Source organism: Halanaerobium salsuginis (assembly GCF_900114545.1).
Lineage (GTDB): Bacteria > Bacillota > Halanaerobiia > Halanaerobiales > Halanaerobiaceae > Halanaerobium > Halanaerobium salsuginis.
Window position 1 is genome coordinate 1 of record NZ_FOTI01000009.1, and the last position, 57,671, is coordinate 57,671.

Consider the following 57,671-nt stretch of genomic DNA (forward strand, 5'->3'; position numbering starts at 1 on the left):
AGTCTATTCAAGCTTTAAATAACTGGTATGAAAATGTTAGTCAGTCTAAATTAAATCTTTTCTATAGAGCTAAAGGAACAGTAAAACGCTGGGAACAACACATTATTAACTATTTTAAAACTAGAATAACCAACGGATTTGCTGAAGGATTAAACAACAAAATCAAATTAATCAAAAGAATTGGCTACGGTGTTCCCAAAGTTGAAAACTTAAAACGCCGAGTATTTTTATCATTGCTAAGTATTTAAGAGTAATTCAAAAAAACAAAGAGATAACATGATTCAAACGGTGCTATTTAGATTTCACAACATTTGTCAAAGAACCTAATTATTTTATAGAATTTAATTAAATAAAACTTAGGAGGGGAAAATTTTGCGGAAAAGATTTTTAAAAGTTTCAGTTTATGCTTTAATTTTAATTTTTTTAATGTCGGGATTTGCTTTTGCTGCTCCAAAGTATGTTTTTTATTTAATTGGGGATGGAATGGGAGCTTCTCAACGTCAGGCAGCCGAATATTATCTGCAGGCTAAAACAGGTGATAAAACTAAAAAATTAGTAATGAATCAATTTCCAATTGCAGGTGTTAATACAACACATTCTGCTAATTCTCTAGTTACAGATTCTGCAGCTGCCGGAACTGCTCTGGCAACAGGTTATAAAACGAATAGTGGAATTATTGCTGAATTACCTGATGGCAGAAAATTAACCTCTATTATTGAACTAGCTGAACAACATAATATTGCAACTGGTTTAATTACAACAACTAGGTTAACTCATGCGACACCAGCGGTTTTTGCTGCTCACAATTATGATCGTAATGATGAAAATGCAATTGCTGCAGACTATTTAAACAGTGGTGTTGATTTTTTTGCCGGAGGAGGTTATCGTCATTTTATTGGCCAGAATTCTAAAGTTGGTAAGTCAAAGCGAAAAGATGAACGAGATTTAACTAAGGAGTTTGCCAGTCAGGGCTATCAGACTTTTATTGGGGAGCAGTCAACAAAAGATTTTAATAATTTAACTGCTCAGGGTAAAGAAAAAGTTTTTGCTGCTTTTACTTACAGCCATATGCCTTATGAGCTTGATCGGAGATCTGGAGTACCATCTTTAGCTGAAATGACTGCTAAAGGAATTGAAGTTCTTTCTCAATATGAAAATGGTTTTTTCTTAATGGTAGAAGGCGGTCGGATTGATCATGCCTGTCATGCTAATGATCCTGCTGGAGCAATTCATGATACTTTAGCTTTTGATGATTCAGTTAAGTTAGCCTATGAATTTTATCAAAAACATCCTGATCAAACTTTGATCGTAGTAGCTGCTGATCATGAAACTGGCGGTTATGGACTTGGTTTTGGTAAAAATTATTTTCTTAAATTTTCTAATTTATTCAATGTAAAAGTAACTACTGCTGATGATTTAAATTATGGCAAAGGCAAATATAATGGTGATAAAGCCAAATTTTATCAATATATTGCAAAAAATCTTGATTTAAAAGATTTAACCACTGCTGAAAAAACTAAGCTTGAAGCAGCTATGGCAATTGATGATCAACCTGCAGCAGATGAAGCAGTTCAGGGTATTTATGGTGGCTATGATCCAGTTGCGATTGCAGCAACTCATATATTATCTGAACGAGCCAATATGTACTGGACAACTTATGCGCATACTGGCACAGCAGTTCCTTTGTCCGCAATTGGTGTAGGGGCAGAAAATTTTGGTGGTTTTAAAGATAATACTGAGATTGGTCAGGCAATGTTTAAGGTAATGGGCTACCAGGTGGCCTTTGAACAAGAGTTAAGAAAACTGAAACTTGCCGCTAATTAATAATAAATTATCTAAAATAAATATTAATTAAAATTCAGGGGAATTCCCCTGAATTTTATTATTAAATATTTTTTATTCATAAATTAAGGAAGTGAAAAAATTGCCTAAATTATTTACAAAAGCCTCTACTTTATTTATAATTTTAATTCTATTGGCTTTACTAGTATTTATATTTTTAGCTCAAAAAGAAGATAATTTATTAAAAGCTGAGGTTTTAACTGCTGACAACTCGGATGTTATGAATTCTGGTATTTCTAGTATTGGATTTCAACATTTAGAAGTTAAATTGATTGAAGGTAAATTTAAAAACCAAAAATTTTCTGCCTCCAATAATTTAACAGGGCGTCCTTCGGTTGATAATTTCTTTGAATCAGGCGATACTATTCTTGTTTCTTTAAATATTCAATCTGGCAAGGTAGTAAATGTTATTGCAGTTGATAAATATCGACAGAATTGGGAATTGCTTTTATTTTTAATTTTTATTGTGCTGCTTTTAATTTATGCTAAAGAAATTGGTCTGCAAGCAATTTTTTCTTTTTTAACAAGTTTATTAATAATCTGGAAGGTTTTAGTAGCTGGTTTATTGGCAAATACCAATCCTATTTTACTTGCTTTATTAGTTTTAATCTTACTTGCAGCATTTATCTTGTTTTCAATTGCCGGGCTGACTAAAAAAGGTCTAGCTGCATTCATTGGTACTATTACAGGTCTTTTTATTTCAGTCACTATTGCTATGTTATTTGGCAGTAAAATGTCTTTGTTTGGGATGACTGCTCCATATGCTGAAACATTAATTTTTAGTGGTAATCTTGAACTTAATATGCAAGAAATATTTTATGTAGCAATTATTATTGGAGCTTCTGGAGCGGCAATGGATATTGCAATGGATGTAGCAGCTTCAATGACTGAGATTCATAATAAAAGACCAGAATTAAAATTTGTTGAATTGATGCAGTCTGGATTTACAGTCGGTCGAGATGTAATTGGCACGATGACCACTACCTTATTGTTGGCCTACTCAGGTAGTTATCTGCCTTTATTAATGCTTTTTGTTAGTAAACAAACTGCTATTAGCAGAATTTTAAACTACAAAGTAATTGCAGCGGAAATATTGCGTACAATTACAGGTAGTATTGGGCTTGTTTTAACAGCTCCTCTGACTGCTTTAATAGCAGCTTTTTTGTTAACTAAAGAGCAAAGATTGATTAAAAATAAACAAAAATAAAGTGTTTTAGCTGATCAGGCAGGTAAAATGTACTTTTATCTTGAATATTAATTATAACGGTTATTTTATAAATTTTTGTTTGTAAGTTTTTAATTAACTTTAGTTTTAATTAATTTTTTATGGAAAGGGAGATTTATTTGTCTGGTAAGAATACATATTTAGCTCTATTTTTTAAAGCCATTCCGATTGGATTGGCTAATACTTTACCCGGAATTAGTGGAGGAACTTTAGCTTTAGTTTTAAATATATATGAAACTTTAATTAATGCTATTAAGAATATTAAAATAAAAGAGCTTTTTGTAATTGGATTTGGAGCAGTAGTGGGAGTTCTTTTTGGGTCAGCAGTTATAACTGATCTTTATCAAAATCAGCCGCTATTGATTAATTATTTTCTCTTAGGTTTAGTGATTACTTCGGCTCATTCTACTTATAAAAAAATTGGTAAATTAACATTTTTAAAAATGTTAATTATTATATTATCTTTTGTATTAGCTTTGTTTTTGTCCCAGGGATTAAAGCCAGGATTTATTGCTCAAGAGGGGCTAATTTTATTTTTTGTTGCAGGTTTTTTGGGCAGTATTGCAATGATCTTACCTGGAATTAGTGGTGGTACATTATTAATTTTATTAGGTGTTTACCAACCAGTTTTACAGGCGATTAATCAATTTAATTTTTTAATCTTGTTAGTTTTTGGAGCAGGTGTTGTAATTGGCTTATTGGTTTTTGCCTGGCTTTTTTCATATTTATTAAAAAAACATCAATCTCAGATTATGGTAGTATTAACAGGTTTAATTCTTGGGTCAGCTGCAGCAGTCTGGCCGACAGCTTTTCAAATTAAAGGTTTAATTAGTTTGCTAGTTGGTGCAGCTTTAATTATTATTTTAGAATTTATTGGTCAAAAAATTTAAGTGAGGCTAAAAATGGAATTTAATTATTACAGTTATGCAGATGATTTATTTGCAAAAGTTATTCAGCAGCAGCCTGCTGTTTACATATTTGATAATTATTATGACTTGAAAATAGCAATTGAAAATTATAATCCGCAGCCTCTGCAGCAGCAGAGCTTGTTTTTAACTTTAACAGAATTTAAAGAAAGATTATTTGGCAGTGAACAGCTTTTAGTCAAAGAAGAAAAATTACCACTGCTTTTATATTCAGTTTTAACTAAAGCTGAAAAAACTGAATTAAGGATTGAAAATTATCAAGATATCTATCAATTTTCCAGTCGCTTTTTTGCTTATTTCAAATTATGTCTTGATTATAAAATTAAGCAATTAACTGATTTAACAGACTGGCAGAAGGCCAGAATTGATCGTTTAGAAAAAATAAAAATTAGATACCAGAATTTATTACATGATTTAGGTTATGTTGATCAATTAACCCTTCAGGAAAAAATGAATTTAAATATAGATTTTTTAACTGAATATCAGCAGTTAAACTTCTTTAATATTGTTAATTTCACGCCTTACTTTAAAGATTTATTGAATCAGCTGGCAGGTAATTTTAAAATTAAATTACATCTGCAGCTTTACCCAGAAGATTTTTCAGAAAATGATCTGACTTTAAAACAGATTACACTGCCAGCAATTAAGCAGCCAAAAATAGAAATTAAAAAGAATAATTCTAAACTAAAAAGTCTAGCTGCTTTCTTAACTGAATTAGAAATTAGCAGTCAGGAAGTAGAATTAATGGAAGTTGGCAGTAAAGTTGAAGCGGCAAATATTCTCAGCCAGAAAGTTGATTGTAAAAATAGTAAAAACTGTCATTCAACAGAGCTTTATGCTTTTTTGCAAAGTCTGTATAGTTTATATCAATCTGGGGAAAATGATACTGAGCTATTAATTGATCTGCAGTTGTTAAATGATTTGCTTAGCCAAAGTATAGCCAGAAATTGGCTTGGTTTTACAGCAGAAGATTTCCAAAGATTACAAGAACTGATTAGAGAAGATTATTATTATCTAGATAGATCAATTATTCAAAAGAAGCTGCCCAATTTAAAACCTTTAGTTAAAATTTTAGTCAAATTAAAGCAAATAAGCAGTATAGATGATTTAATTAGGTTTTTGCTTCAAATAGCTGCAGATCTATTTCAGCAGGAAAGTAAAGATATACTTGAAAAATTTAGTGATACCCTTTTAGAACTGCAAAGTATAGAAAGGCTGGGTATAATTGATGACTGGCAGCTTTATTATGCTGATCAGGGGGGAGGACTTTTTTCTCTTTTTTTAAATCATTTTGCTTTTAAAAAAATTACTTTATCTGATAATCCCGCTGCAGTTGATTTTTTTCCTTCAGAACTTGCTCCTCAGACTAAAAGAAAAAAATTATTAATTAATAACTGTATCCAGGCTGAATTTAAAACTGGTTCAGCGGGTTTATACTTTTTAAGCGAAAAACAGCTACAAGCTAATAATATTCATCTTCAGCAGAAAAAACAGTTAACAAAGAAATATAAATTTTTGCGCCATCTTTTTAATGCTGATCAGGTAATAATTTTTACTGTAGAAAATGAATCTGAAAGCATTACTCCAGCAGTTATTTTAGAAGAACTTGCACTGGAGTATGAGCTTAGCTTTGTTCCATCAACCTTGCATAAATTTACTGAAAAAGAAGTACTGGCTAAGTTTTTTAACTTCAAACTAAAGCCAGCACTTAGAAATCAAGATTTAGTAAGTTTTAAAAAGGACTTATCAGCCGCTCAGGTTGATTTTGGTCGGCAATTTAATTTTAGTTATTATAAATATAAATACTTTAAAGATTGTTATCATCGTTTTTATCTTGAGTATTTGGCTAAATTGCCGACTGAACTGGAGATTAAACCAGCTCTTTCACTAGCAGTGCTTGGTATTATAGCTCATCAAGTTTTTGCTGATCTGCTCAATTATGCTAAACAACAGCAAATTTATCCTGCTCAGATATCAGGAAATATCAGACAAAAGCTTATTATTTCAGCAATCAGAAAAAATAAACTGAAGCTAGATAAAGATTATTTAACCTTTTATGAACAAATAATTGCTCAAACTTTAAATAGCTCTTTTCTGCATTTTAGTAAATTATTACAAAAATATTTACCAGTAGATTTTGAGGATATATTGGTTGAATGGCCAGAATGGGATTATCAGCGCCAGCAATATTTTAGCAGCCAAAAGGTAGATTTTTATCTTAGTGGTAGAATAGATCTGCTTATTTTTAGTCCGACTGATTATTTTATAATAGACTTTAAAACAGGCAGTGGAGATCAGAAACAGCTTGATTTTTATTCATTAATGCTGCGGCAAAATTATGCTGAAAATCTGCCTGCTCAAAGTAGAAAAGCTATTTATAATATTTTTGCTGAAGCTTTTGAGCACTCTTATCATAATCAGGAAAAAGAAGATCAGCTTGGATCAGAATTACAGATTTTAACTGAAAAACTATTTGCTGTTGGAAAATACGAACGAATTTACAAAAGCCGCTGTCAAAGCTGCCCATATCAAGAAATTTGTCGCGTGGAGGTGACAGCTGATGAAAAAAGTTATTAAGGCTAGTGCTGGGACTGGTAAAACATATCGCCTTGCTTTAGAGTATCTAGCTGCTTTACTTAAGAGAATTGACTTTACTGAAATTATAGTCATGACTTTTACTAAAAAAGCAACTGCTGAGATAAAACAAAGGATTTTTAATCAGCTGAAAATAATTATTAATGATAAGCCAGAAAAAGATAATTTGCTTACTTCTCTAAAAGAAGTTTATCCTGAACTTAAAGTTGATACTAAACTATTGAGCAGAGTTTATAAAAAAATGCTGCTCAATGAAGAAGAAATTAAAATCTATACAATAGATGCTTTTACAAATCAGATTTTCAAGCGCGGTATAGCACCTTATTTAGCTATTTATAATTATCAAATTATTGATGATAGTCAAAATGAAGAAATTATTGAAGATGTTCTAAAAATTATTTTGAATAATCAAACGTATTATAAAAAAATGCAGGATTTTCTAGCTGCAAATCCAGCTCGTGATTTAAAAAAATACCTTGATTTTATCCAGCAAATAGTTAATAATTCCTGGCAATTTTTATTATTAAAATCACAATCTAAAGCAGAATTGGTTGCAGATAATGATCTAGTTGAACTTTTTGAAAAGAGCTATCATGTTCTTGAAAAAGTTGCTGAGCTGCGGGAAGAAGAATTAACTGCTGCTTATTTTGTAAAAGCAGGAAGAACCTTTTTTGAAAATTATTCTGATTTAGAAACAAAAACAGAAAAGCAGGAATTTCTTTATCAGCGTCGGAATTATTTGCTCCAGGAAAGCTATTGGAGTGGCAATAAATTAAGAGCTAAAAAAACAGCCGATTTAAAAGAAAAATTGCAAGCTGAATATGATTTATTTAGACGACAGCTGGCCCGCGAGATCTATAATAGAGAAGTTATCCCAGCAGAAAAAGATATCATTGATTTTGCTGAACTTATTTTAAATATTTATGAAAATATTAAATTTAAGCGAGCTCTTTTTACCCATGCTGATATCAGTAATTATACTTTTAAATATCTTAATGATGAAGCAATTGCTTTGGTTAAAGATGGACAGGTTAGTGATTATCTGCTTGATCTTTTAGGAGGAGATTACCAGACCCTGCTGATTGATGAATTTCAGGATACTAGTATTTTACAGTGGAAAATTTTACAGCCTTTAATAAAAAGAGCAGCTATATTTATTGCTGTTGGTGATGAAAAACAATCAATTTATGGTTGGCGAGGGGGAGAAAAGAATTTATTTGCTAATTTAGATAAAATTATTGGAGCGGAAACAGAACGTCTTAACTGCTGTTATCGCAGTGATCAGCAGATAATTGAACTGCTTAATAATTTTTTTGCAGAAATTGAGCAGGATTGGGAGTATCATCCAGTTAAAGCTAATTCAACTGAGTCAGGACTGACAAAGGTTCTTTATGGAGGTGATTCTGCTTATTATAATACAGCAACTAAAAAATTTGCCGCTTTAACTGAAGAAAAACAGGTAAATATTAAGCAGTTAAATAGTTATATAAAATCTGATTTAGCTGCTGAAATAGCTGTAGATATAAAAGAAAATTATGCTGATGATTATGGTAGAGTAAGTATTTTAGCCAGAACAGCTAAAGAATTAAATACTATTGCGAACTGTCTAGCTCAGTCTGACATACCTTATATTTTAGAAAATAGGGCATCTATTTTAGAAGCCCAGCTGCCAGCCGCTTTAGTTTCCCTGTTAAAATTTATAGCTTATCGAGATTTTTATCAATTATTAAAGTTTTTGCGTAGTGATTTAATTAGAATTAATAATCAGCAGCTGAAATTAATTTTACAGCATAAAGTTGAACTAGAATATTATTTGAATTCATCTCTTGCCGCAGTTGAATTACCATCTGCTATCCAAGATAATATAGTTTTAAATAGTCTTTTTACTGAAATAAAATCACTGTTTGAACTTGATTATCGAGCCTTAATTACTTATCTCTATCAAAAGACAGAACTGATAGAATTAGCTACTGATGGGTTGGCTTTAAAGAATTTATATACCTTCTTTGTGATTCTGAATTCTTTTGATTCCTTAAAAAACGTACTTAATTATTTAGCTGAAAATAAAGATAGTGAAGAATTAAAACAAACAAGAGTGGAAAATAAAGATGCCGTTACACTAATGACTATTCATCAGGCAAAAGGATTATCATTACCAGTTGAATATTTTTACTGGAATCCAGGTCGTCGTTCTGGCAATAATCAATCCAGCCTTAATTTTTATCTTGAATTTGATGAAAAATATGATCAGCTAACAAATTATCTCTTGATCCAGGATCAATATTTACCTATTTTGGATTGGCTTGATTACGATTTCAAAGATCAGGCTGAGAAAAAAGCTGAATTAGAGGAGGTAAATAATCTTTATGTTGCTTTAAGTAGAGTTGAAAAAGAGCTTCATATTTTCATTGAGGCACCTCGAACTATCAAACCAGATCAGCAGTTAATGTGGTCTGGAAGTAATTATGATTATTATGAAAAAATGCTGCTCAAAGCAACAGGAGTTAAAAATTTATTGGAGTTGATTACTCCCTGGCAGAAGGGTTCTATTGTCAAGGTTGAATCAGAAAAATTTACTCAACCTCAACCGCTAATTGATCTGAATAAATATCTTAGCCAAACAGCAGCTAATCAATCATTATTACAACAGCAGCAAGAAGAAAAATATAGATTTTTTCGAGCTAAAAACAATGAATTAGAACTATCAGAAAAGCGGCTTTCCGGTCTGGCTTTACATTATTATTTAGAAAATATTAAATATAATCAGCCAGCAGAAAAAATAACTGCTCGCAAATTAGTTAATAATAAATATGGGAATTTATTGGGCAAAGAAAAAATTAATAGTTTAATTGAACAGGGAGAGAGATTTATTAGCAGTAATAAAGATTTATTTGAGCAGGATAAACAGATATTTACTGAATATCTATTAAAAGAAAAAACTGCTCAATCAGTAAAAAAATACAGAATTGATCGCTTAATAGTTGATCAGTTTCAGCAAAAAATTAAAATTATTGATTATAAAAGTGGTAGTTATAGAGATCCTGAGCAACTACTTAAATATAAAAAATTGCTACAAAATCAGCTAGATCAGAATTGGGAAATTGAAACAGAATTTTTAAATATCTAATTTGTTTTCTATTTGTTCTGCAAGGGATTGTAAATTAATTAATATTAAATTAGCTTAGAAAAAGTTAAAATAGTTAATGGTAGATAAAAACAACTATAATAGAATTTAAATTTAAATTAATTAGAAAGGGTGAGTCGATGAAAATTGTACTAGTTAGACATGGGGAAAGTGAATGGAATCTTGCCAATCGTTTTACTGGTTGGACTGATGTAGATTTAAGTGAACAGGGAGTAAAAGAAGCCCAGGCAGCTGGAGAGTTACTTAAGGAAGAAGGTTATGATTTTGATTTAGCTTATACCTCTTATTTGAAGCGGGCAACTAAAACTTTAAATATCATTCTTGATATTATGGATTTACACTGGATCCCGGTCTTAAAGTCATGGAAGCTTAATGAACGTCATTATGGAGCACTTCAGGGGCTTAACAAGGCAGAAACTGCAGAAAAAGAAGGAGCTGAACAGGTCCATATCTGGCGCCGCAGTTTTGATACACCACCACCTGCTTTAGATAAAGATGATGAAAGATATCCGGGCAAAGAAGCTAAATATAAAAGTTTAACTGTTGAAGAACTGCCTACTACAGAAAGTCTTAAAATGACAATTGAACGTGTTATGCCTTATTGGCAAGAAGAAATTGTGCCTCAAATAAAAGCGGGGCGTAAAATTATTGTTGCTGCTCATGGAAATAGTCTGCGTGCTTTAGTAAAACATCTTGATGGTATATCTGATGAAGAAATATCAAGCTTAAATATACCAACTGGTCGTCCCCTAGTTTATGAATTTGATCAGGAAATGAATGTACTGAATAAATATTATTTAGGTGATCAAGAAAAAATTGCTCAGGAAATTAATAAAGTTAAAAATCAGGCAAAATCATAATTTAATCAAAATTTAATTTTTGCTTAATTACTCTTTAATAATTTTTTGATATATTTTTAGATAGAGACAGCATCTATAGCTGAAATTCATAATTAAGCTGGTTTGCTGTTCTAGAAATTATAATATTTTATTATTAAAGAGGAAGGTGGTAATTTATGATGACTAATTTTTTAAAACAGCAAGGAAAACTATGCAAAGGGTCACTTTTGATTTTATTAATCACGGCTTTAATCCTGGCTGCGGTTCCAAATGTTATGGCTCAATCTGAAACAAAAGGGGAGAATATTTACCAAAGTAATTACTTTGCTGATATTGCAGGCAAAGTTAATAATGGGGTAGTAATGGTAACTTCAACAATTAAAGTTGATTCTCAACAGCAATTACCTCAAATGTTTAATGATCCTTATTTCAGATTTTTCTTTGGAGATCAGTTCCAGGCTCCGGAACAAAAGCCACGTGAAACTCAGGCATTTGGTTCTGGCTTTATAGTTTCTAAAGACGGTTATATTGTAACTAACCAACATGTAGTTAATAAAGCTGATAAAGTAGAAGTTACTATTAATGGGATAGACGAACCAGTTAAAGCAGATGTGGCTTGGTCTGATTATAGTCTTGATCTGGCAATTTTAAAGATTGATACTGATAAGCTTGATCAGGATCTGACAGTTTTAAAAATGGGAGATTCTGATGTAATTAGACCTGGTGACTGGGCAATTGCAATTGGTAATCCCCTTGGTTTTGATCATACTGTTACTGTAGGAGTAATTAGTGCGCTTGGACGTCCGATTCAGATTCCTGGCGATGATCGTAAAATAAGAACTTATCAAAACTTAATTCAACTTGATGCAGCAATTAATCCTGGTAATAGTGGTGGCCCATTATTAAATAACCAGGGAGAAGTAATTGGAATTAATACAGCTGTTTCAACTTCAGGGCAAAATATTGGCTTTGCAATTCCCATCAATGAGATCACTGGTATTGTTAAAGAATTGCGGACAACTGGCAAAGTAACCAGACCCTGGTTAGGAATTTCTTTTAGTGAGATATCTCAGGAAATGCAGGACTATTTTAATCTTGAAAACAAAAATGGCGTAGTAGTAATTGAAGTTTATCAAGATAGTCCTGCTGATAAAGCTGGATTAAAAGCTTATGATGTAATTAAAGAAATTGACCAACAAAAAGTTAAAACAACAGCTGATGTCAGCAAATTAATTAAAAGCAAAGATGTTGGTGATAAGATAATGTTTAAAGTGCTCAGGAATGGCAAAACTCAAATCATCTTTGGTAGAATTGGTAATAAGCCTAATGATGTTTAAAAGCTAGCTTAAGTTTTAATTACCGGGCTTTTTCAAGCCCGGTTTTTTGATTTAACCCTGAACTCTTTTTTTATGTTTAATTTTTGTTGAATACTTGATATAATGGTAGGGGTGAATTTTATGGCAAAAAAAATTTTAATAATTGAAGATGATGTTCAAATCGCACGTTTTGTAGAATTAGAATTGGAGCATGAAGGCTATCAGGTTAAAAAATTTGATAATGGATATGATGGGATTCATTTATTGAGAAATGAAAGTTATGATTTGCTGCTGCTTGATCTAATGTTACCAGGTATGGATGGAATAGAGGTTTGTCGGAGAGTTAGAGAATTTTCTGATCTACCTATTATTATGTTGACTGCAAAATCTGAACTTGATGATAAAGTTGAAGGGCTTGATACAGGAGCAGATGATTATTTAACCAAACCATTTGAAATTGAGGAGTTATTAGCCAGAATTAGGGCCCTTCTCCGCAGAGAAGAAGGTAAAGTTGAATCTGATAATGTTCTAAAAACTGCAGATGTTGAAGTTAATTTAGATGCACATCTCGTTAAAAGAGCAGCTGAAAAGATTGAATTGACTAAAAAAGAGTATGATTTATTAGTTTATTTAATTCAGAATGAAGGAATTGTAGTTAGCAGAGATAAATTACTAAATAACGTCTGGGGCTATGATTATACAGGAGAAACTAATATTGTTGATGTTTATATTAGATATTTACGCAGCAAAATTGATGATCCTTTTGAAGAAAAAATAATTCAGACAGTTAGAGGAGTAGGTTATGTTTTACGGACTACTGAGGATGCCTGATAATAATGTTTAATTTTTTTAGTAAAAAAAGTAAAATTTCCTGGAAAATCACAATTATGTATGCTCTGATGTTTATGATGCTGCTTTTTTTTATTAATATTTCTATTTATTGTTTTCTTTCGCTATTTATAGATGGAAATATTAAAAAAAGTATTAATAACACATCTGAATTTGTGCTTTCTCAATTAAGTATTTTAGGAGATCCAATCGACTATTTTGATGCTGATATTTTACAGGAAATTAGCCGGAGTGAAGAAAATATATTTTTTAGAGCGTTGGATGGGGAAGGTAATACTAAAGCACAATCCCGCTATCTGCAGGGAATGAAAATTCCAATTAGTTCTGATATAACACAGTTTAGATCCGGTGATCGAATGCTTTCTGTTAAAACTTTTGAATTGAAAAATTTTGCATTTTCAAGAGGGTTTTTGCAGGTAGTACGAGATATAACTTTTGAAAAAAACTTTCTTGATTTTTTAATTCTTGTTTTAATGGTCGCAGCAGCAATTGGTGCTTTGATTTCAGTTTTATTAGGTTATTTAACAACCAAAAGAATGCTGTCTCCAATTAATAAGATAACAGAGACTGCCCGGGAGATTGGGTCTAGTGATTTAGGAAGACGGCTAAGTGTTAGTGGACCTGATGATGAAATAAAAAAACTTGCTTTAACTTTTAATTCTATGTTAGATCGTCTGGAACAATCTTTTAAAAAGCAGAAACAATTTGTTTCGGATGCTTCTCATGAGTTACGTACTCCTCTTTCTGTAATTAAGGGGTATGTAGATTTGCTTGATCGCTGGGGTAAGGAAAAAGAAGAAGTACGTGATGAAGCAATTCAGGCTATTAAAGCTGAAGCCGAAAATATGAAGCATCTCATGGAAAACTTATTGCTGCTGGCCCGGGCTGATGATAGTGAATTAAAAAAAGAGGAAGAAGAATTTAGTTTTAATGAGTTAATTGCAGAAATAATTAAAGAATTTCAGCTATTAGCTTCTGAAATTGAGTTTGAATTTGATGCTGCTGCTAAGATTAAACTTCTGGCTGATAAAAATTTATTCAAACAGCTGTTGAGAATATTTCTGGATAATGCAGTTAAATTTTCCAGTCAGGGTAGTAGTATAGTAATCAAATTAGATAAAATGAAAAATGATTATTTCTACTTCAGTATTGCAGATGAAGGTCCTGGAATCAAAGAAACAGACTTGCCCTATGTTTTTGATCGCTTTTATCAGGCAGATAAATCAAGAACAAGGAAAAAAGAAGGGTCTGGCTTGGGATTGGCGATTGCCAGGCAGATTGTTGATAGCTATCAAGGTAAGATTGAAGTAGAGAGTGAGCCAGGGCATGGAACAAAATTTATTATTAAATTACCATTGAAAAATTGTTAATTAACTAACTAAGTTAGTAATTATTAACTTAGCATAACCTTATATTATAGGAGTGATTTCTTTTGTCAAAGCAAGAAAACGAGGAGAAAAAAACTTTATTTTTACTTGATGGCCATAGTATTACTCACCGGGCTTTTTATGCTTTGCCACTTTTAACAAATGATCAGGGAGAATATACCAATGCTGTATTTGGCTTTATCAGGATGTTATTTTCTTTAACAGACGAATGGCAGCCTGATAGAATGATTGTTACATTTGATAAAAAGGCTCCAACTTTTAGGCATGAAGAATTTGCTGATTATAAAGCTAATCGCAAAAAAATGCCAGAAGAATTAGTACCTCAAATTCCATTATTACAGCAGACTATCAAAAAGTTGAAAATTCCGATTGTTTCAGAGGCTGGTTATGAAGCAGATGATCTTTTAGGAACTCTTTCTCAACAGGCAGCTGAACAGGGATATAAAGTATATATAGTAACTGGAGATCGGGATGCTTTACAGTTAGTTTCTCCAAATGTAAATATAATGTATACCAGAAAAGGTTTGTCTGATCTGGTTATTTATGATTTAGCTAAAGTTAAAGAAAAATATCAGCTACCCCCAGAAAAATTAATTGATATGAAAGGCCTAATGGGAGATAGCTCTGATAATATACCAGGAGTACCAGGAATTGGAGAAAAAACAGCTCTTAAACTTTTAAAACAGTTTGATTCAATGGAAGAAATTTTAGCTAATATTGACCAAGTTTCCGGGAAAAAGAGAAAAGAAAATCTGCATAAGTATTCTGAACAGGCCCGGATGAGTTACCGACTTGGCAAAATAAAACGTGATGTTCCAATTGAAATTGATTTTGAGAAATGTAAGCTTAATAAATATGATGATAATGAAGTGGCAGCTTATTTTAAAGAGTTGGGTTTTACATCATTACTTGATAGATTTGAATACCAGCTTGATTCTGCAGGGAAATCAGTTGAAGTTAAAGAATTAGATCAGGCTGAGCTGCCTGATTTAGCTGATAAAATAGCTAAAGAAAAAAGATTTGCTTTTGCTTTAAAAATGGAATCAGGCAGTCGGAACAGAGAAGCTAAAATAGAAGAGTTGGTTTTTGCTTTTGAAGATAAATCCAATTTTTCTTATCAAGTAGAGCAAAATCAGCTGCCAGATATAATAAAAGATATACTTGAAGATAGTAATTCTGAAAAATTAGTAATTGCAGCTAAAGAAGCTTCCCTGGCCTTGCTTTGTCATGGCATTAAACTAAATAATATTGTATTTGAACCATTACTTGCTTTTTATCTCCTGCAGCCTTCTTCTTCTTTACCTGAATTAGAAGATGTTATTAGTCATGAGCTGGATTTGAGTTTTGAAGAAGTTACATCAGATAAAATTTTAGCTGCAGAAGCTGCTAATTTATTTAAGCTGGCAGATAGCTTAACTGAAAATCTTAAAGCAGATAAGTTGTTTAAGCTTTATAAAGAAATTGAATTGCCTTTGATTAAAGTTTTAGCTGAAATGGAATACAATGGAGTTAAGATTGATCAAAATTGGCTGGCCCAACTTTCTGAAAAGCTTGGTAAGAGACTAGATATAATCACTGCTGAAGCACATCAGCTAGCTGATGAAGAATTTAATTTAAACTCTCCTAAGCAGTTGGGGGAGATCTTATTTGAAAAGTTAGGTCTGCCAGTAATAAAAAAAACCAAGACAGGATATTCTACTAATGCAAGTGTTTTAGAAAAATTAACCGATAAACATCCGATTATACCTTTGATTTCTGAATATCGGGAACTGGCAAAATTAAAATCTACTTATATTGATTCCCTTCCACCTTTAATTAATGAAAAAACTGCTAAAATCCATACTTCATTTAACCAAATGGTAACTGCAACAGGTCGTTTAAGCAGTACAGATCCTAATTTGCAGAACATTCCTATTCGAACTGAGGAAGGGCGAGAAATTAGAAAGGCTTTTATTCCTTCCCGCAAAGATATGGTACTGTTAGCAGTAGATTATTCACAAATTGAGCTGCGGGTCTTTGCTCATTTAAGTGGAGATGATAAATTAAAAGAAGCATTTAAAACAGGCCGTGATATTCATACTGAGACAGCCAGTGAAGTTTTTGATGTTAAGCCAGCAGATGTTTCAGCAGATTTAAGACGTCATGCAAAGGTAATTAACTTTGGAATCGCCTATGGAATGAGTTCCTATGGCCTTAGTCAAGATCTAGATATTCCAGTTGAAGAAGCACAAGCTTATATTGATAAATATTTTGAGCGTTTTAATGGTGTGAAAAAATATATGAGTGATACTATAGCTAGTGTAAAGGAAAAAGGTTATGCTGAAACGCTTTATGGTAGAAGACGCTATATTCCAGAAATAAAAAGCAAAAATTATCATAGAAGATCATTTGCTGAAAGAACTGCAATCAATACTCCTGTTCAAGGAACAGCCGCAGATATAATGAAAAAATCTATGTTAGCAGTTTATGATGCTTTAGCTGTTCAAAATTATCAAGTTAATATTTTACTGCAGGTACATGATGAATTAGTTTTTGAAGTTGCTGAACAAGATCTAGCTGAAGTTGCTAAACTTGTAAAAAAAGAAATGGAATCAGCAGCTAAACTTGATGTTCCATTAGTAGTTGATTTACAAATTGGTGAAAATTGGCGGGATAAAAAAGACTATGAGGTGAAACTATAAAAATGCCAGAACTACCAGAAGTTGAAACAGTTATTAAAGGTCTTAGACCTCTAATAACAGATAAAGTAATTACTGATGTTGAAGTAAGAGAGGCAATGATGATTGGTTATCCTGAAAAGGATGTAGAAAAGTTTAAGCAGGGAATTATTGCTACCCAAATTGAATCAGTTAAGCGGAGAGGCAAATATATAATGATTGAGCTGAATAATGGAAAACAATTGATTATTCATCTGCGTATGACTGGTAAACTATTGGTTAAAGAAGTTGAAGCATTTCGTGATAAGCATACTCATCTTATTTTTAGTCTGAATGATGGTCAGCAGATTAGATTTAATAACATTCGTAAATTTGGTAGAGTATATTTAATTGATAAAAATCACCCTGAACAAGCTGGTGGATTAGCCAAACTTGGGCCTGAACCACTTGACCAGGAACTGAGCCTGGAAGATTTCAAAAAATTATTTGTAGGCCGTCGGGGAGTTTTGAAATCACTGCTTTTAAATCAAAAATTTGTAGCAGGAATTGGTAATATATATGCTGATGAAATCCTTTTCCGGGCAGGTATTAAACCTGATCGAACAGCCGATACTTTAACTGAATTAGAAAAGGAGAAAATTTATATTAATATGAGGGAAGTTCTGGCAAAAGGAATTATTTATGGAGGAACTTCTTTTAGTGATTATGTTAACGCATTTGGAGAAAAAGGATCTTTTCAGGAAGAATTACAGGTACATCAACGTGAAGGTGAAGAATGTTATAAATGTGGAACTATAATAGAAAAAACAAAAATAAGTGGACGCTCTACCTATTATTGTCCTCAATGCCAGAAATAAAAAAGGGGGAATGAAAAATGATTATCGGCTTAACTGGAGGAATTGCTTCTGGAAAGTCAACTGCAGCTGCTTATTTAGCAGATAAAGGCGCAAAGATAATTGATGCTGATCAGATATCACATCAAATTACAGCAGCTAACAAGCAGGGATGGCGTTTAATTGTCAAAGAATTTGGCAAGAGCATTTTGCAGGATAATGGTGAGCTTAATCGAAATAAATTAGGCGAAATTGTGTTTAGTAACCCAGCTAAAAGAAAAAAATTAGAAGCTCTTCTCCATCCTTTAATAACTTATGAAATGAAAGAACAAGCTTTTCAATTTTTAAATGAAGATGAAATAGTAATTTTTATGGCTCCACTGCTTTTTGAAACAGGACTGGACAAATTTTGTGATCAAACATGGCTGATTAGCAGTAATAAAGACCAGCAGATTAAACGTATGCAAAAAAGAGATAGTTATACTGTTGCAGAAGCAGAACAAAGGATCTCTGCACAGCTTGATCTTACTGCTAAAGAAGAAAAAGCTGATTTGATTATTGAAAACAATCAAGATCTAAATAGTTTTAAGACAGAGTTAGATCAAGCCTGGCAGAGAATATTAAAAGGAGTTGACAAAAAGTTGATTAGAATTGCACTAATTGCTCATGATGAGAAAAAGGAAGATATGATTAAATTTGCCCTTAAACATAAAAATATTTTAGCAAAAATGAGATTAATAGCTACTGGAACAACTGGCCAGCGCTTAATTGATGAGACTGGCTTAGAAGTAGAGAGGATGGCCTCTGGTCCGATTGGAGGAGATCAAATGATTGGTGCTGAAATAGCAAAAGATAGATTAAATGGAGTTATATTTCTGCGAGATCCGTTGACTGCTCAGCCCCATGAACCTGATGTTAGTGCACTGTTAAGGTTATGCGATGTTCACCAGATTCCCCTGGCTACAAATTTGTCTACAGCTGAAATGATTATTCATTCACTAGCTAAAAAGAATCAAGCCTAAAACTTGCCAGGAGGGAAAGAGATTGTTTTTGAAAAAATTCTTTTCTAATAAAATACTTATATTCTGCTGTTTTATTCTATTAGTTCTTTTACTAAATAATAATTTTGATTTTTGGACTTTGCGACGTAACTTTGAGCCGATTAAATATCAAAATTTAATTAAAAAATATGCAGAGCAAAATCAGCTTGATTATAATTTGCTGGCAGCTTTAATTTATGTAGAAAGCAGGTTTGATAATGAATCTATTTCTGCTAAGGGAGCTGTAGGATTAATGCAGTTAATGCCAGAAACTGCTAATTGGGTAGCAGAAAATTTGGCACAAGAAACTTTTAATCTATCTGATTTAAAAGATCCTGAACAGAATATTAAGTTTGGTAGTTGGTATTTCTCTTATCTTTTACAAAAATTTGATTTCAATTTAGTTAAAACTTTAGCAGCCTATAATGCTGGAGAAAGGAATGTTAATAAATGGATCGTCTCAGGTTGGGATGGTAAACTAACCAATGAGCTACCTTTTGCCGAAACAGATGATTTTGTGAGAAGAGTACTGGCTACTCGGGATTATTACCATAATTTTAAACTCAATTCTATTAATTCAAATTTGTTTTCTGAAAGTCCAGCGAATTCTTTTTGGACTCAAAAAATTAGTAATGAATAACAGTATACATTAGCTTTAACTTGATTTTTCAAAAGAATAATTATATAATTTATAATAGTAAAGTAAATTTATAGCAAGTTATTTTTTCTTTTTGTAGGGAGGTGTAAACTTAATCCAAAATTTCAGGATTTAAGTAATTATATAAGTAGCTAGTAAATAGTTTAATAACAATTCAAGGAGGGAATTTCGAGTATGAAAAGAAGTTTAGTTTTTTTATTCACACTATTTTTAGTAATTTCATTATTTTCAGTAGCTGGTGCTCAGGATGTTAATAATCCTGATACGATGGTAGAAGTTAACATGGGAACAATCAACAGTCTTGATCCCCATTTTCAATATGATACAGCTAGTGCAGAAGTAGTAGATAATGTTTATGAAAATTTAATTATGTTTGATAAAGGTGATATTAATACCTTTCTGCCTTTACTGGCCACTGAAGTGCCAACTAAAGAAAATAATTTAATCAGAGATAATGGTACTACTTATGAATTTCCAATCAGGGAAGGAGTTACTTTTCAGAATGGTAATCCTTTAACTCCTGAAGATGTTAAATATAGTTTTTTAAGAGCTTTAATTCAGGATCGTGATGGTGGACCAGTCTGGATGATTTATGAACCATTATTCCAAAAAGGTTCTCTAGGTGGAGTTGTTAAAGAAGTTTTAGGAGAAGAAAAAAATCCTAAAGATTTAACAGCTGCAGAGTCTGAAGAAGTTTATGCTTATTTAGAAAAAGCAATTGAAGTTACAGATAATAGTGTGATTTTTCATTTGCCAAAAGCTTATCCACCATTTTTAAGTATTATTGTTAAAGGTAATGGTCTGGGAGCTATTCTAGATAAAGAGTGGACTATTGCTCAAGGAGGTTGGGATGGTCAAGCTGATTCTATAGCTAAATATACTAATCCAACTAAAGAAGAGGATCCATTATTCTCTACTATGAATGGTACAGGACCTTATCAATTGGTAGAATGGGTTAATGGAGAAGAAATTGTTATGAGTAGAAATGATAATTACTGGCGTGAACCTGCTTCTATTAAAAAAGTAATTATTAAATTAGTTAACGAATGGTCAACTCGTAAATTAATGTTACAACGTGGAGATGCAGATATTGTTTATGTTGATAAACAGTATTTAAGCCAGGTTGAAAATATGGATGGAGTTAAAGTAATTACTGGTCTGCCTAATATTTATATGGGTGTTGGCCTGATGAATTATAATATTGTAACAGAGGGAAATCCTGATGTCCATAGTGGCAAACTTGATGGAAATGGAATTCCAGGTAATTTCTTTAGTGATATTGATGTAAGAAAAGGTTTTTTATATTCAATGAACTATGATGCCTTTGTTAATGATGTTCTTGAAGGTGATGGACAACAGGGCAAGGGTCCAATTCCTGAACCATTAATGGGTTATCAACCTGATTCTATGACCTATAATTTTGATCTTGATAAAGCAAAAGAGCACTTTGAAAAAGCTTTTGGTGGTGAATTATGGGATAAAGGATTTGAACTTACAATTCTTTATAATACAGGTAATGATGTTCGTAAAAGTGCTGCCGATATGATTAAATACTATGTTGAACAGATCAATCCTAAATTTAAAATTAATGTACGTGGTATTCAATGGGCTTCTTATCTAGATAAATTAATTGCTCATAAATTCACTTTAGGATTTATTGCCTGGGGTGCAGATTATGCTGACCCTCATAACTTTGTAGTTCCTTTTGTAAGCAGTGATGGAACTTATGGTGGTTTTAAAGGTGAAGATTATGCTAAGTTTGCTCAAAAGAATGTAGATCCTTTAATTGAGAAAGGTATTTCTTCTACTGATCCTGCTGAGCGGGAAGATATCTACCGTCAGATTCAAAAACAGGCTTATGATAATGCTACAGACATATATCTCTATCAGCCAACAGCTCAGGTTATTATGAGAGACTGGGTTAAAGGATGGTACTATGATCCAATTAGAGACCCAGGTCAATATTTCTATGACTTATCTAAATAAATTATTATTAAAAAATAATAATTAGTTAATAAATATCTGGGGGGATATTTTGCCCTCCAGATATGTTATGTTTATATAATTAAAAGTTGGAAAGGATGAAGTTAGAGGATGATTGCTTATATTATAAGACGTTTACTGATACTTCCAGTAATCCTCTTTGGAGTCAGTTTGTTAATTTTTTCGATGATAATGATGTTGGGACCTTACCAGAGGTTAAGTACTTATATCACTGATCCTGCTCAACTAAAAGGGGTAGATGATGTAGAATTACTAATTGCAAAATATGGACTTGATGATCCCTGGTATCAGCAGTATGGACGCTGGATAGGAGGAGTTTTAACAGGTGACTTTGGCTGGTCAGAATCAGCCGGTGCACCAGTAACGAAGGCTATAGCAGAAAGATTTCCTGCCACTATTGAACTTGCCTTATTATCTTTAATTCCAGTTATTCTGGGTGGGGTAGTTCTCGGGGTAATTTCGGCGGTACATCATAATAAGATAATTGATCATACAATCAGGATTTTTGCTGTGATTGGCTGGTCATTCCCATCATTTGTATTTGGGTTACTTGTTTTAATGATTTTTTATGGTGTTTTAGGCTGGCTTCCGCCAGGTAGACTTTCAAACTGGGCTACAGAAATAGTTCGTTCAGCAGATTTTATAAATTATACTGGTCTTTATATTTTAGATGGAATTTTAAATCTTAATTTTTCAATTGTTTTAGATGCGATTAGACATTTAATTGCTCCAGTAATCACTATTTCTATCTTATGGTGGGCTTTTATATTAAGAATAACACGTTCCAATATGCTTGAAACTTTGCGTAAGGATTATATCCGGACAGCAAGAGCAAAAGGTTTGGCTGATAATATTGTCGTTTATAAACATGCAGTCAGAAATGCCTTAATTCCTGTAGTTACAGTTGCTGGTCAAATGGTACTTGGGCTGGCAGGTGGTCTGGTTATTGTAGAAAGTATTTTTAATATAAGAGGCTTAGGACAATTTATGGCAAATGCTGCCCAACAACTTGATTATCCTGGTGTGCTTGGTGGGGCATTATATTTCGGATTCCTACTTATTTTAATTAATCTGTTGGTGGATGTTTCTTATGCTGTAATTGATCCCAGAATTAGATTGGAGTGATGGTTGAGTGGAATGGCAAGAAGTTTTAAAAAGATTAATTCAAAATAAAATATCATTACTTGGTATTTTAATAATATTGTTCTTTGTTATCCTGGCTGTTTTTGCACCTTTTATAGCACCACCTAGAGATGCTGATGAACCTTACATGATTCCTAGAGCTGGTTGGACTATTGAACCACAGGCTCCTAGTAATGAGCATATTTTTGGTACAACAGAAAGTCAATATGATATTTTTTATGGCATAGTGTGGGGAACAAGAACTGCCTTTAGAATTGGGTTAATAGTTGTAGGAATAAGTAGTAGTTTTGGCATTATTTTAGGAACAATTGCTGCTTATTATGGCGGCTGGATTGATGAACTTTTAATGCGGATTACTGATATTTTTATGTCTATCCCGTTTATTATTGCTACAATTGTTTTAGTTACAATTTTGGGTCAGGGAATAACTAATGTAATGATTGCATTGATTACCTTTAGTTGGATGAGTACTGCTCGTTTAATGAGATCACAGGTTCTATCAGTTAAAGAAGATGAATTTGTTCAGGCCGCGATTGCTTTAGGAGCTAATGATTTCCGGATTATTTTCCGCCATATTATTTTAAACACAATCTTTCCGGTAGTTATTCAAGCTTCAATGAGAATGGGGTCGATGGTTATCACTGCTTCTACCCTGAGTTTCTTGGGAGTAGGAGCTCCAGAAGGTTATGCTGACTGGGGACAGATGATTTCTTTTGCCAGAAATTGGATTTTAGGTATTGAAGGTGATCCTCTTCACTACTGGTATACACTTGTAATTCCGGGTATCGCAATAACTTTATTTTGTTTATCCTGGAATTTAATCGGTGATGCCTTTCGTGACATTCTGGATCCTAAATTAAATTAATATATATTTATGAAAAGCCAAAAAGGTAGGTGGAATTTTTGAGTAAAGAAGCATTAGTAGAAGTAAAGAACTTACAAACTTACTTTTATACAGAAGAAGGTGTAGTTAAGGCTGTAGATGGTGTTGATTACGAGATTTATCCTGGTGAAACATTGGGAATTGTTGGAGAATCTGGTTGTGGAAAAAGTGTAACTTCCCTTTCAATTATGCGTCTGGTAGAATCACCTCCAGGTAAAATTGAAGGAGGAGTGATTAACTTTCAGGGTAAAGATTTAACCAAATTGTCCGAAAAAGAAATGCGTAAAATTAGAGGTAATGATATTTCGATGATCTTCCAGGAACCAATGACTTCCTTAAATCCTGTTTATACAGTTGGAGATCAGATAATAGAAGCAATTATGCTGCATAAAGGAGTTAAGCGTAAAGAAGCACGTCAGCAAGCCATAGAAATGCTGCAGAAAGTAGGAATACCGCTGCCAGAACAAAGAGTAGACGAATACCCTCATCAGCTTTCTGGTGGAATGAGACAGCGGGTTATGATAGCTATGGCCTTAAGCTGTGATCCTCAACTTCTAATAGCCGATGAACCAACAACTGCGCTTGATGTAACAATTCAGGCTCAGATTTTAGAATTGATGAATTCACTTAAAGAAAGCTATGGAATGGCAATTATGATGATTACCCATGACCTGGGAGTAATTGCAGAAGTATCAGATCGGGTAGCAGTAATGTATGCTGGTAAAGTAGTAGAATATACAGACGTAGATTCTCTATTTGAAGATCCAAAACATCCTTATACCTGGGGATTAATGAATTCAATCCCAAAACTAGATAAAGATGTAGAACGTCTGGAAGCAATTCCAGGTAGTGTACCATCTCCACTAAATTTTCCAGAAGGATGTAAATTCAATACCCGGTGTCCACTGGCAGAGGGTAAATGTTTTACAGACGAACCAGAACTAATAGATGCAGAAGCAGGCCATAAAGTACGCTGCTGGAGATATAAAGATCTCGAAGATATCAAAGCCAGAGGAGAAAGAATCTATGCAGACCAGGGGGTAAAAGAATAATGGCAGAAAATTTATTAGAAGTAAAAAACTTAAAAAAATATTTTCCTGTTAAAGCAGGAGTATTTAAAAGGACAGTTGCTCATGTTAAAGCAGTAGATGACATTTCTTTTGCTGTAAAACAGGGAGAAACCCTTGGTTTGGTAGGAGAATCAGGCTGTGGTAAGTCAACAACAGGTAGAACTATCCTGCGTTTATTAGAAGCAACTGAGGGAGAAGTAGTTTTTGAAGGTAAAAATATTATGGAACTTGATAAAAATGAGATGCGTGCTATTAGAAGAGATATGCAGATAATTTTTCAGGATCCATATGCTTCTTTAAATCCCCGTATGACAGTAGCAGATATAGTAGGAGAACCAATTGATATTCATAAATTAGCTAAAAACAAAAAAGAACGCAATCAAAAGGTAGAAGAAATATTAGAAAATGTTGGTCTGGGAGCAGAATATATGAACCGTTATCCACATGAATTCTCAGGTGGACAGAGACAGAGAATAGGGGTAGCCAGAGCATTAGCAGTTGATCCTAAGTTAATTATTGCAGATGAACCAGTTTCAGCCCTTGATGTATCAGTGCAGGCTCAGGTAGTTAATCTGCTGCAGGATTTACAGCAGGAATATGGTTTAACCTATCTTTTTATAGCACATGATTTAAGTGTAGTTAAACATATTAGTGATCGGGTAGCAGTAATGTATCTGGGTAAAATAGTTGAGTTAACAGATAAAAAAGAACTCTATGATAATCCGCTACATCCCTATACCCAGTCTTTACTATCAGCAATTCCGGAAGCAGATCCAAAAAAGAAAAAAGATCGGATCGTTTTAGAAGGAGATGTGCCGAGTCCAGTTGATCCACCCTCTGGCTGCCGTTTCCATCCCAGATGTCCAAAAGCTTTTGATCTATGTCCGGTTAAAGAGCCAGAATTTAAAGAGTATGGTGATGGCCACTTCGCTGCCTGTCATCTACTGGAAAAAGAATAAATTCAGGCTATAAATATAATTGGCATTAACCCTGTATTAATTTAAATTAATACAGGGGTTTTTTCTATAAATAATTATCTATTTGTAAAATTAAACTGAGAGGAGTTAACAGTAATTAAAATGAAAAAAATTAAATTTGTTTTAACTCTTACTTTATTAATTTTAATATTTAGTATTAATTGTTTTGCAGCAGAAAATTTACAAATATTTCTTCCATTACAAGCTTATAATTTAAATCCTATTTTTGCACAGGATAAATTTTCTCGTCAAATAACAGAACAAATTTTTGAAAATCTGCTTACCTATAATTCAGCTGGTGAATTAGTTGGAGAACTTGCTAAAAGTTGGCAGATAAAATTAGATGGTAAGCTTTTGGAATTTGAGCTTAAACCAGATATATATTTCCAGAAAGAATATAGAAATGGGATTAAAACTTTCAACAAGGGAAGAGAAATTACTGCTCAAGATTGGAAATGGTCTTTTGAGTATCTGGCATCTCCAGTAAACAAATCTCCTTTTACTACTTTACTTGCTCCAATTAAGGGATACCAAGAATATCATTCCGGAATAAATTCTGAAATTGATGGTATAAAAGTCATTGATAAGTATCATTTGGCAATAGAATTAAATAAATCGCAAAGTAGTTTTTTATATAATCTGGCAGATTCAGCAGCAGTTGTTTTACCAAAAGAAGATGTAAAAAAAGATGATTTTTTATTTTATCCGGTTGGAAGCGGACCATTTTATTTAGCTAGCAATACTAAAAATAAGATTAGTTTGAAAAAAAATGATAATTATTGGGAGCATAATGGTCAGCAGCAATTACCTTTAATTAAAGAACTGAACTTTAAAATTATTTCTAAAAAAAAGCCTCTGACTGAATTTGATCAGCAAGCCAATATTTTGTTATCAGCAGCAGTAGTTGAATCAGGAGGCCAGATTAATACTGAAAGCTATCAATTATTAAAAAAACCTGGTAATTATCTTTATACTTATGTATTGACTTTTAATAATTTAACTAGTTTTTCGAACTCAGAACTCTCTGAATTAAGAATGGCCTTTCAATATTTATTTACTCAGATTAATACTGCTGATTTAGATTTAAAAAATTATTTGACATCAGATAACTTTAAACAATTTTTTATTAAACCAGCTGATTTATATGTTGGCCAGGAACCTGCCAGATTTGAACCAGTTTTAACTAAACTTTCCCGACAGAATAAAAGTTTAATAATGAAAATTAATAATAATCCATTTAATTTTAAAATAGCAAAATTTATCCAGAGTAAATTACAGCAAGCTGGAATTAAACTTGTAATAAAAGCTAACAGTTGGCCAGAACAGCTAAATTATGCTGAACAAGTTAAAACAAGTGATATTTACTTATATAATTATTCACTTAATAATAAACATTTATTTTTACAGCAGCTAGCTGACTTTAATCAGTTTAGTAATCAGTCAAATTTCAATCAAGATAGATTTACTAATTTACTTGCTTATCGGGAGTTGGAAAATTCTGCTTCAAAACGAGATCAGGCTTACCAAAGGATTTTAAAAATAGTTAATAATGATTTAAATATTTATTTTTTACAGCAGGCAGATCCTTATTACGCAAATAATGAATTAAGTAATTCTCAAATTTTTAAAAATAGATTCTTAGCTAATCAATATAAATATCTTAGCCTTGATTTTATTCAATAAATTTATTAAAAGCAGAGCTTTAATCTACTACTTTTTCTGCAGGCTGGAATAATGAAATGCATTTCATTATTTGCAGCCTATTTTCATTTTACAAATATCAGAAAATTAGCTAAAAAAGCTTAATTTGAGTAAATTTATTTATTTAAGAGTTTTTAATCAAGAAAAACCACTTTTAACACTATAAAACATCAAAAACCTTAATTATTCAGCTAATTATCAAAAAATTTTATTTATTTGCAGGAAATTTATTTCTGATATTGAATATATTAAATAAGTGAAATGGATTTCATTATTAACAGGGAGCGAGTATTATGGATGTTACAATGAAAGATGTAGCAAAATTAGCAGGTGTTTCATTAAGTACTGTGTCTCGAGTTTTAAATGATAGTTCTTTAGTTAGAGAAGAAACTGCTCATAAAGTAAAAAAAGCAGTTAAAAAATTGGACTATCAAATTAATGATTCAGCTCGAATATTACGAACTAATACCAGCAATCTTATTGGAGTAATTGGAGCAGGTATGGAAAGGCCTTTTCTGGCAAATCTTTTAAAAGGAATTGAAGCTGAAGCCAGAGAGAAGGGATTTGCCTTAATTTATGGTGACTCTGATGGAGAATTTGAAAAGGAACAAAATTATCTTAATATTATGAAGCAAAAAAAAATTGACGGAATAATCTTAATAACTACAAATTATTATAATGATCTTTTGAATATAGTTAAAAATTATCAAATTCCAGTTGTTTTTGCTTCAGGCTATATTAGTGATCCAGAAATACCATGTGTAACTGTTGATAATGTTGCTGCTGCCTATGATGTAGTTGATTATTTAACTAGAGCAGGTCATAAGGAAATTGCTTTTATTAAGGGGCCGGATCTTGATTTATTAGCTAGTCAGGAAAGACTAAGGGGTGTAAAGCTTGCTTTGCGAATTGCTCAGCTACCTTATAATTCAGGACGTTTTATTGAAGGTGATTTTACTTTTGAAAGTGGTTACTCAGCAGCAGAAAAAATTATGCGTAAGTTTCCTAAGATTACAGCTATTTTTGCCTTTAATGATGAAATGGCAGTTGGTGCAATTCGCTATCTTAAAGAAAATGGTTATCAAATTCCAGATGATATTGCAGTAGTTGGTTTTGATGGAATTGAGCTCGGTAAATATACTCTGCCAACTTTAACGACAATTGAACAATCAGGTTATCAATTAGGTTTAAAAAGTATTGAATTGCTGGATAAAATTATAGCAGAAGAAGAACTTGAGGATAATAAAGTCTTTATACCACATAAACTTGTGGTTAGAGAAAGTATAAATAAACTCAGTGCTAAAGAATTAGCATCAATCAAAAATAAGGAGGTGTTAGTAACCAATAATTAACCGGGATTTTGCTTTAAATAAATAAACAATTTTGAGGAGGAGAATTAATAATGAAGAAATATTTAGCTTTATTTTTATCTTTAGTTTTTATTTTATCTTTTGCTACAGCTGGTTTAGCACAGGATAAAGCAGAAATAACTCTGGCTGCTGGTAATGTAGGTAAAGAGCTTCAATTTGCTAAAGAAGCTGCTCAAACTTACATGGATGAGCATCCTGATGTTAAGGTAAATGTACTAACTACTCCAGATTTATCGAATGATAGATTAGGACTTTATTTACAGTTTCTGGAAGCTGAAAGTCCTAAAGTTGATGTTTATCAGGTAGATGTTATCTGGCCTGGCGATTTAGCTCATCATTTTCTAGATTTAAATAAATACGGAGCAAAAGAAGTGGCTGATCAACATTTTCAGGAAATAGTGCAGAATAATACTGTAGATGGAAAATTAGTTGCTCTTCCCTGGTTTACTGATGCTGGTCTTCTATATTATAGAAAAGATTTATTAGAAAAGTATGATCGTGAAGTTCCTAAAACATGGCAGGAATTAACTGATACTGCTAAATATATTATGGAAAAAGAGCGAGAAGCAGGAAATCCTGATTTTTATGGTTATGTATGGCAGGGAGATGCTTATGAAGGACTTACCTGTGATGCATTAGAGTGGGTTTTCTCTAATGGTGGAGGAGCAATTGTAAACAATGATAAAAAAGTAAGTATTAATAATGAAAAAGCTATTGCTGCAATTCAAATGGCAGCTGACTGGATTGGCGATATTTCTCCGACAGGTGTCACTGGAATGGCAGAAGAAGATGCCCGGAAAATGTTTGAAGCTGGTAACGCATTATTTATGCGTAATTGGCCTTATGCCTATTCAACTGGTAACTCAGAGACTAGTCAGATTAAGGGTAAATTTGATGTAGCTCCTTTACCAGCTGGTGATAGCGGTCATTCTGCTGCAACACTTGGTGGCTGGAATCTAGCAGTTAGTAAATATAGTGAACATCCTCAAGTAGCAGCAGATTTCGCCTTGTTTTTAGCTGGTCCAAGAATGCAGAAAAAACGTGCGTTAATGACCTCTTCTAATCCTACAATTAAATCATTATATGATGATCAAGATATTTTAGATGCTTATCCATTTATGGGTAATTTATATGACGTATTTACAAATACAGTAGCTAGACCATCTACTCCTACTGCTCCTAAATATAATCAGGTTTCCGAAGTTTTTTATCAGGCTGTTCACTCTGTTTTAACAGGTGAAAGTGATGCAGAAACAGCTGTTCAATATATGGAACTTGATCTGCAGGATCTATTAGGATATGAATCTGGTGACCCAAGACAACCTTAGTTGATGGATTAGTATTTAACAATGCTTAGAAAGAGAGAAGGACCGTTCTGGTCCTTCTCTAATTTATCAAATAGAGGAGGTTTAGGTAATGGCAAAGCAAAAAATGTCAAAATTAGCTAAATCAGAAGAAAAACTTGCTTTAAAATTATTAATTCCAACATTTATTATTTTATTAGTCATTGCTCTTTATCCACTAGGTCAGGTATTTTATACTAGTTTTACTAATAGAACTTTTGCTGGAACAGGTACTACAGAATTTGTGGGCCTGGCAAACTATCAAAGATTATTAAAAATGACAATAAAAGAACTACCACCTGTAATTGATGAACAAACAGGACAACAAAAAATTGATGAAGAAACAGGTCAGCCAGTATTTGAACACCCAATTCGGGTTTTACCACGGCGGCCTAATTTATATCGACCGGTATATAATTTTAAATTAGCAGGACATAAATATGTAATTGGCGCGATAACTCCTGATTTTATTCGAGCTGTGATTAATACAATTATCTTCACAGTGTTTTCTGTTTTACTAGAAACAATTTTAGGACTTGGAGTGGCTTTAGTTGTTAATAGTGAATTTAAAGGTAGAGGAGTAATGAGAGCTGTAATGCTGGTTCCATGGGCTGTAATTACTGTTGTTTCAGCTAAAATGTGGGAGTGGATGTTTCAACCAACTAGAGCAGGCTTATTTAATATGCTTTTGAATAAAGCTGGCCTGGGAAGTGGTAATTTTTCCTTTTTAACTAATCCTACTCTGCAAATGCCGGCGATCATAGCAGTTGATGTTTGGAAAACAACTCCGTTTATGGCACTTTTGCTTTTAGCAGGCTTACAGCTAATTCCGAATGAATTATATGAAGCAGCAGAAGTGGATGGGGCAAGTAAAATCAGACAATTTTTAACAATTACCTTACCTCTACTGAAACCATCAGTTGCAGTAGCGCTTATCTTCCGTACACTTGATTCACTAAGAGTGTTTGATGTTTTTCAGGTTATGCTTGCTCAGAAAAGATATTCCATGGCTAGTTTTAATTATTTTCAGCTTATTTCAGCTCGAGAAATGGGTATGGCATCTGCAATTGGGGTTATAATCTTTATTTTAATTTTTATTTTTGCAATTATTTATATGAAATCATTAGGAGTTGATACAGAATGAGCAGAGAACAGCAAAAAATTATTAAAAAGATACTATTTTATTTTGTGCTGGCAGTAATAGTTGTCTATTTACTATTTCCATTCTATTGGGCTGTCAATTCTTCTTTGAAGTCTCAGGCTCAATTGGCTATGACTCCAGCTACTTTATTGCCTCGTGATCCTGATACAGGTAATATATCATTTTTTACTAGAAATTATTTTGCCATCTTTAAAAATGGTCAGTTTTTACGTGGCTTATTTAATAGTACAATTGTAGCAACTTCGACTACCATTTTATCATTGTTGGTTGGCTCTTTTGCAGCTTTTGCTCTGGGTAAATTACGTTTTCGAGGAAAAGCACCTTCACTTTATGTTATTTTAGCAATGACTATGTTTCCACAAGTAACAGTATTATCTGGCTTATATGCAGTTATCAATGCACTTAATTTAAGTGCTCGTTTTAGTATGATATTTACTTATATGCTTTTTACTTTACCCTTTACAACTTGGGTTTTAACTTCTTTTTTCAAGGATTTGCCAAAAGAAATAATGCAATCTGCCCAGGTAGATGGAGCAACTCCCTTTCAAACATTTTATTTGATATTGCTTCCTTTAACCGCTCCAGCTCTAGTAACTACTGGTCTTTTAGCTTTTATTCAGGCCTGGAATGAATATTTATTTGCACTTACTTTTACTTCAATTGATGTTAGTGCCCGCACTGTCCCAGTTGCTATTCAATATTTTTCTGGAGAATTTGCCCGTCAGGAACCTTTTGGAGAAATAATGGCTGCTGCTGTTGTAGTAACAATTCCCATAGTAATCCTTGTCTTAATCTTCCAGAAACGTATTGTAGCGGGTTTAACAGCTGGTGCAGTAAAGGGGTAAATATTAGGGGAGGAAATTTTTTAAGATGAACGCCGATCAGTTTTTTGAGATAGTTGATGGCTGGCAGTTAAAAATAACTAAATTTGACCCGGAACAGCTTATTCATTATGGAAGTAATTTACTCTGTGGAAATGGCTATTTAGGCTATCGTGGTACACTGCCTGAATGGGGAAAAGAAGAGTATCAAGCTTGTATAGTTAGTGACACTTATGATATGGCTGATGGTAAATGGAGAGAACTTTCTAATGCTCCTAATGGGTTGGCAACTGAGCTTCTTTTAGCTGATCAAAGTTTAGATTTTTCGCCGGTTAAAAATCTTAATACGAATCTTAGTTTTAATTATCAATATGGTATTTTTAAGCGTAATTCTAAATTGAAAAATGTAATAAATAGATCTTCTGCAGATAAGTTAGAAGTTGAATCAGAACGATTTGCTTCTTATAGTAATTTACATTTAATTGCTAATAAATATCAGCTTAATAATTTAAATCAAGATAAATTATTAAAAATACGTCTGGGTATTGAAGGAGATGTCTGGGATTTAAATGGAGAGCATCTGACTAATCTAAAGAATGATTATGAGACAGAACAGGCAGTTTTATATCTGCAGGGAACAACAGTAGAAAGTAAAATTGATTTAGTTACAGCTATGTCTTTTAATTTCAAACAAGGTCTAGTTAAAAATATGAGAATTATTTCAAGGGCTAAATCTATCTATCTGGAATTAACTATTCAACCAGAAAATAATAGCTGTAAATTTGAGAGAAATATGGTTGTTTATTCCAGTAATGACCTTACTGACCCTTTAGCAGCAGCTATAAAAACTGCTGTTCAGGCCAGAGAAAAAGAATATAAGCAGCTTTTAATCGAACATCAACAATGTTGGGATGTAAAGTGGGCAGTAATGGATATAAAAATAAAAGGTAATTTGCTTGACCAATTAGCTATTAGATTTAATCTCTATCACAATATTATTGCAACCCCTGCTCATAGTGAGTATCTTCCAATTGGAGCAAGAGGGCTTTCCTGTCAAGCTTATCAGGGATCAGCTTTTTGGGATCAGGAAATTTTTAATTTACCAATGTTTTTATTTACTAAACCAGAAATTGCTAAAAATATCCTCAAGTATCGTTATCATACACTGGATGGAGCAAGAAAAAAGGCCCAAGATCTTGGTTTTGCAGGAGCTTTTTATGCCTGGATTAGTGGAAAAACAGGTCAGGAGTTATGTCCAGATTTTTTCTTTAAAGATATGATTAGTGGTCGTAAAATTAGAAATCATTTTAATGATTGGCAGATCCATGTTTCACCTGATATTGGCTATACAATTTGGAAATATTATCAGGTAACTGATGATCTAGATTTTATTTTTAACTATGGGGCTGAAATGTTATTTGAAATAGCTCGTTTTATTCATTCGCGAGTACATTATAATGATCGTCAGGATTATTATGAATTAATTCGATTGCTCGGTCCAGATGAATACCATGAGAATATTGATAATAATGTGTTTACAAATTATCAAAGTCAGTTTGTGTTAAAAAAAGCAATTTATTTTTATCATTTGTTGCTTAATAAATATCCAGAAGAATTAGCAAGAATAAAAAGTTCTATTGAGTTAACTGAAACAGAAATTACAGCCTGGCAGAGAATTGCTGAAAAATTTTATTTGCCAGAACCAAATCAAGCTAATTTATTAGAGCAATTTGATGGTTATTTTGAACTAGAAGATACAACAGCAGAAGTGATTAAAAAACGATTAATTAATAATCAGGAGTACTGGGGTTGGCCGAATGGAATTGCTGTTTTTACTCAGGTAATCAAACAGGCAGATGTAATTCAGCTGTTTACTTTACATGATATTTTTAATCAGGATATACTTGCAGCAAACTATGATTATTATGAGCCTAGAACCCAACATGGTTCATCTTTAAGTCCTTCTCAATATGGAATAATAGCAGCTAGAATTGGCAGATCAGAACTAGCATATCAATATTTTAAAAAATCAGCTTTTATTGATTTAATGAGTACTAATAAGGCTGTGAGTGGTGGAACCTTCATTGGTGGTATTCATACTGCAGCAGCTGGTGGAATCTGGCAGTTAATTATTAATGGGTTTAGTGGTTTTAAACTGACAAAATCTGGACTTGAATTTAATCCTGCGCTAGTTGAAGAGTGGGAAGAATTAGAATATAAGCTTAATTATCGGTCAGCAATTTTGCAGATTAATTTAACTCCAGCTAAATTAAAGATAAAATTATTAGATATGCAAACTGAAAAGCCAGTAGAAATAAAAGTTAAAGTTTTAGCCAGGGAATATATTTTGGAACCAGACAGTCAGCTGCAGATAAAATTATAATAACTTGCAAATAGCCGAAATAAAGTTGAAACGCTTTATTTCCTTATTCAAGTTTAAAAAATCAAAAAATTTAAAAACATTTGACAATTACTCTAATCTGAAGTATAATGAGTTTCAATAAAATAATAAATCGGATGAAGCTTAAAAGAAAAACTAGTTTAGTTACCAACGGGGGAAGGAAGTAAAACTTCTGAAGCTGACCAGGTACAAGAAATTTTAAGTGGACGGACCTTTGAACCATTTTGTGGGACTGAGGAAAACCTTTATTTAAATTTAGAGGGTTTTTCTCAGTCTCATTTTTTTAATAGTATAACTTCACTTAAGATAGCTGGGAATTAAATTTTATTATTTTTAAATTATTAAAAGGAGCTGATAAAATGAAAAAATCACTTTGTCTTGAAACAATTTTTACTGATTATTCTTTGCCGGAAAGATTTCTTTTAGCTAAAAAAGCAGGATTTGATTACGTAGAGTTTTGGGGGTGGCAGAATAAAGACCTTAGTCAAATTAAAGAGACTTGTCAAAATAATAGTTTAAAAATTGCAGGGTTTTCTGGTGATCAGGATTATTCTCTGCTAGCTGCTGAGGAAAGAAATTTATATCTAGATTTTTTAGAAAAATCACTTATAAAAGCTAAATTTTTAGAAGCTGACTATTTAATTATTCATTCTAATGCTTTAGGAGAAGATGGTAAAGTTCTAATTGATTATATTGAACTATCAAAAAGTGTTAAATATATTAACAGTTATCAAACTTTAATCGAAGCAGTTAAATTAGCTGAAAAATATGAGATTACTCTGGTTTTAGAGGCTTTAAACACAATTCAAGATCATCAGGGTAATTTTCTTAATTCAACAGCTGATGCAGCTGCCCTGGTCAGGGCTGTAAAATCTCCCTACTTAAAAATATTATACGATATTTATCATATGCAGTTAATGGAAGGTAATTTGTTAAATAATATTGAAAATTATTTTGATGTAATTGACTATATTCATATAGCTGATTCTCCAGGTAGAAATGAACCTGGAACAGGTGAGATTAACTATCAGCAGATTTTCAAAAAATTACGTCAGCTTAATTATCAGGGAATAGCTGGCTTTGAATTGTTTCCATTAGCTGCAGCAGAAAAGGTAGCAGCTGATCTAATTGATTTATAATTCAATTATATAATTAAATAAAATTATTAAAACTAAAAATAATTAATTTTATATTCTAAATTTATACTAAAAAATAGCCCTTGATCAGGGGCTATTTTAAGAATAGATTAGCTATTATTTAGTTAATATATATTGCATTAAATTTAATAAATTACTTTAAACTGAAAGCAGCATCCGATCATTATTAAATTTACCACCATGTTTAATTTCAAACATTTTTAAAAGTTTTTCAATGCTTAAATTTTCTTTTTCTTCTGCTTTAATGTCATATATTATCTGACCAGCATCCATCATAATTAGTCGATTTCCCATTTTAATTGCATCTTCCATATTATGAGTTATCATTAGAGTAGTTATATTGTTTTCATTGACAAGTTCAGCAGTTAGATTTTTTATTTTAATTGCAGTTGCTGGATCAAGAGCTGCTGTATGTTCGTCAAGCAGAAGAAGTCTTGGGTTAGCAACAGTTGCCATTAAAAGAGTTAGTGCCTGCCTCTGACCACCAGAAAGTAATTTAACTTTAGTTGTTAGTCTTTCTTCTAGACCTAAATCAATTTTAGCAAGGTGTTTTTTCATTACTTTACGTTTATGCTTGCTTAATCCCCATTTTAAAGAGAGATTATTTGATTTTGAAATAGCTAGAGAGAGATTCTCTTCAATTGTCATTTCAGGAGAAGTTCCAGCCAGAGGATTTTGAAAAACACGTCCAATTTTTTGTGCACATCGATATTCACTTTTGCCAGTAATATCTTCTTTGTCAAGGATAATTGTTCCGCTTTCAACAGGAAATACACCAGCAATTGAATTTAATAATGTTGATTTTCCAGCTCCATTACTGCCTACAATAGTAATAAAGTCTCCTTTTTTTACATTTAAGTTAACTTTATTTAAAGCAATATTTTCATTTGGAGTATTTTTATAAAATATTTTTTCTAAATCTTTTAATTTCAGCATTTTTTCACCTCAATGCTTTCTTAATCCGTGGTGTTGATAAGAAAATTATTACTAAAAGAGCAGTTAATAATTTCAAATCGGAAGCTGCTAGACCCAAATTTAAAGCAATAGATATGCTAAAGCGATAAAGAATAGAGCCAACAACTACACCTATTGTAGCTATCATAATTGAACTTTTACCAATAATAACCTCACCAATAATAACTGAAGCCAGTCCAGCAACGATTGTTCCAACTCCCATATTGACATCAGAAAAGCCCTGGTACTGAGCAACCATAGCACCAGAAAGAGCAACTAATGCGTTAGACAAGATAAGCCCGAGCATTTTCATGGAATTAGTACTAATTCCCATACTTCTAATCATCTGGGGATTATCTCCTGTTGCTCTTAAAGCAAAACCAATCTGGGTATTTAAAAATGCATCTAGTAAAAATTTCACGATAATTATAATTAGAATTAATAATATTAAGTGATTCCAGGGATAAGGCAGACCAAGTTTTTCGATCAAAGAAAAAATTGTCGATTTTCCTATCAGTGGAATATTAGGCCTTCCCATAATCCTTAAATTTATTGAATAGAGAGAGGTCATAGTTAGGATTCCTGCTAAGAGAGGAGCAATTTTTAATTTAGTATTTAAAAATCCAGTAATTGCTCCAGCAATTCCTCCTGCCAATAAAGCAGCAATTAGAGAGTAAAAAGGATTAATTCCTGCTGTTAATAGTCGGGCCGAAACAGCAGCGCCAAGCGGCAGAGTTCCATCTACACTTAAATCTGCAAAATCAAGAATTCGAAAAGATATAAAAACTCCCAGGGCCATCACTCCAAAAGCAAGGCCCTGCTCTAAAGAAGTAATTGCAAAACTTAAATTCATATACATCTCACACCATTTCTAGAATAAAAATTTAATTTTAATTATTGACTAATTTCATCATAAATAACGTCAGCTCTATTTAAAACAGCATCAGGTATTTTAAGACCTAAATTTTGAGCAGCTTTTTTATTAAGATATAATTTTAATTCATCGGAAGATTGAACTGCCATTTTAGCTGGATCAGCACCTACTAAAATTTCAGCTGCCATTTTACCTGTTTGTTTACCAAGTAGATAATAATCAATACCAAGAGTAGCTATTGAGCCTTGTTTTACTTGACCATTTTCAGAAGCAAAAACAGGCACTTTATTTTGATTAGTAATATTTAAGACAGAAGGCAGGGCAGAAACTATAATATTATCTGTTGGTACATAAATAGCATCAACTTTCCCCATTAAAGAAGAGGCTGCTAGACTAACTTCACTAGTATTACTAACTGTAGCTTCATGAACTTCAATTTTCATTTTTTTCGCTACTTTTTTTACAATATCAATTTGAACTACCGAGTTAACTTCACCAGGATTATAAAGCATACCAAGATCAGTTAAATTGGGAATAAATTCCTTTATAAGTTCGATCTGTCTGGCAACTGGATTCATATCAGTAGTACCAGTTAAGTTGCCACCCGGATTTTCTAGATTGGTCAATAATCCAGATTTAACAGGATCTGTTACAGCAGTAAAAAGAACGGGAGTATCTTTAATTACATTTGCTGTAGCCTGAGAATTAGGTGTTGCAATAGTTAAAACTAGATCAAGATTATCATTCCTAAACTTTTGAGCTATCGATTGAGCAGTAGCAAAATCTGCCTGAGCATTTTGAATAACATACTCTATCTGATCCTTACTATAACCAGCTTCCGCCAGTCCATCAATAAACCCTTCTCTAGCTGAATCAAGAGCAGGATGTTCCACAAATTGAGAAATACCTATTTTATAGTCTGCTGCTCCTGCTGTTAAAGTAGAAATAATAATTAAACTTAAAACTAAAAATACTAAACTAAATGATGTTTTTTTCATTTTATAGTCCCCTTTCTAACTGGTAGTGGGGAATAAAAAAACACTCCTGGTGGAGTGTTAGATTTGTTTTAGCCAATATAGTTATTTTTAGTTAGAAAACCCCCTTGCAAAATTTTAACAGCTAATTATAAGCAAATTTATAAATCAGAGGGTAATAGATTTTATAATTAAAATATCAGATAACTAAAAATAACTAAAGCTTTCCCTACTTGTTTCTCCTACCGTATTACCATGCTACCAGTTATTTAATTTTCTTTATTATACTATTAGTGATCTGCTTTTGTCAACTTAGTTTAGTTATAAAGAACGATGACTTAGCCCAACAGTAACTTCATTTAAATTAAACATACCAACTCCGAAGAAGACGGCTACAACCATATGTTCACCACTGCGGGCAATTCCTATTTTACCCCCGACATTTAATCCCATAGTTCGCGGCATGATTTGAGCTATTGCATCATGAGCAGCACCTGCAACAGCACCTTGAGCTACATGAGATTCATCAATGATATTCTCCCGTTTAGCAGCTATAACAGCCCTTTCGATGATTTCTGGAATTGATTTATTGAATTCACCACCAAAATCAACAGCAGCAGTATTTATATTATCAGCTGCAAATTCTTTTTTTAATTTTTTCTCTTCACTTCTAGTTGAAATTGACATCTTAATAGCAGCTTTAGCAGTTTCAAGGCTATTATGTTTCATTATTTATTCCTCCTCTGGAATTTATAATTTAATTATAACAAAATTTTATCGCAAAATAAATGTTAATTGAGCTAGACTGCCAACTTGCATTGCTGATAAGATTATTTTATAATAAATAATATTAGTTAATAGTTAAGCTTTGTTTTTTGTCTGGAGATGATTTGAATTAATATTATTTTAGTTGCACTGGCATTGGCTCTTGACGCTGCAGGAGTTACAATGGCAATCGGATGTGGCACCAAAACTGATTTATGGGATAAGTTTAAAGTTATTCTTTCTTTTGGTATTTTTCAATTTGTTTTTGCTTTACTGGGTGGTTTAATTGGTAATTATATAAACTATAATCTTTTTGCTATTTCTAATTATTTTAGTGGTACAGTGATTTTTTTATTAGGTATGTTTCTAGTTAAAGAAGGTTATAAAAATGGTGAGGAATGTATTTATCGTCAATTAAATAACTGGACAGTAGTTATTCTAGGGATAAGTGTTAGTATTGATGCTTTAGGAGTCGGCTTTTCTTTATTATTTAAATGGAATTATATTTTTATTTTTAAGGATGCTGTGGTAATTGGTTTAATTGCTGCATTAATTACAGCTATAGCATTTAAATTGGTTGAATATATAAAAAGATTTTCTCTGGTAGAGAAATATGCGGATTATCTAGGAGGAATAATTTTAATTTTAATTGGACTTAATATTTTCTTTTCTTAGTCTAGATTTTATCAAAATAAAATTAAACTTAAATTTAATATTTTTTAAAGGAACAGACCAGCATTTTAATGCTGGTCTGTTTAATTATCTAAATATAAAATAAGCTTTTTTAACTGAACAGCTTATTTAGTTTTATTTACTGACTTATTTACTTAGTAAAGAAACTACTTCTAAATGTTTAGTATGAGGGAACATATCAATTGCTTTAAATTTCTGCAGCTGATAGTTATGAAGTTTAAATTCTACTAAATCACGAGCTAGACTTTTAGGATTGCAGGAAATATAGATAATCTCTTTACTTCCAAAAGCAGCAATCTTATTTAATGCTTTTGGATTAATTCCTGGCCGCGGTGGATCAAGAATGATTAGATCAGCTTTTTCTTCAAGTTTATCGATTTCAGTTAAAACATCACCAGCTAAGTAAGTGGCATTTTTAATTTGATTTAAACTGGCATTTTCAACTGCCTGTTGAACAGCCTGTTTATCAATTTCTATTCCATAAATTGCTTTTGCATGTTCAGCTATTGTTTGTGAAATAGTACCTGCCCCACAGTAAAGATCATAAATTATTTTTTCAGATTGGCTATTAATATATTTAGCAGCAGATTGATAGAGAATTTCTGCTCCTTTGGTATTTGTCTGAAAAAAGGAGAGCGAATTAACTTTAAATTTTTTATCTAGTAGTTTTTCATAAAAATAATTTCTACCTGAATATATTTTTAGTTTATCACAATTTACCTGATCAGAATAACCATCATTAATAGTTTGCACAAATCCAACTAATTTTCCTTTTAGATTTAAGTTGTTAAGTTTTTCTGAAAGCTGAGAAAAATCATGCTGATTTTGACTGGTAGTTATTAAATTAGCAATTACTTCTCCTGTATTAATTCCTTTACGAATAATTAAGTTTCTTAAAAATCCAGTTCTTCTTTTAATGTGATATTTTTTAAAATCGTGTTTACGGCAATAATTTAATATAGTAGTTAAAATATCTCTAAAATCTTGGTCTACTAATAAGCAGTTATCAACTGTGATTACATCAAATCTTTTGCCACGGGGATGCATGCCAAGCTGCAATTCCCCATCTTTTTTTAAATCACCAAAACTAAACTCCATATTATTTCGATAGCCAAAAATATCAGGGCTTGCTAAAATCCCCTGATAATTATCAATTGCTAAATTTTGTTCTTTGAAAATATCTAACAGCATGGTTTCTTTAGCAGCCAGCTGTTTAGTATAAGGCGTTTCTTGTTGGGAACAGCCACCACAGTTTTGATAATGTACGCAGGGTGCAGTATTTTTATTCAAATTATATCCTCCTTCAGGATAAAGTTTTCCAGATGCTTATTAACATAATTGCCAGTACAGCTAGAGGAACTATATATTTTAAAAGAATTTCATAAATCAGCCCGATTTTTAACCGACTATTTTGATTTGCTTCAATTGCAGCCTGTTTACTACCCCAGATATGACCAACGAAAATAGCTGTTAAAATACCACCTGCTGGTAAAAAGATAGTATTAGTTATCCAGTCATAGCTGTCAAGGAGATTCATTCCAAGAAAATTAATTGTAGCTAATTTACTATAACCCAGTAGAGGTGGGATTCCAACTAAGAAAATTAATAAGCCAACTAAATAAGAAGCTTTTTTACGTGACCAGCTATATTCATCAACTAAGAAAGCAACTACAACTTCAAGCATCGAAATAGATGATGTTAAAGCAGCTATAGTAAGCAGCACAAAAAATATTAGAGAAAAAAAGTTACCAAAAGGCATTTTAGTAAATACAGCTGGTAAAGTTATAAAAGTTAGACCTGGGCCAGAGGCTGGATCAAATCCAAAAGAAAAAACAGCCGGGAAAATTGCAAAACCTGCCAGTAAAGCAACCAGAGTATCAAAAATAATTACGTAAACTGCACTTTCAGTAATACTTTCTTTTTTATTTAAATAACTACCATAAGTAATCATTGCTCCCATGCCCAGACTTAGAGTGAAGAAGGCCTGTGAGATTGCATCAGCAAAAGTTTGTAATGTTATTTCTGAAAAGTCAGGTTTAAGATAAAAACTTAAACCTCTGGCGGCTCCATTTAAAGTTAATGATCGAAAGATTAGTAAAATAATAATTATAAATAAAATTGGCATTAAATATTTAACTAACTTTTGAATACCATTAACAATTCCAGCTCCAATTACTACTACAGTTAACAGCATAAAAACACCATGCCAGAAGATTGGTTGAACAAGACTGCCAATATGCTGCTCAAATAGCTGGGGAAAATTATTATTTGCAGTAAAAGTTAATGATTTAAATATATAGGACATTCCCCAGCCAGCAACTACTGAATAATAACTTAAAATAACAAAACCGGAAAGCACCCCCAATGCTCCTACTAAAGGCCAGCCTGTATTAGGAGCTATTTTTTTAAAAGCTCCGATTGGATTTTTAGCTGTTGTTCTTCCTAGAGACATTTCTGAAACTAAAATTGGGTAGCCAAGCAGAGTAATTGCAGCTAAATAGATTAAAATAAAAATTGCGCCGCCATTTGTTCCAGTTACAAAAGGAAAGCGCCAAATATTACCTAGTCCGATTGCTGAACCAGAAGCAGCTAGAATAAAACCCAGCCGTGATGTCCAATTTTCTCTCTCCATAATTTACTTCCTCCCTATTTTTATTAAACTTACCTGATCTATTTTATCATATTACTTTAAGGCCATCAATGCTTGTTGATTTTTAGGAGGTTTGCTTGGCTTAATTTTGAGTTTTTTTATTGCAAGCTAAAGCCAGGTAAAAAATTTATTTCTAAACTAAAAGCTGGAATTTATTGCAGATATTTGTTATAATACATTCAACCTGATTAGTTGAGTACAGGGATACTAGTATAGCTGTTTATTCTAGTAATTTAGTAATAATAAACTTAATCAAGTAGCTTAAGCTGTATTAGTAGCAGGAGAGAGTTTAGTACTTTAAGTTGAAATATAGTTTAGATTTAGTTAAGTTTAGCTGAGCCATCAGGTAAAAAAGTATTTAGGTGAGTAGAAAAGGAGAGAGGGAGGAAAACGATGGAAGAACAACGTGATCAATGGGGAAGTAGATTAGGTTTTATTTTAGCAACAATTGGTTCAGCAGTAGGTTTAGGAAATATCTGGCGCTTTTCATATCAGGCTTATGAAAATGGAGGAGGAGCATTTTTATTCCCGTATATTTTTGCTCTATTAACAGCTGGAATTCCTTTGTTATTACTTGAAATGGGGTTTGGTTTTTTTACCAGAAATTCAGCACCCAGTTCATTTAGAAAAATAGGCAAAAAGTACGAATGGATTGGCTGGTGGTCAATCTTAATTGCTTTTGTAGTTACAGTTTATTATATAGTTATTATTGCCTGGAGTTTATTATTTGTATTTCAATCATTTTCTCTAGGATGGACTGCTGATCCAGAGGGCTTTTTCTTTAATGATTTTCTAAACTTTTCTGGCAGTGCTTTTCAGCTTGGAGGAATTCAGTGGAAAATATTCTTTGCCTTATTAGCTGTCTGGCTGATTAATTATTCTATTATAGCAGGTGGAGTTGAAAAAGGAATAGAAAAGGCCAGTAAGATATTTATGCCTTTACTTGCTATTATGGTATTAATAATTGTTTTTCGGGGACTAACTTTACCTGGAGCAGTGGAAGGAGTTAAGGCTTTTATTACACCTGATTTTTCTAAAATACTTGATTGGCAAATCTGGGTAGGGGCTTATGGTCAAATATTTTATACTTTAAGTCTTGGATTTGGTATTATGATAGCTTATTCTAGTTATTTACCTAAGAAGTCAGATGTAATTAAAAATGGAGTAATTGCTGGTTTCTCAAATAGTGTTTTTAGTATAATTGTTGGTTTTGGTGTTTTTGGTATTTTAGGCTATATGGCTAATCAACAGGGAGTAGCAATAGCTGATGTAGCAACTTCTGGAATTGGTCTGGCTTTTATTGCTTTTCCTAAAGCAATAAACTTATTGCCGGGAATACCGCAGTTATTTGGCTTTGCTTTTTTCTTGTCTTTAACTATTGCAGGTTTGTCATCTAGTATTTCATTAATTGAATCAGTTGTATCTTCTTTAATTGATAATTTTAATTTAAGCAGAAAACAGGCTGTTACTTTAGTTTGTGTAGTAGGATTTTTATTTGGAGTTCCTTTTGTAACAAGTGGAGGTTTAGCAATACTTGATATCGTTGACCATTTTGTTAATATCTTTGGTTTACTTGTGGTAGGTATTGTAGAAATGTTTGTTTTAAGTTATGTCTTTGATTTGAACAAAATTAAAGATAATATGAATAAAAGTTCTGATCTTCAGGTTGGCTCAGGCTGGACTGCAATGATTAAAATAGTAGCACCTATATTTATTGGGATTGGTTTAATTCAGAACACTATTTCGGAAGTTAGTTCTGCCTACGGTAACTATCCCCAGGGAGAGCTGTTTACTTTTGGTTGGTTTGTAGTAGTTCTACTGCTTGTGGTAGCAATTATTATTGGTAAAAAGAGTAGTAATCGAATTTAGGTTAATTTAAAAAAAGCTATCTCAAGCTTGAGATAGCTTTTTTTCTATTTTAAAATATTGTATAATTATTGAAGACAAAGCTTTTTTACTAATATTTAAAAATAGGTAACTTTTAATTTATAAGGGAGTCGATTAGTTATGGAAGAAATTTTTAGAAGAAGAAGTATTCGCAAATATCATCCCAAAAAAGTTGAAACTGCTAAAATAAAGCGCTTAATTGAAGCAGCAGTTGCTGCTCCGTCAGCAGGAAATGAACAGCCCTGGCATTTCATTATAATTAAAGAAAGAGGGCGGCTTGATAAGCTATCTGAAATACATCCTTATGCTAAGATGTTAAAAGAGGCTCCACTAGCGATAGCTGTCTGTGGTGACCCTGCTCAGGAGAGATATGATGGCTTCTGGGTCCAGGACTGTGCTGCAGCAACCCAAAATATTCTTTTAGAAGCAGTTGCACTTGATTTAGGTGCTGTCTGGTTGAGTGGTTATCCAGGTCAGCCTCGCGAAAGAGATGTTAGTAATTTTTTAGAACTACCAGAAGGAATTAAGACTCTTTCATTAATTGCAATTGGTTATCCAGCTGAAGAGAAAGGAAAAACTAATCGTTATCGAGAGGAAATTGTTCATCAAGAAAAATGGTAAATTAGGAGAGCTCAAGTGTGAAAAATCATAATACTGAACTACATGCCCATAGCGCTGAAACTAGTCGGTGCGGTTTAGTAGCGGCTGACGAACTGGTTAAAAAGTACAGTGAAGCCGGCTATAGCACTGTTGTTTTAACTGATCATTATTATGAACGCTTTTTTGTCAAGTTTAGGCAGCAAAGCTGGTCAGAAAAATTAGCAAAATATTTAAAGGGGTATCGAACTGCCTGTCAGACAGCAAAGGAAATTGGCTTAAATATTCTTTTAGGATTGGAAATTCGATTTATTAATCAAAAAAATGAATATTTAGTTTATGGTTTAACAGAAAAATTTCTAAGAGAAAATCCAGAATTGCATAAAAAGAATTTATCTGAATTAAGAAAATTGGTGGATCAACAGCCAGATCCTGTTTTAATTTTTCAGGCTCATCCTTATCGAAGAGGAATGAAACCTGTAGCTATAGATTTGCTAGATGGTCTTGAAGTTTATAATGGCAATCCCCGGCATGACTCTCATAATCAGCAGGCTTTAGCCTTTGCCAGAGATAATGGTTTAAAGATGGTCTCAGGGTCTGATTTTCATCAGTTGGAAGATCTGGCCCGGGGAGGAATTACTACTGAAAAGGAAATTAAAAACAGTAAACAGCTAATTGAAGTCTTAAAAACAAACAATTATCAATTAATTAGTCATGCTTGATTTTTATAATTAGTTATATATTTTTTGAAATTATGATAAAAAATAGTTAACTATTTTAACTGCTGCCTGACTGATATTGTCTGCATTAATTTCAAGCTGGTAATTAGCAATTTTTTTTTGAGAATTATTATACATTGGATCATAATAATTCTCAAATAGCATAGTAATTATATTGTAGAAATTACCATGCTCAGCCTGAACTAAAAGCTCATTGTAATAATTTTTACCGGCCAACTTAATTAAATATTTCTTAATAGAAGTTAATGATTCAATTATCTGCTGCTGAAATTCTTTTTGATTGGTTGTAATATCATTAATATATTCTTGGTAGATATTTTTAACTCTTTTTTCTTGACTGGCTGTGATTAAGATATCTATACTTGACCTCATTTTTTCAACAAAAAATTTAGGCAAAACAGAATTTCCAATTCGTTTGCTTTCTGCTTCGATAAAAATAATTCCTTCCCCTCTATCTTTGGCATTCAGTTCTTCCCAGAGTAACGATTCAAAATATTTTTGGTTATAAGGTAGACTTAGTCCAATACTGCCAAAAACTGACCCCCTATGATTAGCAATTGCTTCTAGATCAATAATATTCGCCCCTAATTTTTCCATTTCTTTTAAAATGTAGGTTTTACCAACTCCAGTGTTACCGTGAAGAACAGCAAGTTCTCCTTCAAATTGGTAGTTAGCCAATTTATTCATAATAAAATGTCGGTAATCTTTATAACCATTTTGTAAAAGATAAACTTCTATACCAGCCAGCTGAGCAAATTCTGCTAGACTTTTACTACGGAGTCCACCCCTGGCACAAAAAAGAATTATATTTTTCTTCTTTTGTGAGAGTTCATTGATAGCTTTAATTAACTTAGGCAATTTGGGAGAAACTATTTCCACACCTTTGAGGCGGGCAGCTTTTGGACTTTCTTGTTTATAGATTGTACCGATTATTTTTCTTTCAGTATTATCAAGCAGTTCAATATTAACTGCACCTGGTATAGTTGCTTCTTGATATTCAGCACTAGTTCTGACATCTATATAAATACTATCTTTTAAAATTCTACTTTCCTGATAAGTTATTATTCTTTCTTTTCTCATTAACCTCACCTCTCTATATTTAATTCTATTAAATATTGTATCTTAAATTTGATAAAAATTAAACATAACTTTTAGTTAATTGAAGGATTGTCATGAGACTTACTGAACTAGGTACTTGAATTAGATTTTAAAAAGTGGTATAGTTAATACGATCAATTGAACAAATGACCACAATATATTATGAGGTGATTAAAGATGTATTCTGTTGTAAATAAAAAAATAAAGCTTGAACATGGCTCAATTAAAAAGAAAATTATTGCTGTAGCAAGTGGTAAGGGTGGTGTTGGTAAGTCAACTGTAACAGTTAACTTGGCTACTGCTCTAGCCGAATTAGGCAATAAAGTTGGTATTATAGATGCTGACGTGAGAGGTTTTAGTATTCCAAGAATTTTGGGTGTCAGTACTAAGCCTAAAGCAGTTGATGAAAAAGAAATTATTCCACCAGAAGTTAAAGGTATTAAAAGTATTTCTATGGGGTCTTTTGTTGATGAAAACAGTCCGGTTATCTGGCGTGCTCCCTTGCTGGGTGGTGCTCTAGAACAATTTTTTAAAGATGTACGTTGGGGCGATTTAGATTACTTACTTTTAGATCTACCCCCTGGTACTGGTGATATGCCACTTAATATTATGCAAAAAGTGCCACATGCTGATATTTTAGTAGTGACTACCCCTCAGGTTACTGCAACTAAAGTAGCTGGTAGGATTGGTAAAATGGCAGAAAAAATGAAACTTAATCTGCTGGGAGTTGTTGAAAATATGGCTTATTATCAGTGCAATAATTGCGGTCAGAAAGAATATATTTTTGGAGAAAATGGTGGCCAGTATTTAGCTGATTATATGGAAACAGAATTGCTTGGTCAACTGCCTTTAATTTCCGAATTAAGACAGCGCAGTGATGCTGGTCAGCCAGCTATTTTTGCTGATCCTGATTCTTTAATTAGTCGTGAATTTATTAAGATTGCCCAAAAATTAGTTGCTCAGGATAGTGGCTTTGATGAATCTATTCAGGCAGCTCAGTTGAAAATGTAAGCATTAACTAAATTTATCTTAATTATATTAGAGGAGGAAGATTAAAATGAAAAAAATTGCGGTTCCAGTTGAAGGCGAAAATGTTTCTGCACATTTTGGCCATGCACCTGCCTTTGCTATTTTTGCAGTTGAAGCTAATAAAATAGTAGACCAAGAAGAAATGGTTAATCCGGGCCATGAACCAGGTTTACTGCCTCGACTACTTAAAGAAGCTGGTTCTGATGTGATAATTGCTTCTGGCATGGGGCAAAAAGCGATCTCTATTTTTAATCAAAATGAGATTGAGGTTGTCTGTGGAGCAAGTGGTAAAGCAGTTTCAGCAGTAGAGGCTTATCTTAATGATGATCTTAAAACTAATGCTAATAGCTGTTCTCATCCTGAAGATGATGATCACGAGCATCATCATGGTGATCATGATTGCCAGCATGCTAATACCCATTAAATTTACTCAATAGTTAAATAACTTATTAAAAAGCTCTGCCTATGAATTTTAATGGCAGAGCTTTTTAATTTGAATCTTAAATAAGATTTAGCTAGCAAATATATTTAAGGATTTAATAAATTATTTATTTAAGCAGGTTAAAGCTGCTGTTATAAACTGAATTCAAGTCAGTCTATTCTTGTTTTTAGAGTTAAATTATTATATAATATTTTTAAATTAACACTTTTAAAATAGTTTTAAAAAGGATGTTTAAATTGCAGGAAAATATTAATAGTAAAATTGAAGCTAAATTGCGAAATATTTCTAAATATTTAAATCAGTATACCAAGGAACAGCTAAAGTGTTATAATCTTACTCTGGGTAGGTTCCATGTCTTGAGAGTTATTATTAATTGTGAACCAGTTAGCATGGGAGAAATTCATCGTGAACTGCAGATGGCAAACAGTACAGTTACAATTATTGTTGATTATTTGTCTGAAGCTGGATTAGTAAAAAGAAAACGTAATCCAGAGGATAGAAGGGTCGTATTACTTGAAATGACAGCGAAGGGAAGAAAAATAATTGCTGATCTAATAGAAAAAAGACAGCAGTTTCTGGCTAAAGCGCTGCTTGATCTAGAAGGATCAACTGAAACACTTTATGATCTTCTTTCCCAATTATTAGATAAAATAGAATTAATATATTAGATTTAAACAGGGAGGGAGTACTTTGCAGAAAAGACTCTTATTTTTTTGTGGTTTACTTATTTTATTATTTTTGCTTAATAGTGCTGCAGTTGCAGCTCAACCTGAATTAGCAATGGCAATTAAAGATTATCTGGTAGTGATCAAAGATCATCAGGGGTTTTTCCCTGCTGATCAAGAAGTAGAATTTTATCAGGAACTTGATAAATTTTATCAGGAGCGCTATCAAAAACCAGTTTGGTTTGATCAAACTAAATTTAAGATTGATGTTCAGCAGCTTGTTGCAGAAATTAAAGCAAGCTATCAGGAAGGTTTAAATCCAGCTGATTATCACCTTAGATCTATTGAAAAAATTTTAAAAGAAAAAGATCTTTTTAAATCAGAAAATTTATCAAGCAGGGCCCTGCTTGATATTCTATTAACAGATGCTTATCTGAACCTAGCTTCTGATTATTTAACAGGTAAAGTTGATCCTGAAGTAGTTTCCGATAATTATAATTATCAGGATGATAAACTTCAGACTGAAAAATTGCTTGATTTTCTAACAGCTGGCTGTGATATTAGACAGACTTTGCAGAAATTGCTTCCTCAGGGAGAAGAATATAAAAAATTAAGGGATAAATTAGCTTATTATAGAAATCGAAATAAGATTAAAGAATGGCCTGCTGTTAAAACTGAGTTTAATTTGGCTCGTGGTGATAGTGGAACCGCTGTCGAGGATTTAATTAATAATTTAATTGCTCGTAATTATCTTGACCCAAATCAGCTGTCAGAGGCTGATTATTTTAATGATCAGGTAAAAAATTCTTTAATCAAATTTCAGTTAAGTAATGGACTGCAGGCAGATGGAGTTTTAGGTCCTAAAACTAAACAGGCTTTAAATGTTTCACTTACTGATAGAATTAAGCAAATAATTATTAATTTAGAAAGATGGCGCTGGCTGCCTGAAAAATTGGCTGCTAATTATATCTATATAAATATTGCAGATTATAAACTCAACTTAATCTCAGCTAACAGAGAAGTTATGACAATGAAAACAATTGTTGGGCAGGAACAGCGAAAAACTCCAGTTTTCAGTGATCAGATTAAATATATAGTTTTCAATCCCTATTGGTATGTACCAAAATCTATTGCTGTAGAAGACAAATTACCTTTAATAAAGCAGGATTATAGTTATTTACTTGAACACAATTATAAACTATTTAAATATAATACTGCTGGTAAATTAGTTGAAGTTGATCCAGCTTTAATTGACTGGACAAAAGTTAATCGGGATAATTTCAACTTTGTGTTACGGCAGTCTCCTGGTGACTATAATGCATTAGGCAGGATTAAATTTATTTTTCCCAATAAGTTTAGTGTCTATTTACATGACACACCTGGTAAATATTTATTTTCTCAGAATAAAAGAAGTTTTAGTTCAGGCTGTATTAGAATCGAAAAACCACTTGATTTAGCAGTTTATTTATTAAAAAATCAACCAGAATGGAATAGAGAAAAAATCGAAGCTGAATTGAAGCAAAATGAAACCAGAAGAGTTTATTTAAACAGTCCATTTCCTATTTACTTGCAGTACAATACTGCCTGGGTTGATCAGGATGGAACTTTAAACTTTAGAGAAGATATTTATCAGCGTGACAGGAAAATAAAAGAGATTTATTTTAAATAGAAGGAGCCAATTAAAACTAAATGAAAAAAACAATGAACATTTTTGTGCTTAGTTTTTTATTAACTAGTATTTTATTTATTAATCAGGCAGCAGCTTTTGAAACAGGTCAAGCAGATTTTTCTCTTATTTATCAGGATTTAGAAATACCTTTTCAGACTTTTAGCATCTTTGTATTACCAGAAAAACAAATAAAATTAACTATTGCCAGCCAGGATCGTGATCATGTTTATTCTTTTCAATATCAAGCTGGCAAGTTTATTGCTGAGATTAATCATTCTTATCAATGGCAGGCTCCTGCAAAACCAGGTAATTATAAATTAGTTATTAAATTGCGTGGTAGTGAACAAAGAACTGCCATGATAAAACTTAATGTTTTTGTACTGTATCCTCGTTCTAAAAAAAATGGTAATTACTTAAATGGATTTCGCATTGGTAACTATCCTGACTTAACTTCAGTTCGACAAAAATATTATTCATTACCACCAGGTTTTTGGGAAATTAAGGCAAATATGCTTGATTTAAATTTAACCCCCCATTTTAAAGTTAAGCAATTTTTAACTAAACAGAGCAGCAGTTTTCCCCAATATATTTTTTTGCAGGAAAAATTACTGTTAAAATTAGAATATTTTCTGGCTGAAGTAAATAAGGCAGGTTATGCAGCTTCTACTTTCAATACTGTTAGTGTTTATAGAACTCCTTATTTTAATACAAAATTAGGTAATGATACATTGTTTAGCCGCCATCTTTTTGGTGATGCAGCTGATATTTACCTTGATAGTGATCAGAATAAATATATGGATGATTTAAATAAAGATGGTAAGATTAATCAAGCTGATGCTGATATTTTGTTAAATTTAGCAGTTGAGTTTGATAAAAATCCTGCTTATAGTAACTTGCAGGGGGGGATTGGAAGTTATCCAGGTAATAATGTTCGAGGCCCTTTTATTCATTTAGATACAAGAGGCTTTCATGTTGCCTGGTAGATGGATTTATTTTAAATGATTTATTTTAAATTTAAAAAAGCTTAAATTATTCAGGAGGTAGTTAAATGTTAATTGGAGATTTAGTATCAAAAACAGCGCTGGCCAATCAAGATAAAACAGCAGCTATTTTAGACGAAAAAACTTTAAGTTATGGTGAATTGGAAAGGCAGAGTAATCAGCTGGCCCATGGACTAATAGAACTTGGAATTAAACCATCTGATATGGTTAGTATTATGTTGCCGAATAGTATAGAATTTTTGGTTGCTTATCTGGGAATAATTAAATCAGGTGCAACTATGGTTCCGCTTAATATTAGTTTTAAAACCCCGGCTATTGAATATATTCTTAATAATTCAGAAGCAAAAGTAATTATTACTAGCAGTGATTTTTTATCTATAATTAAAGCTGCTGATTTAGAGTTTGCTAAAAAAATTATTTTAGTAGATCAGTCTGCTTCTGGCAAGAACGAAGTTAATTTAGCAGATTTTAATAATAATAAAATAGTTCTACCTGCCTTAACAGGTATTGATGAAGAATATACAGCTGCTTGTTTATATACTTCTGGAACTACAGGTCAGCCTAAAGGAGCAATGTTATCACATCATAACTTGATTTTTGATGTTCAAAAATCAGTTGAACATCTTCAAGTTACTGCTGATGAACGCTTTATTTGTGTATTACCAATGTTTCATGCTTTTGCTGAAACTGTTTGTGTATTAATGCCTCTTATCCTGGGAGCAGAAATAGTAATTATTGATAGATTTTTACCAGAAAAAGTTTTGAAAACAATTCAGGAAAAAGATGTTAGTTTTTTTGCAGGAGTACCTACTATGTATTCTGCACTGCTAAATGTTAGACATAAAGAAGATTATGACCTCTCTAATTTAAATCTCTGTATTTCAGGAGGAGCAGCGATGCCCCAGCAAACTATGGAAACTTTTGAAGAAACTTTTAATGTTAAAATATTAGAAGGAAATGGTCCAACTGAAACCTCACCTGTTGCTTATGTGAATCCAGTTACTGGAGCTAGAAAATCTGGTTCTGTAGGTTTACCAATTCCAGAAACTAAAGTTAAAATAGTTGATGAGAAAGATCAGGAACTGCCCCGGGGCGAAATCGGAGAAATTACTGTTCAGGGAGAACATGTTATGAAGGGATATTTTAAGATGCCTGAAGCAACTGCCCGAGTTTTAAGAGGTGGCTGGCTGCATACCGGTGATTTGGGTAAAATGGATGAAGATGGTTATGTTTATATAGTAGACCGCAAAAAAGATATGATCAATGTCGGTGGGATGAATGTTTATCCCCGAGAAATTGAAGAACAGCTCTATAAAAACCCCAAAGTTTTAGAAGCAGCTGTTGTAGCAACTAAAGATGAGCTGCGGGGAGAAATACCAAAAGCAGTTATCGTGCTTAAAGAAGGAGAAACTGCAGATGAACGGGAAATTAAAAAATATTGTATGCAGTATTTTGCTAATTATAAAATTCCCAAATTAGTGCAGTTTATCGATGAACTTCCTAAAAATGCAACTGGTAAAATTGATAAAAAATCTTTAAGTGATATCTAAAATATAGTTAATTAAGAGCAAGTATATATCTGATAATTAGTAGATAGGAGTGGAGTATTTAATGACAGCAACAAAGATATCTTTTTTGATTTATTTAATTTTTTTAATGGGGATAGGAGTTTATTTTTATCTTAAAACAGCTAATTTAGAGGATTATTTAATTGGCGGCCGAGAAATGGGAAGTTGGGTAACAGCACTTTCTGCTCAGGCAAGTGATATGAGCGGCTGGCTTTTAATGGGGCTACCTGGAGCTGTATTTTTGAGCGGTCTTAATCAAGCCTGGATAGCAATTGGGCTTTTTATCGGAACAGTTTTAAATTGGAAGTATATTGCGGGTCGACTGCGTGTTTATACAGAAAAAACAAATTCAATGACTTTACCTTCATATTTTGAAGTTCGTTTTGGTGATCGGACTGGTTTATTAAGAATTATTTCAGCTGTAATTATTCTGCTTTTTTTTACGATTTATTCTGCTTCAGGCCTGGTGGCAGCTGGCAAGTTATTTGAATCATTGTTTAATATTAATTATACTGTAGCAGTAATCTGTGGTGGAATGGCAATAGTTTTATATACTTTTCTGGGAGGTTTTATGGCTGTTTCCTGGACAGATTTTTTTCAGGGCACATTAATGTTCTTTGCAATTACAATTGTGCCAGCTATTGCTTTCTTTAGAACAGGAGGAATAGAACCAATCATTGACACAGCTGCAGCTGGAGGAATTTCGCTTGCTTTAATTCCCCAAAATTTATCTTTGCTGGCGATAATTTCTTCACTTGCCTGGGGCTTAGGCTATTTTGGTCAGCCTCATATTCTGGCTAGATTTATGGGAATCAAATCACTCAAGAAACTAAAAAAGGCTAGGAAAATAGCTGTTGTGTGGGTTGCAGTATCACTTTTTGCTGCGGTTATGGTCGGAATAATTTCAATTCCAATGTTTCCTGAAATTGCTGACAGTGAAAAAGTTTTTATTGAAATGATTAACACCATTTTTAATCCCTGGCTAGGAGGAATTTTATTGGCAGCAATTTTATCAGCAATTATGTCAACAATTGATTCTCAATTATTAGTAGCTTCTTCAACTTTAACTGAGGATTTTTACAATAAACTTATTAAAAGAGAAGCTAGTGATTTAGAAAAGATTTGGGTAGGACGAATATTTGTTATTGTAATTGCTGTAATAGCATTTATATTAGCACTTGATCCTGGCAATACTGTTTTAGAATTAGTTGCTTATGCCTGGGCTGGACTGGGAACTGCTTTTGGACCGGCTGTTTTATTTTCAATTTTTTCCAAGAGAACTAATTGGACAGCTATATTAGCAGGAATGATTGTAGGAACTGCAGTTTTGATTTTCTGGAAAGAAACTGGTTTAAGTGTTCAATTATATGAGATAATACCGGGTTTTGTTAGTAATTGTCTGGTTATTATGTTGGTTAATATTTTTGATCAACAGTCTAATCAGTCTGTGCTTGACCAATATCAAGAAGTAGATAAAATTTATCAAATAGAAAAGTAAATTTTAGATTAATTTATTATTATTTGCTGTTTAATTAAAGCTTAAAATAAAGAAAGGATGATAAATTTATGCGGATTTATTCCTGGAATGTTAATGGAATAAGAGCAGTTAGTAGAAAAGGGTTTCTCGATTGGGTTACTGATGAACAGCCAGATGTACTGGCTTTACAGGAAATTAGAATTCAACCTGAACAGTTAAAAGACAAATTAAAAAATCTAGCTGGGTATTATTCTTATTTTACTTTTGGTGAAAAAAAAGGCTATAGTGGAGTAGCCATTTATAGTAAAATAGAGCCAGTTAATGTTTCCCATGGCTTAGGTATTAATCGTTTTGATTATGAGGGGAGAGTTATTACTGCTGAATATGAAAATTTTTATTTAGTTAATATTTATTTTCCCAATGGTAAGCGAAGCAAAAAACGTTTACAGTATAAATTAGATTTTTATGATGCTACACTTGAGTATTGTGAAAGATTAAGGGAAAAAGGCAAAGGAGTAGTTTTATGTGGTGATTATAATACAGCTCATCATCCGATAGACTTAAAAAATCCTGATACTAATCAAGATACTTCGGGTTTTCTACCAATCGAAAGAGAATGGCTTGATAAGCTAGAGGATTTTGGCTATTTAGATACTTATCGTGATTTTCACCCTGAAAAAGAAACTTATTCCTGGTGGAGTTATCGAACCAGAGCTCGAGAAAGAGATTCAGGTTGGCGGATAGATTATCATTTTATTTCAGCTGAACTAAAACCTTACTTAAAACAAGCTGATATTTTAACTGAAGTTATGGGTTCAGATCATTGTCCAGTTACGGTAGAATTAGAATTTTAAAATTTTCAAAATAAAAGGTGGTTAAAGTGCAGTATGATGTAATTATTCTTGGAGCTGGTCCAGCAGGTAGTTTAACGGCCTGTTTATGTGCCAGAGCTGGCTTAGCGACACTGGTTCTGGAAAAATCTGATTGGCCCCGTTATAAAGCTTGTGGAGGTGCTCTTTCAGCAAGATCTACAGCAATTTTGTGCAGTAATAATATTAAATTGCCTCCTGCAATTATCCAGAAAAAAATTAATGACTTTAAATTTTACTTTTCAGAAGAAGAAAAATTTAGTTTAAATTATTCGGGTCAGAGCATTAAATTAGTGCAGCGAACTTCATTTGATAATTTTTTACTGAAGCAAGCTGTGGCAGCTGGAGCTGAGTTTAGAAGTTCTGTTAAAATAATTAAGATTGAGCAAAATAAGAATTCTGTTAAATTATTCTCAACAATTGGAGAACTGCAAAGCTCTTATTTAGTTGGAGCAGATGGAGCAAATAGTAAACTCAGAAAAATTATTAATCCTGAACTTGCTGAGTTTTATAAGTTTAAAGGTTCTGCTATCGAAGCAGAATTGCCAGTAAATCAATCTTTGCCTGAAGAATTAAGCAATGAAATCAGAATAGATTTTGCTAATTTACAAGGAGGTTATGCCTGGTCTTTTCCCAAGCGAAATGAAATTTCAATTGGCTTAGGTAGCATGACTTTTCAAAAATTAGCTTTAAAAGAAGTTTTGTTTGCTTATTTAAATCAATTAGGAGTTAGTTATAATCCTGAAAATATTTTTTTTCGGGGACATCCAATTCCAGTTTATAAAACTAAAAATAAATTTAAGCGAAGCAGGCAAAATATCATTTTAGTTGGTGATGCAGCTTTTTTAGCTGATTCGTTTATTGGGGAAGGTATTTATTCTGCGTTAGCTAGTGCAGAACTTGCGGCTGAAATCTTAATTACCAAATATAAAAATAAACAGTTTGATTTGCGAGACTACGAAAAAAAGTTAGCAGATAATTTATTTGCTGAACTTGAAGCAGCCGCTCATTTAGCTGCTTTATTCTATAGGGCAAAGCCCCTGGTTAAGAATATTATTAAGCAGCGCCCTGACTTGTTAGAAGCTTTTATGGACGCAGTTCAAGGAAAAAAGAGTTATCAAGAATTAACTAAATTATTTAATTTTTTAAAATTAATTTTAAGAAAATAAATTTAAAATGAAAGGCTGATCATGGATAAGAAAATTTATGCAATTATTAATCCAACTTCCAATTCTGGTAAAACAAAAAAAATCTGGTCTGCTAGCTTGCAAAAATTGAAAAACAGCTTTCCAGATCTATCATATCGGCTGAGCGGTTATTCAGGGCAGGCGATGGAAATTGCGGCAGCAGCAGTAAAATCAGGTTATAATTACATCCTTGCAGTTGGAGGAGATGGTACAATCAATGAAGTGGCTAATGGTATTTTAAAAGTTAAGTCTGACTTAGTTCTTCATCCGGTTAAATTAATAATTTTCCCCCAGGGGACTGGTTCTGATCTGAGCCGCAGCCTTGAATTAAAATCAGGTCTAAATTACTTAATTGAGCGGATTAAAAAAAATAAAGTTCAGGCAATAAAAACAGTGAAAGCTCAATTTAAAACAGCTGCTAGAGTAGAGACAAGATATTTTGTTAATATTGCAGATTGTGGTATGGGAGCTGCAGTTGCTAAACAGTTGAATCAGAATTCTGACTTTCTAAAAGGAAGCTTTGCTTATTTAATTGCAATTCTGCAGATACTTTTTAAATATAAAAATAAATTAGTTACTATTAAAGCAGATGGTGAAATAGTTTATCAAGGTAAGCTAAATACCGCTGTAGTTGCTAGTGGTAAATATTTTGGGGGAGGAATTAAAATTGCTCCTCAGGCAAATTTGTCTAGAGCAGACTTGAATTTAGTTTTATTAAAAAACATTTCAAGTTGGCAGGCTATTTTTAATTTAGTTAGAGCTTATCGCGGCAGCCATCTTCAGCATGAATTAGTCAGTTCTTGTTTTGCTAATAATATAGAAATCAGTTCTCAAATTCCATTAACTGTTGAGCTAGATGGAGAGATTGTCGGCTGCACTAAAGCTAATTTTAAACTTTCTTCCCGGAAATTATTAATTTTAGTTGATTAAAATTATTAATTATATTTTATAAAAATTAGACCCAACTTAGCTGAGTCAGGTCTAATTACATACTATTTAAATAAAATTGTTTGTATTTAGTTTATTAGTCTATACTACCGGTAATAGTTACATTATCTCCAGCTGTAAAGCTTTCTTTAGCAGCATTATTTGCAAAATGAATATTACCATCAACTGTAAAGCCTTTTTCTAAAGAAAAACCTTCAGCCTCAACATAAATATCACCTATAAAAGTTCCAGCAGCTAAA

General features: G+C 32.4%; 48 protein-coding genes (1 of these 48 running past the window's edge). 40 read left to right on the forward strand and 8 right to left on the reverse strand.

The genetic code is table 11. The annotated features are described in order from the left end of the window. The 26 genes from BMZ74_RS04505 to BMZ74_RS04630 form a co-directional block, all read left to right on the forward strand. A partial coding sequence (locus BMZ74_RS04505) for a transposase (protein WP_143070141.1) occupies positions 1-248 on the forward strand: 248 nt, incomplete at its 5' end. Between the two features lie 178 nt (positions 249-426). Then, positions 427-1,824, forward strand: a complete 1,398-nt coding sequence (locus tag BMZ74_RS04510) for an alkaline phosphatase (RefSeq protein ID WP_089860562.1) — start codon at positions 427-429, stop codon at positions 1,822-1,824. Between the two features lie 100 nt (positions 1,825-1,924). After that, positions 1,925-3,049, forward strand: coding sequence for a YibE/F family protein (locus BMZ74_RS04515; protein ID WP_089860396.1), 1,125 nt, complete (start codon positions 1,925-1,927; stop codon positions 3,047-3,049). A 137-nt stretch (positions 3,050-3,186) separates the two neighbouring features. Continuing rightward, positions 3,187-3,957, forward strand: a complete 771-nt coding sequence (locus BMZ74_RS04520) for a DUF368 domain-containing protein (RefSeq protein ID WP_089860399.1) — start codon at positions 3,187-3,189, stop codon at positions 3,955-3,957. A gap of 12 nt (positions 3,958-3,969) precedes the next feature. Beyond that, entirely contained in the window at positions 3,970-6,570 is a 2,601-nt protein-coding gene (locus BMZ74_RS04525; RefSeq protein ID WP_089860401.1) for a PD-(D/E)XK nuclease family protein, read from the forward strand. Next, complete coding sequence (locus BMZ74_RS04530; protein ID WP_089860404.1) at positions 6,554-9,715, forward strand: UvrD-helicase domain-containing protein; 3,162 nt, start codon at positions 6,554-6,556, stop codon at positions 9,713-9,715. Before BMZ74_RS04525 ends, BMZ74_RS04530 begins: the two co-directional genes overlap by 17 nt. Positions 9,716-9,852: 137 nt before the next feature. Beyond that, complete coding sequence (gpmA, locus tag BMZ74_RS04535) at positions 9,853-10,593, forward strand: 2,3-diphosphoglycerate-dependent phosphoglycerate mutase (RefSeq protein ID WP_089860407.1); 741 nt, start codon at positions 9,853-9,855, stop codon at positions 10,591-10,593. Between the two features lie 155 nt (positions 10,594-10,748). Continuing rightward, a complete protein-coding gene (locus BMZ74_RS04540; protein ID WP_245750815.1) occupies positions 10,749-11,909 on the forward strand; it encodes a S1C family serine protease in 1,161 nt (386 codons plus the stop codon). Positions 11,910-12,029: 120 nt separating this feature from the next. After that, positions 12,030-12,719 carry a response regulator transcription factor gene (locus BMZ74_RS04545; protein WP_089860410.1) on the forward strand — a complete coding sequence of 230 codons (690 nt, stop codon included), beginning with the start codon at positions 12,030-12,032 and terminating at the stop codon, positions 12,717-12,719. Between the two features lie 5 nt (positions 12,720-12,724). Beyond that, positions 12,725-14,107, forward strand: coding sequence for a sensor histidine kinase (locus BMZ74_RS04550; RefSeq protein ID WP_089860413.1), 1,383 nt, complete (start codon positions 12,725-12,727; stop codon positions 14,105-14,107). Between the two features lie 62 nt (positions 14,108-14,169). Beyond that, positions 14,170-16,806: a DNA polymerase I gene (polA, locus tag BMZ74_RS04555; RefSeq protein ID WP_089860416.1), complete on the forward strand. Its 2,637-nt coding sequence runs from the start codon at positions 14,170-14,172 to the stop codon at positions 16,804-16,806. Between the two features lie 2 nt (positions 16,807-16,808). Further along, positions 16,809-17,639, forward strand: a complete 831-nt coding sequence (mutM, locus tag BMZ74_RS04560) for a bifunctional DNA-formamidopyrimidine glycosylase/DNA-(apurinic or apyrimidinic site) lyase (RefSeq protein ID WP_089860419.1) — start codon at positions 16,809-16,811, stop codon at positions 17,637-17,639. Between the two features lie 17 nt (positions 17,640-17,656). Then, the gene (gene coaE, locus BMZ74_RS04565) at positions 17,657-18,637 is read left to right on the forward strand and encodes a dephospho-CoA kinase (RefSeq protein WP_089860422.1); all 981 of its coding nucleotides are present in this window, start codon (positions 17,657-17,659) and stop codon (positions 18,635-18,637) included. Between the two features lie 22 nt (positions 18,638-18,659). Beyond that, a complete protein-coding gene (locus tag BMZ74_RS04570) occupies positions 18,660-19,295 on the forward strand; it encodes a lytic transglycosylase domain-containing protein (RefSeq protein ID WP_245750816.1) in 636 nt (211 codons plus the stop codon). A 192-nt stretch (positions 19,296-19,487) separates the two neighbouring features. After that, positions 19,488-21,299 carry an ABC transporter substrate-binding protein gene (locus BMZ74_RS04575; protein WP_089860425.1) on the forward strand — a complete coding sequence of 604 codons (1,812 nt, stop codon included), beginning with the start codon at positions 19,488-19,490 and terminating at the stop codon, positions 21,297-21,299. Between the two features lie 108 nt (positions 21,300-21,407). Then, a complete protein-coding gene (locus BMZ74_RS04580; RefSeq protein WP_089860428.1) occupies positions 21,408-22,442 on the forward strand; it encodes an ABC transporter permease in 1,035 nt (344 codons plus the stop codon). A 7-nt stretch (positions 22,443-22,449) separates the two neighbouring features. Then, positions 22,450-23,325: an ABC transporter permease gene (locus BMZ74_RS04585; RefSeq protein ID WP_089860431.1), complete on the forward strand. Its 876-nt coding sequence runs from the start codon at positions 22,450-22,452 to the stop codon at positions 23,323-23,325. A gap of 38 nt (positions 23,326-23,363) precedes the next feature. Further along, complete coding sequence (locus tag BMZ74_RS04590; protein WP_089860434.1) at positions 23,364-24,395, forward strand: ABC transporter ATP-binding protein; 1,032 nt, start codon at positions 23,364-23,366, stop codon at positions 24,393-24,395. Beyond that, positions 24,395-25,372 (forward strand): ABC transporter ATP-binding protein, encoded by a 978-nt coding sequence (locus BMZ74_RS04595; protein WP_089860437.1) that lies wholly within the window; start codon positions 24,395-24,397, stop codon positions 25,370-25,372. The genes BMZ74_RS04590 and BMZ74_RS04595 overlap by 1 nt, the downstream gene beginning before the upstream one ends. 120 nt (positions 25,373-25,492) lie before the next feature. Continuing rightward, positions 25,493-27,073 (forward strand): ABC transporter substrate-binding protein, encoded by a 1,581-nt coding sequence (locus tag BMZ74_RS04600; protein ID WP_089860440.1) that lies wholly within the window; start codon positions 25,493-25,495, stop codon positions 27,071-27,073. Between the two features lie 311 nt (positions 27,074-27,384). Then, on the forward strand, positions 27,385-28,443 hold the full coding sequence (locus BMZ74_RS04605; protein ID WP_089860443.1) for a LacI family DNA-binding transcriptional regulator: 1,059 nt from the start codon (positions 27,385-27,387) through the stop codon (positions 28,441-28,443). A gap of 50 nt (positions 28,444-28,493) precedes the next feature. Then, a complete protein-coding gene (locus BMZ74_RS04610; protein WP_089860446.1) occupies positions 28,494-29,789 on the forward strand; it encodes an ABC transporter substrate-binding protein in 1,296 nt (431 codons plus the stop codon). 88 nt (positions 29,790-29,877) lie between these two features. Further along, the gene (locus tag BMZ74_RS04615; RefSeq protein WP_089860449.1) at positions 29,878-30,948 is read left to right on the forward strand and encodes a carbohydrate ABC transporter permease; all 1,071 of its coding nucleotides are present in this window, start codon (positions 29,878-29,880) and stop codon (positions 30,946-30,948) included. Further along, a complete protein-coding gene (locus tag BMZ74_RS04620; protein ID WP_089860452.1) occupies positions 30,945-31,811 on the forward strand; it encodes a carbohydrate ABC transporter permease in 867 nt (288 codons plus the stop codon). Before BMZ74_RS04615 ends, BMZ74_RS04620 begins: the two co-directional genes overlap by 4 nt. A gap of 25 nt (positions 31,812-31,836) precedes the next feature. Next, a complete protein-coding gene (locus BMZ74_RS04625; RefSeq protein WP_089860456.1) occupies positions 31,837-34,170 on the forward strand; it encodes a glycosyl hydrolase family 65 domain-containing protein in 2,334 nt (777 codons plus the stop codon). A 377-nt stretch (positions 34,171-34,547) separates the two neighbouring features. Beyond that, the gene (locus tag BMZ74_RS04630; protein WP_089860459.1) at positions 34,548-35,327 is read left to right on the forward strand and encodes a TIM barrel protein; all 780 of its coding nucleotides are present in this window, start codon (positions 34,548-34,550) and stop codon (positions 35,325-35,327) included. 156 nt (positions 35,328-35,483) lie between these two features. Here BMZ74_RS04630 and BMZ74_RS04635 read toward each other — a convergent pair whose 3' ends face one another. The 4 genes from BMZ74_RS04635 to BMZ74_RS04650 form a co-directional block, all read right to left on the reverse strand. Then, positions 35,484-36,281: an ABC transporter ATP-binding protein gene (locus BMZ74_RS04635; protein WP_089860462.1), complete on the reverse strand. Its 798-nt coding sequence runs from the start codon at positions 36,279-36,281 to the stop codon at positions 35,484-35,486. 4 nt (positions 36,282-36,285) lie between these two features. Continuing rightward, positions 36,286-37,152 (reverse strand): ABC transporter permease, encoded by an 867-nt coding sequence (locus BMZ74_RS04640; protein ID WP_089860465.1) that lies wholly within the window; start codon positions 37,150-37,152, stop codon positions 36,286-36,288. Between the two features lie 41 nt (positions 37,153-37,193). After that, positions 37,194-38,171: an ABC transporter substrate-binding protein gene (locus tag BMZ74_RS04645; RefSeq protein WP_089860468.1), complete on the reverse strand. Its 978-nt coding sequence runs from the start codon at positions 38,169-38,171 to the stop codon at positions 37,194-37,196. Positions 38,172-38,468: 297 nt separating this feature from the next. Then, the gene (locus tag BMZ74_RS04650) at positions 38,469-38,876 is read right to left on the reverse strand and encodes a HutP family protein (RefSeq protein ID WP_089860472.1); all 408 of its coding nucleotides are present in this window, start codon (positions 38,874-38,876) and stop codon (positions 38,469-38,471) included. A 192-nt stretch (positions 38,877-39,068) separates the two neighbouring features. On the opposite strand from BMZ74_RS04650, the gene BMZ74_RS04655 reads away from it, so the two are divergent. Next, positions 39,069-39,587 (forward strand): manganese efflux pump MntP, encoded by a 519-nt coding sequence (locus BMZ74_RS04655; protein WP_245750817.1) that lies wholly within the window; start codon positions 39,069-39,071, stop codon positions 39,585-39,587. 144 nt (positions 39,588-39,731) lie between these two features. Here BMZ74_RS04655 and rlmD read toward each other — a convergent pair whose 3' ends face one another. Further along, positions 39,732-40,895, reverse strand: coding sequence for a 23S rRNA (uracil(1939)-C(5))-methyltransferase RlmD (rlmD, locus tag BMZ74_RS04660; protein ID WP_089860475.1), 1,164 nt, complete (start codon positions 40,893-40,895; stop codon positions 39,732-39,734). A 13-nt stretch (positions 40,896-40,908) separates the two neighbouring features. After that, complete coding sequence (locus BMZ74_RS04665; RefSeq protein WP_089860478.1) at positions 40,909-42,237, reverse strand: sodium-dependent transporter; 1,329 nt, start codon at positions 42,235-42,237, stop codon at positions 40,909-40,911. A gap of 411 nt (positions 42,238-42,648) precedes the next feature. Between BMZ74_RS04665 and BMZ74_RS04670 the strand changes: the two genes are divergently transcribed. From BMZ74_RS04670 to BMZ74_RS04680, 3 genes are all read left to right on the forward strand, one after another. Then, entirely contained in the window at positions 42,649-44,124 is a 1,476-nt protein-coding gene (locus BMZ74_RS04670; RefSeq protein WP_089860482.1) for a sodium-dependent transporter, read from the forward strand. A 138-nt stretch (positions 44,125-44,262) separates the two neighbouring features. Further along, positions 44,263-44,763: a nitroreductase family protein gene (locus tag BMZ74_RS04675; RefSeq protein WP_089860485.1), complete on the forward strand. Its 501-nt coding sequence runs from the start codon at positions 44,263-44,265 to the stop codon at positions 44,761-44,763. 17 nt (positions 44,764-44,780) lie between these two features. Beyond that, the gene (locus BMZ74_RS04680) at positions 44,781-45,461 is read left to right on the forward strand and encodes a PHP domain-containing protein (RefSeq protein WP_089860489.1); all 681 of its coding nucleotides are present in this window, start codon (positions 44,781-44,783) and stop codon (positions 45,459-45,461) included. A gap of 30 nt (positions 45,462-45,491) precedes the next feature. Here BMZ74_RS04680 and mnmH read toward each other — a convergent pair whose 3' ends face one another. Continuing rightward, on the reverse strand, positions 45,492-46,559 hold the full coding sequence (mnmH, locus tag BMZ74_RS04685; protein ID WP_089860492.1) for a tRNA 2-selenouridine(34) synthase MnmH: 1,068 nt from the start codon (positions 46,557-46,559) through the stop codon (positions 45,492-45,494). Between the two features lie 195 nt (positions 46,560-46,754). Here mnmH and BMZ74_RS04690 point away from each other — a divergent pair, with 195 nt between their 5' ends. The 10 genes from BMZ74_RS04690 to BMZ74_RS04735 all read left to right on the forward strand — a co-directional run bounded on the left by BMZ74_RS04690 (position 46,755) and on the right by BMZ74_RS04735 (position 57,414). Beyond that, positions 46,755-47,588 (forward strand): Mrp/NBP35 family ATP-binding protein, encoded by an 834-nt coding sequence (locus tag BMZ74_RS04690; RefSeq protein WP_089860494.1) that lies wholly within the window; start codon positions 46,755-46,757, stop codon positions 47,586-47,588. Positions 47,589-47,634: 46 nt separating this feature from the next. Then, positions 47,635-48,030, forward strand: a complete 396-nt coding sequence (locus BMZ74_RS04695; protein ID WP_089860497.1) for a NifB/NifX family molybdenum-iron cluster-binding protein — start codon at positions 47,635-47,637, stop codon at positions 48,028-48,030. 254 nt (positions 48,031-48,284) lie between these two features. Further along, positions 48,285-48,716 (forward strand): MarR family winged helix-turn-helix transcriptional regulator, encoded by a 432-nt coding sequence (locus tag BMZ74_RS04700; protein WP_089860500.1) that lies wholly within the window; start codon positions 48,285-48,287, stop codon positions 48,714-48,716. Between the two features lie 22 nt (positions 48,717-48,738). Further along, complete coding sequence (locus BMZ74_RS04705; RefSeq protein ID WP_245750819.1) at positions 48,739-50,382, forward strand: L,D-transpeptidase family protein; 1,644 nt, start codon at positions 48,739-48,741, stop codon at positions 50,380-50,382. A gap of 20 nt (positions 50,383-50,402) precedes the next feature. Continuing rightward, a complete protein-coding gene (locus BMZ74_RS04710; protein ID WP_089860504.1) occupies positions 50,403-51,365 on the forward strand; it encodes a peptidase M15A in 963 nt (320 codons plus the stop codon). A 65-nt stretch (positions 51,366-51,430) separates the two neighbouring features. Further along, complete coding sequence (locus tag BMZ74_RS04715; protein WP_089860507.1) at positions 51,431-52,933, forward strand: long-chain-fatty-acid--CoA ligase; 1,503 nt, start codon at positions 51,431-51,433, stop codon at positions 52,931-52,933. A gap of 61 nt (positions 52,934-52,994) precedes the next feature. Then, a complete protein-coding gene (putP, locus tag BMZ74_RS04720) occupies positions 52,995-54,449 on the forward strand; it encodes a sodium/proline symporter PutP (protein ID WP_089860510.1) in 1,455 nt (484 codons plus the stop codon). 68 nt (positions 54,450-54,517) lie between these two features. After that, on the forward strand, positions 54,518-55,282 hold the full coding sequence (locus BMZ74_RS04725; RefSeq protein WP_089860513.1) for an exodeoxyribonuclease III: 765 nt from the start codon (positions 54,518-54,520) through the stop codon (positions 55,280-55,282). A gap of 26 nt (positions 55,283-55,308) precedes the next feature. After that, a complete protein-coding gene (locus BMZ74_RS04730) occupies positions 55,309-56,466 on the forward strand; it encodes a geranylgeranyl reductase family protein (protein WP_177181362.1) in 1,158 nt (385 codons plus the stop codon). Between the two features lie 21 nt (positions 56,467-56,487). Then, positions 56,488-57,414: a diacylglycerol/lipid kinase family protein gene (locus BMZ74_RS04735; protein WP_089860518.1), complete on the forward strand. Its 927-nt coding sequence runs from the start codon at positions 56,488-56,490 to the stop codon at positions 57,412-57,414. A gap of 94 nt (positions 57,415-57,508) precedes the next feature. On the opposite strand, the gene BMZ74_RS04740 is transcribed toward BMZ74_RS04735, so the two are convergent. Further along, on the reverse strand, positions 57,509-57,671 hold the 3' portion of the coding sequence (locus BMZ74_RS04740) for a hypothetical protein (RefSeq protein ID WP_089860521.1). 323 nt of this gene lie beyond the right edge of the window; the window shows 163 of its 486 coding nt (coding positions 324-486); its start codon lies off the right edge, out of view; it ends in the stop codon at positions 57,509-57,511.

Bases quoted from the DNA above. Each gene is read 5' to 3' on its own strand.
- BMZ74_RS04510 (WP_089860562.1), top strand. From the start codon at position 427: ATGTCGGGATTTGCTTTTGCTGCTCCAAAGTATGTTTTTTATTTAATT.
- BMZ74_RS04525 (WP_089860401.1), top strand. From the start codon at position 3,970: ATGGAATTTAATTATTACAGTTATGCAGATGATTTATTTGCAAAAGTT.
- BMZ74_RS04530 (WP_089860404.1), top strand. From the start codon at position 6,554: ATGAAAAAAGTTATTAAGGCTAGTGCTGGGACTGGTAAAACATATCGC.
- gpmA (WP_089860407.1), top strand. From the start codon at position 9,853: ATGAAAATTGTACTAGTTAGACATGGGGAAAGTGAATGGAATCTTGCC.
- BMZ74_RS04540 (WP_245750815.1), top strand. From the start codon at position 10,749: ATGATGACTAATTTTTTAAAACAGCAAGGAAAACTATGCAAAGGGTCA.
- BMZ74_RS04545 (WP_089860410.1), top strand. From the start codon at position 12,030: ATGGCAAAAAAAATTTTAATAATTGAAGATGATGTTCAAATCGCACGT.
- BMZ74_RS04550 (WP_089860413.1), top strand. From the start codon at position 12,725: ATGTTTAATTTTTTTAGTAAAAAAAGTAAAATTTCCTGGAAAATCACA.
- mutM (WP_089860419.1), top strand. From the start codon at position 16,809: ATGCCAGAACTACCAGAAGTTGAAACAGTTATTAAAGGTCTTAGACCT.
- coaE (WP_089860422.1), top strand. From the start codon at position 17,657: ATGATTATCGGCTTAACTGGAGGAATTGCTTCTGGAAAGTCAACTGCA.
- BMZ74_RS04575 (WP_089860425.1), top strand. From the start codon at position 19,488: ATGAAAAGAAGTTTAGTTTTTTTATTCACACTATTTTTAGTAATTTCA.
- BMZ74_RS04580 (WP_089860428.1), top strand. From the start codon at position 21,408: ATGATTGCTTATATTATAAGACGTTTACTGATACTTCCAGTAATCCTC.
- BMZ74_RS04595 (WP_089860437.1), top strand. From the start codon at position 24,395: ATGGCAGAAAATTTATTAGAAGTAAAAAACTTAAAAAAATATTTTCCT.
- BMZ74_RS04600 (WP_089860440.1), top strand. From the start codon at position 25,493: ATGAAAAAAATTAAATTTGTTTTAACTCTTACTTTATTAATTTTAATA.
- BMZ74_RS04605 (WP_089860443.1), top strand. From the start codon at position 27,385: ATGGATGTTACAATGAAAGATGTAGCAAAATTAGCAGGTGTTTCATTA.
- BMZ74_RS04610 (WP_089860446.1), top strand. From the start codon at position 28,494: ATGAAGAAATATTTAGCTTTATTTTTATCTTTAGTTTTTATTTTATCT.
- BMZ74_RS04615 (WP_089860449.1), top strand. From the start codon at position 29,878: ATGGCAAAGCAAAAAATGTCAAAATTAGCTAAATCAGAAGAAAAACTT.
- BMZ74_RS04620 (WP_089860452.1), top strand. From the start codon at position 30,945: ATGAGCAGAGAACAGCAAAAAATTATTAAAAAGATACTATTTTATTTT.
- BMZ74_RS04625 (WP_089860456.1), top strand. From the start codon at position 31,837: ATGAACGCCGATCAGTTTTTTGAGATAGTTGATGGCTGGCAGTTAAAA.
- BMZ74_RS04630 (WP_089860459.1), top strand. From the start codon at position 34,548: ATGAAAAAATCACTTTGTCTTGAAACAATTTTTACTGATTATTCTTTG.
- BMZ74_RS04635 (WP_089860462.1), bottom strand. From the start codon at position 36,281: ATGCTGAAATTAAAAGATTTAGAAAAAATATTTTATAAAAATACTCCA.
- BMZ74_RS04640 (WP_089860465.1), bottom strand. From the start codon at position 37,152: ATGAATTTAAGTTTTGCAATTACTTCTTTAGAGCAGGGCCTTGCTTTT.
- BMZ74_RS04645 (WP_089860468.1), bottom strand. From the start codon at position 38,171: ATGAAAAAAACATCATTTAGTTTAGTATTTTTAGTTTTAAGTTTAATT.
- BMZ74_RS04650 (WP_089860472.1), bottom strand. From the start codon at position 38,876: ATGAAACATAATAGCCTTGAAACTGCTAAAGCTGCTATTAAGATGTCA.
- BMZ74_RS04665 (WP_089860478.1), bottom strand. From the start codon at position 42,237: ATGGAGAGAGAAAATTGGACATCACGGCTGGGTTTTATTCTAGCTGCT.
- BMZ74_RS04670 (WP_089860482.1), top strand. From the start codon at position 42,649: ATGGAAGAACAACGTGATCAATGGGGAAGTAGATTAGGTTTTATTTTA.
- BMZ74_RS04675 (WP_089860485.1), top strand. From the start codon at position 44,263: ATGGAAGAAATTTTTAGAAGAAGAAGTATTCGCAAATATCATCCCAAA.
- mnmH (WP_089860492.1), bottom strand. From the start codon at position 46,559: ATGAGAAAAGAAAGAATAATAACTTATCAGGAAAGTAGAATTTTAAAA.
- BMZ74_RS04690 (WP_089860494.1), top strand. From the start codon at position 46,755: ATGTATTCTGTTGTAAATAAAAAAATAAAGCTTGAACATGGCTCAATT.
- BMZ74_RS04695 (WP_089860497.1), top strand. From the start codon at position 47,635: ATGAAAAAAATTGCGGTTCCAGTTGAAGGCGAAAATGTTTCTGCACAT.
- BMZ74_RS04710 (WP_089860504.1), top strand. From the start codon at position 50,403: ATGAAAAAAACAATGAACATTTTTGTGCTTAGTTTTTTATTAACTAGT.
- BMZ74_RS04715 (WP_089860507.1), top strand. From the start codon at position 51,431: ATGTTAATTGGAGATTTAGTATCAAAAACAGCGCTGGCCAATCAAGAT.
- putP (WP_089860510.1), top strand. From the start codon at position 52,995: ATGACAGCAACAAAGATATCTTTTTTGATTTATTTAATTTTTTTAATG.
- BMZ74_RS04725 (WP_089860513.1), top strand. From the start codon at position 54,518: ATGCGGATTTATTCCTGGAATGTTAATGGAATAAGAGCAGTTAGTAGA.
- BMZ74_RS04735 (WP_089860518.1), top strand. From the start codon at position 56,488: ATGGATAAGAAAATTTATGCAATTATTAATCCAACTTCCAATTCTGGT.